We start from the raw sequence: 57,671 nt of genomic DNA, 5'->3' as shown, positions 1-57,671 counted from the left end.
TTGCCGCTCAGCACCACAGCCGAGGTGTCAAACTCCAGGGCAGATGTCACCGTTAGCGCCAACTTCTCGGATTCGCGGCCCACACCTGCACGCTGAACGTAATAGTGCAGCGTGGCCGTCGTACCTTCGGAGGCTAAAATAGCCGCCTTCGACACATTGAATGTCAGCGTAGGCTCGGCGCCAATCGTCTGAGCAGGCGTATCTTCAAGAACGGTGCCCATCCAGCGGACCATGACCAGATCGCCCGCTGTGCTGTCTGGATAACTGACCCGAACAGAGCCCCCCGATTCGGGAATCAGTGAAGGCCGTAGGATGCCGTCCGGGCCAACGGTGTCCATCGTTGGTGCAGGCAGTTCAAGCACCGCACTCAAGATCCTCAATGACACGACGTCGGAGTCCTGAACGATGCCACTGGTGCGAGTCACGCTGTAAGAAACGTCCACGGTTTGCCCGTCGTTGATGCTGACGAGTGAACTGGCGAAGACGATTTCAGCCGGCTTAAGCGCCTCTTCTTTCTCGATCAGTTTTTCCTTCCGATCACTGCCCTTCGGGCCTTCCCAACTGAAGCGAAGCAGATCGCCCTCGTTCAAAATCGCATTCACGTCGACAACTACCGTGGCTCCGTCAGTTGCGTTCGCTGGGTCGAGAAGGTTGTCCGTTGCCTCCTTAATGCGCGGTGCAGGGAGAACTGGATAAACAATATTCCCAACGGAGAATCGATATTGCTCAGACAAGAATTTCTGACTGTTACGATCCACTTCATACCATACGATGACGTTGTTTTTGATGTTTGCGTCGACGTAGGATTTCTCGACCCTAAAGACAATTTCCCTGTCGATAGTACCGCTGTTGATAATGGTCGAGTCGCTGTAGGTGCCACTGGAACCTTGACCGTCCCAATGAATCGTTACTTCGTCACCTTCGGCCATCGAGTAAGGTGCGATCCGAACGGTAGCCTCCAGCACTATCGATGCAGGGTCGAGTACGCCGTCGCTGTCAACTCCATCGACTGATGGGGGAACAAGAAAAACATTACTGTCGTCTCCAACCATAAGTTGTAAAACCGGTGATTTGAAAAACGTACGCGCATAGGTCGTGATTGAGTAGTAAACCTCTACCATGCCGCCTGCGAGGGCGCTTACCTTTTCATCTGGAATTAGGAAGTTAATGGGCTTGCCGACATCACCCAAGTTCAGGTTCTTTAACTCTTCGTGCATAACATTTGCACCGCTGGCGCTTTTACCCATCCAAACCAAGGTGACGTCATTGCCGTCGCTCATGAAATGGTAAGGAGGGACTTCAACGATAACGTTGTTTGTATTGGGATCAAGTACCCCATTATTCAGTTCGGCCGCAGGGACGCGCGGCAACGCTAGTTGCGTAGCAGTTCCAATAACCTTAACCGGCAGGCTTTTGGATCGCAGTACATCACCATCTGATTTCTTCACGGTGTACTTCAGCCGGGCGCGGCCTTGCGTGATTGGCTGAAATTGCTCATTTGGGACGAGAAATTCAATAAAGCTTCCAGCGTTTTCAACAATTTTCGAGGCGCTGTAAGTTTCCAGCGGCATACCTTCTGCGGTGCTGCGCTCTACCAATAGCAAAACCTCATTGCCATCGCTGATTTCGGGTTGGGAAAGGACCAGCACCTGCACCGGGTCGCCATTTAACTTATCGAGATCCAGTTCCATGCCAGGTGCCTTGGGAACCACGGGTGCTGCCAATGTTGACTGTCCAGCTTCAACGTCGACATAGGTCGCCAAGGACCATCGCGACCAGTTGTTTACTAAATCCCGAACTTCATACCGAACCTCGATCATGTCGGAATCACCGGCTCGTTCGATGATTTCTTTGCTGACAGGGAGAATCACAGGTTTCGCGATTTCGTCTTCAGCAAGGATAATTTTGCGAATAAATTCGCCGTGCCAGGACAGTGTGATGTTGTCCCCGACGCTCATATTCAAATACGGACTTATTTCGACGCTGACGCCCTCTGGGGAAGAAATGATCCCCTCAGGCGAGACGAGAGGTAGAACAAGTGCTTCATTTTCCCAAGGAGTGGCAGGATTAATGTCGGTTCCTCCCGGTAAGCTGAACTTCACCGGAACCGCACTGTGCAACGATTCATTCCGTAAGCCGCCAATGGGTTCCGTGACGGTATAGAACAATGTTATTTGGTCAGGGGCGATGAATTTTTGGTCGAGGGGTAATATTACAAACGAAGGTGTTTCGGGAGTCAGATCTTCCTGTTTTACCGTGTACTGAACTACCGGATTTTGATTGCAGTAAAGGTCAATGATGTCCCCGGCCGCGATAGTGACATACGGGCCAACTCTTACAAACAGGGGAACCTGAGGGTCTAGTGTATCGGCGTATCCAATACCGCTTGGATCATGCAGATTCTGCATCGCTGGCGCAGGCAAGGGTGCGCGAGTTGAAACGCTCATGGGTTGAATCCTTATTTTTGTTAAAAGTGGCGAGCCCGTAGACTCGCCTTTTAAATCAGCAGCCTTCGCCAGGGATTGCCATGCGGATGAGCACTGGTGCAGTCTTTGAGTTCACCGGACCATTAGGGCCCTCAACTCTGTAGTAAGCCTCTGCACGCCCTGTGCAGATCAGCCGCAGTTGTCTGTCCGAAATGCGGAAGTCGTAGCCGCCGATCATTTCGAATTCGTCGAGGATATGAGTTTCCTCAACGCTCGCACCTGGAACCGGTGTATTACCATTGGCGGCGTTGTAGCCATGAAATATCAAAGTGACCCGCGGGTACTTGTCGATATGCTCATACGGTGCGATATGAATCGGCGTCCCGTCCGGGCTAAGAATCGGACTGATCGCGTTGTTCTCATTCGCATTGCTGAAGACAGGAGCCGCGAGGCCTTCCAGTCCTCCTGGCAGGTCTCCTTTGGCGCTCACCGCTACAGGCTGCGCCGCGGAGCGCGAGGTATTAGGGTTGCCATTGTGAGTGACGGTATAAAAGACCTTGATTAGTTCTCCTGACCCCTCGCTGGCCAAGAGTTGGTTGGGAATAGTAAGTTCAAGATTCTTATTCAAATCTGTCGATTTAATCGGGAAGACTACCGGCGTAGCCTGTGACCCCCAATAAAGTCGGATGACATCGCTGACGGCGAACTCCTCGTTCCACTCAATAAGCGCTTTAGCCTCAAGCAGAAAATCATCTTCGTCGATCACATTGTCTTCGTTGTTGGCGTTATCGCTGGTGCCCTGAATGACCGGCAACGCAAGGCTCTCGTTTTCGGGAGTTTCCGGATCGGGATCTTGAGGCCCTGGCAGCTCAAGGTAGACGATGACCTCCAGCTCCAACGAGGTGCCGATCAATACGCCGTTGCGACGGACTTCGTAATGAAGCTTCGCCGGACCATCGCCCGGCAGGGCAATCACAGGGTAACGGACGTTGATGCCGAAAATCGGGTTTTGACTTTCGTCACCAGCCATCACTGTGGCCTCTGGCATTGCCGTATCACCCCAGTACAGCATGACTTTGTCGCCGGGCTGAGCGTCAGGGAATTGCGGAATCTCAACGAGCACTGCAGCACGGGCGTCGGCGTCATCGATGAGCGAGTCATCCGCTTGAGCGCACAGCGGTGCTGGAAAATCTGCCGGCACTTCGCGCAGGAAAAGGCGGAATCGTTTTGGCAGCGAATGAATCGACTCATTTCCTGCACGGTCGGTTACGACGTAGTACACCGGATCCGTGACGTCACCGAGGCTTTCCAGAAATACCCGAGGGAAGCTCAGCATCACTCGGTTCATGGTCACTTCTTCCGGAATGACGGTATGTTCCGGCCCAGGCACCGAACCCCAGAAAGAGCGTATATGGTCACCCCATGCAATGCCGGTATAACCCGGTACTTCGGCGACCAGCACATTGCCCAGCGCGGTTAGTTCTTCCGACGTCAGCATGCCGTCCTGGGTAGCGGCTGGAAATACAAGTGCCGCCAATAGATCGCCGCCGGGTGCAGTGCGGTCCACGATGACCGGAATCGCTGGCGATGGATTGCTCAAGCCACCGCCGGCATCCCTTGCCAGGTATTGCGCCTGATGAGTGCCCTCGACTAGCAGCGCCGCAGGTAAATCAAGCGATAACGGATCACCCGGCAGGTCGTCGTCGCCAATGGGCTTTGCTGACCCGATTAAGTTGTCATTCCAAAGCAGTTGATAGGTATCACCGGGCAATGCTTCGTCCCAGACAACCAGCGACATGGTGACGGGTAGCAGTAAGTCTTCCAGGGTCAACAGCCCATCGATCGGATCTGCCAGGGGAATAACCGGCGCCGCCAAGGCACGAGGCTTAGAATTACGGGCACGGCTGACCAGTGAGCGGGTATTGCGTGAATTACACATAAACTTCTCCATATTTTAAGCAGCCAGGGACTCCGTCTTTAAGTAGATGGCCGCTGTATTAAATTTTATTGATGCACAGTAGATTTGTGGTGAATAACGGTTTATAGGTCAAGGGTAGTCTGTTGCCTGCTTGATTCTTTAAACTCTTTTTCAAATAATCGTAATTTCATGTTTGTGTCAACGGGTTGTGTTAATTAATTATTTTTCTCTAAGTAGATTTGTTGGGGTTGTAACAGAAACTTCCTACGGTTGGAGCGGATCCAAGGCGCGGCCTATGCTTGCAGGTTGTCAGTCAAGATAAATATTTGTGCCTGGTCAGGCGTAGTAGATTAAATCTTTCAGAATTCATGAAAGATTTCCTTTGTAAAATAATTCAGGTCTGCGACGCGTTGTAAGGTTTTTAGGACTCATATGTGTAGCCGTCGCTGTTATAGTTTTGGACAGACTTTTGGTGCTTGTCTGTAATCGAGCTAATCGGGTAGCTGTTTAACTGTCAAGTGTGCGTTAGATATTTATTTTATAACGGGCTGAAGAGTGAGAGTTTGATGGCTTCAATGTAGGCTCGGTATTACATGGTTATAGGAAACTGCCGATAGCAGTGGTTAATGTAAAGTGGTCCCCTCAACGGAAAATCCCTTCACACTCTTCATTTATTTAGCGCGCGATTGAGGAGTTAACAGTGAATAGCAAATACACGCTGATAGGTATGAGCAAAATTACCGCCCTTGGGGTTCTGTGTGGAGCGACCTCTTTGGGTTATGCCGCGGAGGATGAACACTTAGGCCCCAGAGCTTCATCCGATGTCATCGTCGCAGCGGGCGACACACTTGATGTGAATACTTCAACCGGTCTTTCATATGGATTGCTGGAAAGATCTACTCTTAATGTCAACGGTGCGACGGTGAGCGGCATTGACTCACAAGCCGCGACGCTCAACCTTATCGACGCAGTGGTCGACCATGATTTGAAGCCTGACCCCGCTGACCCTGCCGCGGTCAAGATAGAAGGGAGCAAATTGACGGCCAATAACACACGCATCGTGAGTTCGAGTGCTGCAGGGCTGATAATCAGTGGTCGCGGAACCGGAGGCATATCCGTGCCAGTGAGATCCAAGGCTACCATCGCGAACAGCTTTATTTCCGGCGTCGGCATGGCCATGCAAGTGGCGAACAGCGATGTGTCAGTAAGTGGCACCGACGTCATTGGATTGCGAGGCGTCCACGGTGAAGCCGTAGGCATTGACACCAACACGTCAAGTATCAAGATCAGCGACACTAGCTTGATCAAAGGCGATGATATCGGCCTGAGGATCCGGTCAGCGTCCAGTCTGCCTGGTGGAGGGGTTATCCCTAACACCCCCAGCGTCATTGATATCGACCATTCCACAATCCAGGGCGTTAACGGCCCGGCCATCAAGCTTGTCGGCGCGCGTGGCGATGGCGCTATAGCGCAGATAACCCTCAGAAACGATGCATCGTTGCTCTCCGGCAATGCCAACCTGGTGGAGGTCTTCGACGAAAGCGCATTGGATCTTATGGTGGATGACAGTCGGCTCACCGGCAACCTGTTCGTTGAGGAAGGCAGCACCCTGGACGTCGAATTGCGCAATGGCGCGCAACTGGCCGGAAACATCATCAACGGTAACAACATAGCGATCAATTCCGGTGCCCGGTGGCAACTGATGGGCGACAGTGATGTAGACAAACTCACGATGGAGCGCGGTCAGGTGAGCTTTGCTGGCGGTGACTTCCACAAACTGTCGCTGAACGAACTTGCTGGCAATGGCACCTTCGATATGCGCATCAACCTGGACACCGCGCAGGGCGACCTGCTGGAGGTCAACGGGGAGGCAACCGGCTACCATAAGCTGAACGTAAAAAACACTGGCGTTGAGGCAGTGCCTGCCGAGTTTGACCCTTTGCGGATTGTCCACACCGAAGGCGGCGACGCTCAGTTCGGCTTGATCGGTAATCGTGTCGATCTCGGTGCCTATTCTTATCTGCTTGAGAAGCAAGGCAACGACTGGTTCATTGTGGGCGAGGGCAAAACCATTAGTCCTTCCACGCAGAGCGCTTTGGCGCTGTTCAATGCAGCGCCGAATATCTGGAACAGCGAGCTGACGACTCTGCGCAGTCGCATGGGCGAGGTGCGAGGGCAGGAAGAAGGGGGTGGATGGATTCGAAGCTACGGCAACCGCTTCGACGCCAGCACGGGTTCCGGTCTCAGCTACCAGCAGAACCAGCAAGGCATGTCGTTTGGTGCGGATGCGCCTATGCCGGTTGGCAAAGGCAGTCTTGTCGTGGGCTTGATGGGCGGCTACAGCAAATCTGATCTGGATTTGAGCCGTGGCAGCTCGGGTACGGTGAACAGTTACTACATCGGCACGTATGGTACCTGGCTGTCCGATGACGGTTACTACCTGGACGGTGTGCTGAAGTTCAACAGGTTCCGTAACGAGTCGAAGGTGGCGATGTCCGATGGCAGCAAAGCCAAGGGGCGTTATAGCAACACTGGTGTAGGTGGGTCGGTTGAGTTTGGCAAGCACATCAAGCTTGCTGATGGCTATTTCATCGAGCCCTACACACAGCTGTCTGGCGTCTCCATTGGCGGCGACAGCTATTCGCTGGACAACGGGATGGAGGCTAAAAACTCCCGCACGCAATCGGTGCTCGGCAAAGTAGGCACGACGGCGGGGCGCAATTTTGCGCTTGAAGATGGCAGTGTCGTACAACCCTATGTTCGTGTAGCGATGGCCCATGAGTTTGCTCGCAGTAATGATGTGACAGTCAATGACACTCGGTTTAATAACGATCTGTTCGGATCTCGCGCAGAGCTTGGAGCGGGTGTTGCTGTCACCCTCTCCAAGCGTATTCAGCTGCATGCAGATTTCGATTACATGAAAGGTGAGCATGTCGAGCAGCCCTGGGGAGCGAACCTGGGGCTTAAATTGGCCTTCTAACATTAGTTGAGTTGATTCGGATCCCAGCTACGTCAGGTAGCTGGGATTTTTTCGTTAAAAGCCTTTACGTCTTACTGATCGTCGGCGTGGACCAAGTCTGGGTCTGCCGTTCCCCTCGACATATATCATCAGCGGATGCGAAATGCCGACCAAGCGGGATCGACGTACCACTTCATAGTGAACTGAGACTTCACCGTTCTGATAGTGCGCAAGCTGCTCACAATTTATAAATTGAACCAGTCGCGGGTCCTTGGTGCACGGATTCGGCTCCAGAGTGGTATAAAAAGTATTACGTCCCCAGATCAGTTTTATTTGATCTCCTGGCCACAGTGTTCTGGATCGAGGGATATTGATATATACGCCAGCGACAATTTGCTCCGGCGTAATACTACTGGCATTCGCACCAGCGAGAGATGGCGCCAGTAGGTTAGGGGTAAGGACCATTTCGTCTTCCTCTTCTTCTTGTGACCACTCAAGTCCAAGAGCACGTCTCAGCGACTCTCTGTAGAGCTCCGCAGATTCTTCATCGTCCTGATAACCTATTGAGTCGATAAAACCTGAGGTGAGGGGAGGAATGCTGAGTTTTTCAATCGGCACATCATTATCATCGCTCTCTTGTTTTTTGATACGGGATGCATCGATGTCTGGCCTGAAGCGAGGCTTTTTTCTGCCGTCCTTTCCCATATTGGCTCCGTTAGCTTTGTTATTAAAAATATCGGACATGCTCAGGTTCCGCAGCGAGGGCTGCCGGATGAGCGCGCCGTGGACATATGTTCAGTTTCAAAAATCCCGTTGTCAACTTCCCGGTTTTCAGTGGCGCGTGCGACATCACCGCCCTACCGCGACTGGAATGTTTCAAAATACTTCGAATTGTAAATTTTTACCCGGGCCAGTGATTACGGGGGTTTCAAGGGTAAAACAAACTTTTCCGGGGCGATATGTAAGACATGTATTACACCAAATTCCGAAAGTGCTGTGGGGCGCTGGAAACTTATCAGCGAGACGACCCGACTGAAGCTTTTATCCATTACTTGATTTATTTTTTGTATGTTGCCAAAAAGATATCGATATTTTTTGTGATCTATCCAAATGAATATGCAAAAAATGTGAAGTTCGCCCAATATTTCGATCATGTTGCCTGGAAATTCAGGGAGCGGTTGCCCGCCTTGGCGGTGATGACGCAGTCGAACCCTCCAAAGGTCGACACAACTCGGGGCAGAACCCAATTCCATGGCTTGGTCCGCGACGTCCGTGGGGAGGTTCTGAGTGGACTTCGCTATGTCGTTGGGGAGCCGTTTCCTGGATGTCCCCTGCGCACCCCGCCATACGGGTCGATGTGGGCCATGAAGATTGATAACAACTCTGTGTTCGACGCAAGCTGAGCATTTGAAGGTAACGTATCTGCTCTCTTGTGTGATTGGTCGATCCGCTACGCCTGTCGTGATGGCAGGAGCAGCTCAAATGCTCTGGTTCCATTTGCATCGGTACTTCCTTTAATGGAGTGAAAGCTCACCACATATCAACTTCAGGCGCGCGGGGCAGCCAAGGCTTTACGCTTGAATCGTCAAAGTCATAGGCAGCGACATGATCGATACATTTCCGGCTCGGTCCGTGATGAAGTATTCGATGAGTACACTGCTGCTTCCGAGACTTTGTAAAAACTCTCGCTCGAAAACTATGTTGATCGGTGTGTGTTGTAGTTCTTCATCGATCACGGTGTGATGGGGGCCTTTTATTCCATTGCATACTGTTTGAATTTGATCGGCTGTCTGCATGCCGGTATAGCCTGCTATACAGCCAGTTAACTCATTCCCCAGTGTGATATTAGGGAAAATAATAGCTGCTATCAAAGCCGCGCCTGGTATCGATCTGCTTACTTTCAACGTAGTTATCGGCGAATCCTCACTTACATTGCTCCTGGGGCTTGTTGCTCGAAATCGAAGCTCGTAAGTTCTATCCCTATCCAGTAATTGCTCATTAAGTTGCATTGTAACGATCTTTCCTGGCCTGTCTGTGTCGGTAAACGTATAGATTGCCCCTGCAGGACGGCCATTTAGCATCAGCTGCATGTAATATCCTGGTTGAATTGCATCCCACGCCAGAATATTAACCGGAATCGGCTGGCCAAGATCTGCTGTCTGTAACAACCCATCTACGGGATCAGCAATCGGGACAATCGGCGCGGCAAATGGATATTGAAACTCAGAAGTATTCATGGATTTTCTCCAGGCAAGCATCCACGACCACCAGTCCTGGTGGTGTACACGCTCAAAGTTAGTGATATAGATCAGATTTAAGCCACCGTTGTGCAGTAACTATTTACCTCAATCTGTATTTCAACTAATAGGAGTCCGCGATACCTGTCAACCCTACATCCCACGCCCATCCCCCACATTTATTGGGTCAAGCGGCAATTAGATTCATTTTCAGAAATTTCCTACTTTTGACCACGGCGCGCGCAAACGAAAAAAGCCCCGGCACATGCATCTGCCGGGGCTTTTTGAGTTGTGCGGTAAATATCTACCGGTTAAAGCGTTCCACCAGCGAATACTGGGTGTTAGCAGTACTGGTCAGCTCAGCGCTGAGTGTTGCGGAGCGGCGGGCTTCGTCGGAGGTCTGGTCTGCAAGTTGCGCGATCGTCGTAATGTTGCGGCTGACCTCTTCGGCGACCGAGCTTTGCTCTTCCGTTGCGGCGGCGATTTGTGTGGTCATGTCGGTGATGTTGGCGACAGCATCGCTGATGCCAACCAAGGCCTCGTCGGCTTCCAGCACACGCTGCACGCCTTCTTCCGCCTGGCGATGACCAGTGCTCATTGTCTGGACGGCAGCATTGGCGGTTTGTTGGAGCTTGGCGATCAGGCTGTGGATCTGCGCTGTGGAGGCGGTCGTACGCTGTGCCAGTTGGCGGACTTCATCGGCCACGACGGCAAAGCCGCGACCCATTTCACCGGCGCGTGCGGCTTCGATGGCCGCATTGAGGGCCAGCAGGTTGGTCTGGTCGGCGATGCCCTTGATGACGTCCACCACACCGCCGATTTCGTCGCTGTCTTTCGCCAGTTGAGTGACGGTCAGCCCTGTTTCACCAACCGATGCGGACAAGCGTTGAATCGCTTCGCGGGTTTCGCTGGCGATGCCACGCCCCTTGCGGGTCAGCGCGTTGGCTTGCTGCGTAGCATCGGCCGTGCGCTGAACGTGGCTGGCGACTTCCTGAGTTGTCGCTGCCATTTGGTTGATGGCCGTGGCGACCTGTTCAGTCTCGACGCGCTGACGTTCCAGTCCGCTTGAACTGGCTTGGGCCAGGCTGTCGGATTGTCTGGCCTGATCCGTCAGATGCTCGGCGGTGTCCTGCAAGCGAGTCAGGCAGGTTTTGAGTCGCGCTTCCTGGCTGAGGATCGACATTTCAAGGCGCGCTTGCGGACCACGGCTGTCGGTGTACATCTGAGCGATCAAAGGATCAGAGGTGGTTTGCTCGGCCAGGCGCAACAGGCGCTTGATACCACGTTGCTGCCAGCTCAGGCCCAGCAGTCCTAACGGCACGGACAGCGCGGCCGCGAGGATGAACCCCCAATGGGAATTAAGCCAGACGCCAATCAGAAAACTCAGTTGGCTGACCAGAATGAACGGCAACCAATTCTGCAAAACCGGCAACCATTTATCGCGGCTCGGCACCGCCGCCTTGCCGCTGTTGATGCGTTTATAAAGCGCCTCGGCGCGTCGGACTTGCTCGGCCGTTGGCTTGACCCGTACCGATTCAAAACCCACTACCTGTTTGTTTTCAAACACCGGCGTGACATAGGCATTGACCCAATAATGGTCACCGTTCTTGCAGCGATTCTTGATGATCCCCATCCAAGGCTGGCCCTGCTTGAGCGTGGTCCACATATGCTCGAAAACCGCCGACGGCACATCCGGATGGCGCACGGTATTGTGCGGCGCCTTCAGCAGTTCCTCGTAGGAAAAGCCGCTGATCTCGACGAATGCGTCGTTGCAGTAAGTAATCACACCACGCGTATCGGTCGTTGAAATCAACCGTTGGTTTTCTGGGAACGTGCGGTCGCGTTGTGTGATGGGCTGGTTATTGCGCATGAGCTATCTATCCAGGAAGGCTTTGACGGGATATCGGCCAGCCCGCTGAAAAATTGAGCGTTATGTGAACTGCATCAACAAACCGCTGCGCTCTGAACCAGGGTTCAGCGATTGAACATCGGGTAGGTGAACAGAGAAAAGTGCACCAGATTGAGCCCGAAATGAGTCAAAACCGCCGCCGTCAAACCGCCCAACCGGTACGCGACGCCATAGCCGACGCCTGCAACTGCGGCCAACAACACCCATTGCCATCCAGCGCCGAAGTGCGCCAGACCGAAGACGGTCGACGCCAGCACAATAGTCCACACATCGCCGTGAGGCAGGCGTTTGAAAACCCTGCTCAAGCCGCCTTGGATATAACCCCGAAACAACAGTTCTTCCGTCAGGGTGACCAGCAGCAAGTTGTTGAACATCCAGATTCCACTTTGCTCCGGCCATTTAGGGGCCCAGCCGAGAACTCCCAGTGTCGCAGCCGTAGCCATGCAGACCGCAGTGGTGATGATGAAGGTCGTGGCACTTACAACAGCCGTGCGGGCAACGGCCACTCGGTAAACCACCCACGGACAGGCCAGTGCCACCCAGAAACCGATCAGGGATTTGTCGAGATTGAGGTACATCGAAAACGGCGCGGCATCCGGGCTGAAGTGGGCCGCCGCTATGGCCCGGGCGTTTAAAAACCCCGGTAACCAATGGCTGGCCAGGCCTATCGCCAAAGCGATGAACAGCAGATGTCCAAAGGTTTTGATCGCCCAGTGGCGGAATTGGCTGACGCAGATGCCAGCCATGATCAACAGACCGACCGTTACTGCAGCGGGCAGGCTGAGTTGCCCATAGGTGAATGCGACGGCGTAACCCAATGTGAGCAGGGCTAGCGTCGTCCAGCGCAACGCCGACATGGCAGCGTCCTTCAACAGCGAAATAGGGCGAGGATTCTAGCGTTTAAAAGATTCACATGCCTGTCGGACATGGATGAAAGTGGCCGATAGAGCGAGGTGGATATTTCGAGGGTTGGTGTAGGGCGTATCCGAATGTGACTTGCGCTCCCCATATTAGTAAGCAGGCTCGCGAGTACGGTGTCAGCGACGGAGTCACCGAGGAACCGCAATCGCGAGCTAACTCACTCCTACAGAGATTGCGCCAAATCAAATGCTCTTTCAGGAAGCAATGAGCTGGCGCAGCACGTAGTGCAGAATCCCCCCTGCTTTGAAGTACTCCACCTCGTTCAGGGTGTCGATTCGGCACAGCACCTCAACGTCTTCGGACTTTCCATCTTCGCGGGTGATGTGCAGTTTCAGGGTCATGCTCGGTTGCAGGGTCGCGCCGGTCAGGCCGGTGATGTTCAGGGTTTCCTTGCCTGTCAGTTCGAGGGTTTTGCGGCTTTGGCCATTCTTGAACTGCAACGGCAACACGCCCATGCCCACCAGATTCGAGCGGTGGATGCGCTCAAAGCTTTCAGCGATCACCGCCTTCACCCCCAGCAAATTGGTGCCTTTTGCCGCCCAGTCGCGGCTCGAACCGGTGCCATATTCCTGACCGGCAATCACCACCAGCGGCGTGCCTTCCTGCTGATAACGCATGGCCGCGTCGTAGATCGGCAGCTTTTCGTCGGTCGGCACGTGCAGGGTGAAACCGCCTTCTTCATTACCCAGCATCTCGTTGCGGATGCGGATGTTGGCGAAGGTGCCGCGCATCATCACTTCGTGGTTGCCACGACGTGAGCCATAGGAGTTGAAGTCCTTGGGCTCCACGCCCTTGCTGCGCAGGTAACGCCCGGCCGGGCTGTCGGCCTTGATGTTGCCGGCGGGGGAGATGTGGTCAGTGGTCACCGAGTCGCCCAATATCGCCAGCACCCGGGCGTTGCTGACATCAGTGATGACCGGCAAAGGTCCGGCCACGTCATCGAAGAACGGTGGATGCTGAATGTAGGTCGAATCCTCCTGCCAGACGTAAGTGGCGGCCTGGGGCACTTCGATTGCCTGCCATTGAGCGTCCCCGGCGAAGACTTCGGCGTACTCCTTGTGGAACATCGCGGTGTCGACCTTTTGCACGGCTTCTGCGATTTCCTGACTGCTGGGCCATATGTCACGCAGGTATACCGGCTGACCGTCGCTGCCTTCACCCAAGGGTTCGCTGCTCAGATCAGTGCGCACAGTGCCTGCCAGCGCATAAGCCACTACCAGCGGCGGCGACGCCAGCCAATTGGTTTTAACCAGCGGATGTACGCGGCCTTCGAAGTTGCGGTTGCCGGACAATACCGAAGCCACGGTCAGGTCCGACTGTTGAATGGCTTTTTCGATGGGATCACGCAGCGGACCGGAGTTGCCGATGCAAGTGGTGCAGCCGTAGCCCACCAGATCAAACCCCAAGGCGTCGAGGTATTGGGTCAGCCCCGCCGCGTTGTAGTAATCGGTGACCACTTTCGAACCGGGAGCCAGCGAACTCTTGACCCACGGCTTGCGCTGCAGGCCTTTCTCCACCGCTTTTTTGGCCAGCAGACCGGCTGCCATCATCACGCTGGGGTTTGAGGTGTTGGTGCAGGAAGTAATCGCGGCGATCACTACCGCACCATTGCGCAGGCGATATTTCGCGCCTTCGTATTCGTACTCCGCTTCACCGACCTGGGCGGCGTTGCCAACGGCTACACCGCCGCCGCCTTCGCTTTCCAGACGGCCTTCTTCGTGTTTGCTGGGCTTGAGTTGCAAGCCGAGGAAGTCATCGAAGGCCTGGCCCACATCCGGCAGCGCGACCCGGTCCTGCGGGCGTTTTGGCCCGGCGAGACTGGCAACAACCGTGCTCATGTCCAGCTCAAGCGCATCGGTGAACACCGGCTCTTGCCCCGGCAGACGCCACAGGCCCTGCGCCTTGCAATAGGCTTCGACCAACGCCACGGTTTCAGCCGGGCGGCCGGACAGACGCAAGTAATCCAGTGTCACGTCGTCCACCGGGAAGAAGCCGCAAGTCGCGCCGTATTCCGGGGCCATGTTGCCGATAGTGGCGCGGTCAGCCAGTGGCAGCTGCGCCAGGCCGTCGCCATAGAATTCGACGAATTTGCCCACAACGCCTTTCTTGCGAAGCATCTGGGTGACAGTTAGCACGAGGTCAGTCGCGGTGATGCCCTCGTTGAGTTTGCCGAGCAATTTGAAGCCGATGACTTCCGGGATCAGCATCGACACCGGCTGGCCGAGCATCGCGGCTTCCGCTTCAATTCCGCCGACGCCCCAGCCCAATACGCCGAGGCCGTTGATCATGGTGGTGTGGGAATCGGTACCGACCAGAGTGTCCGGAAAGGCGTACGTGCGGCCGTCTTCTTCTTTGGTCCAAACGGTGCGGCCCAGGTATTCGAGGTTCACCTGGTGGCAAATCCCCGTGCCTGGCGGCACCACGCTGAAGTTGTCGAACGCGCTTTGTCCCCAACGCAAGAAGGCGTAGCGCTCACCGTTACGTTGCATTTCGATATCGACGTTTTCGCCAAAGGCGTTGGCATCGCCGAACTTGTCGACCATCACCGAGTGGTCGATTACCAGATCCACCGGTGACAATGGATTGATGCGCTGCGGATCCCCCCCGGCCTTGGCCACGGCGGCGCGCATGGCGGCCAGATCGACAACAGCCGGCACACCGGTGAAGTCCTGCATCAGCACGCGGGCAGGGCGGTATTGAATTTCGCGGTCGGATTTGCGTTCGGTCAGCCAGGCGGCGATGGATTTAAGGTCATCGGCGGTGACGGTCTTGTTGTCTTCCCAGCGCAGCAGGTTTTCCAGTAGCACTTTGAGTGACATCGGCAACCTGTCCAGATTGCCGAGGGATTTCGCGGCGTCGGGCAAGCTGTAGTAATGGTAGGTCTTGTTGTTGACTTCTAAGGTCTTGAGGCTTTTCAGGCTATCGAGGGAGGGCATGAAGTAACTCCTTGACGAGTCCGCACGGCACGGACCTTGGGGGAATCGGGGAACCAAAACAAAGGTGAAGCTATGTACACGAACGCTCTGGTCGGCGGCTTATGTAGTACTGGACCTGCGAGCCGCGCCAGTGGTTCCTGATTGGGCTATCATGCGCCGCTTTTGTGTCGCTGAGGTTTATCCTCAAGTATAGGTCGCCCCAGACAGCCGTCTGGCGCGCGCAGAGGAGCTCCAATGAACACCCTGTTTATGCATTGCCGACCTGGCTTTGAAAGCGAAGTCTGTTCGGAAATCAGCGAGCACGCCGCGCGTCTGGACGTCTCCGGGTACGCCAAGGCCAAGACCAGCGCGGCCTTCGCCGAGTTTGTCTGCACCGAAGAAGACGGCGCCGAGCGCTTGATGAACAGCGTGCGTTTCACCGACCTGATTTTCCCTCGGCAGTGGGCGCGGGGTGTTTTCCTGGATCTGCCGGAAACCGACCGTATCAGCGTGATTCTTGCCCACATGGCAAACTTCGCTACCTGTGGCAGCCTGTGGCTAGAGGTGGTCGACACCAACGACGGCAAGGAGCTTTCGACCTTCTGCCGCAAGTTCGAAGCGCCGCTGCGCAAGGCCCTGACACAAGCGGGCAAGCTGGTGGACAACCCCAAACTGCCGCGCTTGTTGCTGACCTTCAAAAGTGGCCGTGAAGTGTTTCTCGGGCTGGCTGATGCCGATAATTCGGCGATGTGGCCCATGGGCATTCCCCGCTTGAAATTTCCCCGAGAAGCGCCGAGCCGTTCGACCTTGAAGCTGGAGGAGGCTTGGCATCATTTCATCCCTCGCGATCAGTGGGATGAGCGGCTATCGGGGGAAATGACCGGTGTCGATCTGGGCGCAGCGCCCGGCGGCTGGACCTATCAACTGGTGCGGCGCGGGATGCTGGTCACCGCCATCGATAACGGCCCGATGGCTGAAAGCCTGATGGATACGGGCTTGGTGCAGCACTTGATGGCTGATGGTTTCACCTACAAGCCGCGTCAGCCGGTGGACTGGATGGTCTGCGATATCGTCGAGAAGCCTGCGCGCAATGCCGCGTTGCTGGAAACCTGGCTGGGCGAAGGATTGTGTCGGGAAGCGGTGGTCAACCTCAAACTGCCGATGAAACAGCGTTATGCCGAAGTGCGACGTTTGCTGGACCGCATCGAAGAAGGCTTCAAGGCGCGGGGCATCAAGGTCGCCATTGGCTGCAAACAGCTGTACCACGACCGCGAAGAAGTGACCTGCCATTTGCGGCGGCTGGATATCAAGCGTAAGGCATAAAGCATCGCGGTTCTGTAGGAGCGAACTTGTTCGCGAGAGGGTTTTCACGGCGCAGAAGCCTCTCGCCAACAAGTTGGCTCCTACAGGATCGCGTTTGGCCGGTCTTGCGCCTCCATTGGCTTAGATTCACAGGTGCAACGCGTGCAAACAGAAAAACCCCATCGCCCCCCCGTTTTGCAGCACGTAAGCCTGAACGTGCGACGGTTGCGGCACGCTGCGGGGTTCAGTCAAACCGCGCTGGCGCAAAAGTCAGGCGTCAGTCGGCGGATGTTGGTGGCGATTGAAGCGGGGGAGACCAACGTCAGCCTCGCGACCCTTGACCGCGTGGCCGAAGCGTTGGGCGTGGCGTTCAGCGATTTGATCCAGGCCCCGGATGAGCGTGATTTCAGTCGCATCAACGAGGTCGCGTGGGTTGGTGAACTGGCTGACAGCAAGGCAGTTTTATTGGCCAAAGCCAGCGCCCGGCGTGAAGTAGAGCTGTGGGAGTTCAGCCTCGCGCCAGGCGATTCCTACGTTTCCGAAGCAGATCCTGACGGCTGGAGCGAGCAGGTGTTCGTGATCGAAGGCTGCCTGACCGTGAAGCTTTCTGATCAGATTCGCCATGTCGCGGCGGGCGAGTTTTTCATGTTTGCCAGTAATCAGCCCCATACCTTCAGCAACGAAGGGGACGCTGCGCTGCGTTTTGTCAGGAATGTCGTGATTTAACCGCCGTTGCCGGCAATCCCTGACCTGTAGGAGCGAATTTATTCGCGAGGAATTGCGTCAGGCGACAAGCAATTTCAGGCCTGGGGCAGGCTCGCGAACAAATTCGCTCCTACAGAGATGCGCAATTGTTTATCCAGTAACACCCAATCAACACTTTGCGGATTTTTCCGGCCCACTGCGCCTCGAATCCTCATCAAAAATGCACAAATTCCGGCACGCGCCGTGCACTGCGGTAAGGAACGCATCCTTCGTACCGAAGCGGCCGTACTAACGTCTTGTTTGAAACCCGAGCCGCGCTCACCATACTCAAACAGCCGCGCCACATTCCAGACAGCACCCAAGGCGATACCCAATGACTGCTGAAAACAATCGACCCGCCGCTGACATTCTGATCGTCGGCGGTGGCCTGAGCGGCACGATGCTGGCCGTGCAACTGCTCCGTTTGCCAAGGGGCCGCCGGATCCTCATCATCGAGTCGCGCAGCGAGCTTGGACGCGGCGAGGCCTATAGCGCCACTGAACTGGGCCACACGCTCAACGGCAATGCCGCGCGCATGGGCGTCGACCCCGACAATGCAGATGACCTGACTCAATGGTTGACCGACTTCATCGCCAAAGGCGGCTGGCCCGAGTCCGACGAACAGCACGTCCCGATCCCTGAACTGTTTCCCCCGCGCGGCATTTTCGGCTTGTACGTGCAGCAGCGTCTGGCTGAGGCTCAGAGGGCGGCCGCTGTGAAGGGCTCGACCGTAGAGCACGTGCGCGGTGAAGTGGTGGACCTGGTTACAGACGATCGGGGTGTGTCGATCACCCTCGCCAATGGCACGCTGTTACATGGCGCCCAGGCAGTGCTCGCCACTGGTATGTTCGCTGCCGCCCGCACCCCGCAACGGGACTCCAATGAACTCAACGCGGCTGCTGTCGATCCTTGGGACGTCGAGGCCATGCGCCATCTCGATCCCCAGGGGCGAGTGCTGATCATCGGCTCTGGCCTGACCATGGTCGATGCGGTGGTTTCTCTTGAAGAAGCCGGGCACCGCGGGCCAATCGATGTGTTTTCTCGCCACGGCCTGTTGCCCCACGTGCGCCGTCAACCGCCTGCCTGGCCGGACTTTCTGGGTGAGGACCACAGTCTGCGCAGCACCCGGCAACTGGTACGTGCGTTGCGGGCGCAATGCGCGCAAGCCATTGCTCAGGGCATTGACTGGCAGGCACCGCTGGATACCGTCCGAGTGCATATTCCCAGGCTGTGGAGTCAGGCGACTGACCTGCAGCGTCGCCAGTTCGTACGGCATGTACGGCCATGGTGGGAGAGTCATCACCACCGTTCGCCGCCGCCCAGCGGCAAGCTGCTGGAGAGGTTGGTGGATGAGGGGCGCTTGAGGATTCATGCAGCTTCCCTAATTGGCGTCGAGCATGCCTCACCTGCTCAGGTGCGCATCCGTGTGCGCCGCCGTGGTGAAAACGAGCCGACCCTGATCGACGGCGCTGCATTAATCAATTCCACTGGCATTCAATATGACTGGCGCCGCGTGGATCGGGCTTTGCCCCGGCAGTTATTGGCGCGAGGACTGATTCAGCCCGGCCCCTTGGCGCTGGGGATTGCCGCCGACCCAAGCGGTGCTGTGCTGGATGCGAACGGCGTGGTCTCCCAACGCTTGTTCGCCATGGGCCCACCACTGCGCGGCATGTGGTGGGAGAGCACGGCCGTCACCGATGTGGCGCTGCAGGCCAAGCTGCTGGCGGCCACCTTGGTCAGCGTCTAACCTCAGTCCTGGTCGAGCAAGCGCGGACCGGCGCCGTCCTCGCCCAATGCATCGCCGTTATTGCGCAGTGGGCAGGCGTCCATCGACAGGCAGCCACAACCAATGCAGCCCGAGAGCTGATCGCGCAGAGCGGTCAAGCGGTTGATCCGCTCATCCAGATCAGCTTTCCATCGTTGTGACAGCCTGTTCCAGTCCTCCACGCCGGGCGTGCGGTCCTGGGGCAGGGTTTCAAAGGCGGTCTGAATGCTTGCCAAAGGGATGCCCAGCTTTTGCGCGGTTTTGATCAGGGCTACACGGCGCAGAACATCGCGCTTATAACGCCGCTGATTGCCGCTGTTGCGCTGGCTGCTGATCAAGCCTCGGGCTTCATAGAAGCGCAGCGCAGTGATTGCCACACCGCTGCGCGCGGCTAATTGGCCGACGGTCAGTTCTCGCAGTGTATGAGCTGAATCGGTCTTGCCCATGTAGTGACTCCGTCCTTTGACGATTGAGGCTTGACCTCTAGTTAGGTGGAGGTTTTACCCTGCGCAGCACCTGATCGCAACTGAGTGCGTTATTCATGATGCAACGCAAGAAACGTAGTTCGCGACAATGCGCAAGACAGCATGCTTTTGCGCGGTTCTTTTGCCCGAGAAGTCCATCAGTGGAGAACGTTCATGACGTCGCCAGACCGTAATCGTCCTTTCAGTCAGTTCGTTGAGTTTGTGGTGGATGCGCGTCACCAGTCCGGCCTGGTCATGGCGTTGATTGACCGAACCGAGCGCTTCACTCGGACCTATCCCGGTTTTATCAGCGCCAGTGTGCAGGTCAGTGAAGATCAGCAGCGGGTGCTCAGCCATGTGCTCTGGGATTCAAAGGAGGACTGCGAGCGGGCGTTCGAGAATGCCGAGCAAGGGGAGCAGGATTTCTGGACCTTGATCCGCCAGCACCGGGCCACGGCGCTGACGTTCAATGCGTATCAGTTGATGAGCCAGACGGTTGGGCGTCGGTAGCTTGCAATTCGGTGTCGGGCCATCCACGTCTTCAGGTCTGCATCGACCTCTTCGCGGACAGGTCCGCTCCCACAGGTTTTGAGTCAGGTCGAAAGCCCGCAGCGCCTCTAATCCATTGTGGGAGCGCACCTGTTCGTGAAAGCGGTGCATCAGGCGGTAAAGATGTATCGACTGGTCCCGATGCCCGGCAGATCGCCTGCAAACAAGGCTCCTACGGCCTTGCGCCAGAATCAAAAGCAATCGCGGTTGCCGCAGCGCCTCAAACCGACAACTGCACCATGCGATCGCCCTGCAAATGCTCGCCGGGCCTGCGTTTGTTGACGGCCAGTTCACCGATCTTGATCAGACGCGCGCGGGTGACGTTACGGCTCAGACCCAGCAGGCCCGCCGTGTGTACCTGGTTGTAGTGACTGAAACGGTAGGCCGCGCGCAGTAGTGCGTCTTCGACCTTCTCATGCAGCGCGCCGGCCTGTTCTTCGAACAGCTTCTGAAACGCACGCTCAAGCAAGGCCTGGGTGGAATCGTCGACTTGGGCGACTTCGTCCTGACGCTCGATGCGCAGGTTGGACAAGCGCAGATCGTCACGCTGAATCACCCCGTCACGGCAAATCAACAGGGTGTGGTGAATGACGTTTTCCAGCTCACGGATGTTGCCGGGCCAGCTGTACGTCTTGAGCTTGTGTTCGGCTTCCGGGCTTATGCGAATCGGGCCGTAACCCATGCGCTGGCTGTAGACGTCGATGAAGTGCCGGGTCAGCGGCATGATGTCGCCCGGACGTTCACGCAACGTGTGCAGTTGCAGATTAACCACATTCAGCCGGTAAAAAAGATCTTCCCGGAAATGCCCGGCGTTGATCGCGCGCTCCAGTTGCACGTTGGTGGCGGCCAGCACCCGGACATCGATAGGCGTACTTTTGCGCGATCCAAGCCGCACCACTTCGCGCTCTTGCAACACGCGCAGCAGCTTGACCTGAATCGCCATGGGCAGATCGCCGATCTCGTCGAGAAACAACGTGCCGCCGTTGGCCTCTTCGAACCAGCCAGCTTTGGCGGCCAGTGCGCCGGTGAACGCGCCTTTTTCATGGCCGAACAGCTCGGCTTCCACCAGAGATTCAGAAAACGCGCCGCAGTTGACCGCCACGAACGGACGATGACGACGGGCGCTGAGGTTGTGGATGTGCCGCGCGATCAACTCTTTGCCGGTCCCGGTTTCGCCGATGATCAGAACGCTGGCTTCGCTGGGCGCGACCTGCTGCACATGGGCCAGTAGCGCTTGTGATTTCGGGTCTTCAAACACCTGCGCCGTGGCGCGAATCGAAGTCGCCAGCGCGGGCGATGGCGGTAGGGTCAGTAGCTGCATTGGGATCACTTTTGAATAGAGGCCAGTCAGATTGAACGCGGTCCTTTGTAGGAGCGCGCTTGCCCGCGATAGGGTGTGTCAGCAAAACATACGGCGGCTGACATAACGCTTTCGCGGGCAAGCGCGCTCCTACAGTGAGTCACCGTTGTCTGATTTTTACTTCTGCGGCGGTAAATCGTTGGCGATCATCTCGCCGAAAGGGCCGGTCAGGTTGGTGAGGCCTCCGCCTGCCAGGCTGCGATACGGCTCGGGCAGCAGCGGGAACACCAATTCAGCGAAGCGATAGGCTTCTTCCAAATGCGGGTAGCCCGAGAAAATAAAGCTCTCTATGCCCAGATCTGCGTATTCCTTGATGCGTGCGGCCACTTCTTCGGGATTACCCACCAACGCCGTGCCCGCACCGCCGCGTACCAAGCCAACACCGGCCCACAGGTTTGGCGCGATTTCCAGGTTGTCGCGGCGACCGTCGTGCAGCGCGGCCATGCGGCGCTGGCCTTCTGAATCGAAACGGGCGAAGGATTTTTGTGCCGCAGCGATGGTTTCGTCGCTGATGTGCTCGATCAGTGTGCTCGCGGCTTTCCAGGCTTCTTCGCTGGTCTCCCGCACGATCACGTGCAAACGAATCCCGAACTTCACAGTGCGGCCGTTGCGTGCGGCGCGCTCGCGGATGTCCGCCAGCTTTTCTGCCACAGCGGCAGGTGGTTCGCCCCAGGTCAGATAGACGTCAACCTGATCGGCAGCCAGTTCGTGGGCCGCCTCGGAGGAACCGCCGAAATACAGCGGCGGATAAGGCTTCTGGATCGGTGGATACAGTGCCTTGGCGTTCTGTACGCGCAGGTGTTTGCCTTCGAAATCCACGGCCTCGCCTTGCAGCACGCGACGCCAGATCTGCAGGAATTCATCCGTGACTTCGTAGCGTTCGCTGTGATCGAGAAAGCTGCCATCGCCACGGTTTTCGTCAGGATCGCCCCCGGTCACGACGTTGATCAGCAAGCGTCCACCCGACAGGCGATCCAGCGTGGCGGCCATGCGAGCCGAGACTGTCGGAGAAATGATCCCCGGACGAATCGCCACCAGATAACGCAGGCGTTCAGTCAGCGGCACCAATGCCGACGCAATCACCCACGAGTCCTCACAGGACCGCCCGGTCGGGATCAATACGCCGTGGTAGCCAAGACTGTCGGCAGCCTGGGCTACTTGTTTCAGGTAGTTGAGCGTGACCGGGCGCGCGCCCTTGGTGGTACCCAGAAAATGGCCGTCGCCGTGGGTCGGTAGAAACCAGAAAACATCCATGAGACATCCTTCGAGCAGAATCGGTGGCTTTGCTTAGGTGCGCTATTTATAGAGGGTGAGTTTTATTCCGTAAAAGAACTGAATCCCATATTTTTAGATCGTTTAGAGATATGTCATTGTTTCTGTAGGAGCCAACTTGTTGGCGAGGTGATTAATGAGGCATATAAAGTGCGGCATCTCGCGAATAATTTCGCTCCTACAGGGTTCTGAACATCTGAATGACCTCAAAAAAAGAAGCAGCGCCGCTCCCCGAAGACCTGCGGGTGTTCCTGACCGTTATTCGTAAAGCGGGTTTCGCCGCCGCCGCCGATGAGTTGGGGTTGTCGCCGGCCTACGTCAGCAAACGCATTCAAATCCTCGAAAGCACCCTTGCTACGCGCCTGCTGCACCGCACCAGCCGCCGCGTTGCCCTGACCGAAGACGGCGAGCGAGTGCAGCGTTGGGCGGTACGGATTCTCGAAGACTTCCAGTTGCTGCACGACGAGTTGTCGGACGCCCGCTCAGAGCCCCGGGGTCGTCTGCACATCTGCAGCTCGTTTGGCTTCGGCCGCAATCATGTGGCCCCGGCGATCTCGCAACTGGCCGAGCAATACCCCGATCTGGAAATCCGCCTGGACCTCTTCGACCGCGTGGTGGATATCGTCAGCGAAGGATTCGATCTGGAGATTCGCGTGGGCGATGACATTCCCGGTCAACACATCGGTCGGCAATTGGTGAGCAACCGACGGGTGCTGTGCGCCGCGCCTTCCTACCTTGAGCGACGCGGTATCCCACAGGAACTGACCGATCTGGAACAGCACGATTGCCTGGTGATCAAGGAGCGTGACAACGCATTCGGCATCTGGCATGTCGAGCGGGATGGGGTTCGGGAAAGCGTGCGGGTGAGTGGGGCGTTGTCCTCCAACAGCGGCGAGATCGTTCTGCAATGGGCGCTCGATGGGCGCGGGGTATTGCAGCGGTCTTTGTGGGACGTCAAACCGTTTCTGGATCAGGGCCGGCTGGTGCAAGTGCTGCCGGACTACACCGAAAGCGCCAACGTCTGGGCGGTGTACCCGACGCGCCTCGCCAACTCCGGGAAATTGCGCGTCTGCGTCGAGTTTCTGCAGACGCATTTTCAAGGGTTGTCGTTGTAGTAAAACGACGCGGAGTTGTAGGAGCGCGCTTGCCCGCGAATGCATCCGTCCATCCGATACATCTTTATGTTCTGACCGGGCTAATCGCGGGCAAGCGCGCTCCTACAGGCAAACTCAGAGCCACGGATTTTCCGCCAGGTGCCGCTGCTCGAACGCACGAATCTGCTCGCTGCGCTGCAAGGTGCTGCCGATCGCATCCAAACCCAGCAACAGCGCGTCTTTGCGCAGTTCGTCGATCTGAAACGGCAGCACCCGTCCGTTCAGCAAACGGATCTGTTGCTGCTGCAAATCCACGTCTATCCGCGCAGTTTCAGCCTGGCTGACCACCCGCCCCAGTTCCTGAATCTGCGCTTCGTCCAGCGTGATGACCAACACGCCATTTCGTTGACAATTGTCGTAGAAAATCCCGGCGAAACTGCTGCCGATCAACGCGCGAATGCCCATTTGTTTGAGCCCCCACACGGCATGTTCACGGCTGGAACCACAGCCGAAATTGGGCCCAACCACCATGAACGTCGACCCCTGCCAGCCGGGCTGGTTGAGGATGAAGTCGGGGTTCGTTTCGCCGCCCGGCAAAAAGCGCAGATCGAAGAACAAACCCCGATCCAGCCCCGCTCGATCAATCCCCTTTAGAAACTGCTTTGGCATGATCACGTCGGTGTCGATATTGGCCGCAAGCATCGGTGCGGCCTTGCCGCTGACGTAGGTGAAAGGCTGCATGTCAGAGACTCCTTTGCAGGTGGCGAACGTCGGTCAGATGGCCAGTGATGGCGGCAGCGGCGACCATCGCCGGGCTCATCAGATGGGTGCGCGCGCCAGCGCCCTGGCGGCCTTCGAAATTACGGTTGGTGCTGGACGCGCAACGGTCGCCGGGGGCGAGTACGTCATCGTTCATTGCCAGGCACATTGAGCAGCCGGACTGACGCCACTCGAATCCGGCGTCCCGGAAAATCGTCGCCAGCCCTTCGGCTTCTGCCTGATCGCGCACCGCCGTGGAGCCGGGGACGATCATCGCTCGCACATGCCGGGCCACCTGTTTGCCACGCACCACGTTGGCCGCGTCACGCAGATCCTCGATTCGCGCGTTGGTGCACGAGCCGATAAATGCGTGGCTGATGACGATGTCAGTGAGCGGTGTGCCAGCGTGCAGGCCCATGTAGGTCAGGGCGCGGCGCATGTCTTGGCGCAGGATCGGGTCAGCGATGGCGTCCGGGTCAGGCACATTGGCGCCGATGGCGGCGGCCTGATCCGGGCTGGTTCCCCAGGTGACCATTGGTTGCAGATCGTGCGTGTCGAGTTGAACCTCCCGGTCGAACACCGCGTCAGGGTCGCTGTGCAACTGCCGCCAACTCGCAACGGCGCGCTCCCACAGCTCGCCTTTTGGCGCGCGGGGCTTGTCCTGCAAGTACGCAAAAACCTTCTCGTCCGGCGCCATGAACGCACCGCGAGCCCCTGCTTCAACGGCCATGTTGCAGATGGTCATGCGCGCTTCCACGCTCAACGCTGCAATGGTGGAACCGGTGAATTCAATCGCGTAGCCAGTGGCACCTGAGGCACCGATCTTGCCGATCAGGGCCATGATCACGTCTTTGGAGGTAAGGCCGGTGGTCAGTTGGCCGTCTACCGTGACGCGCATGCTTTTCAGGCGTTTGTAGACCAGCGTCTGGGAGGCCAGCAGGTGTTCGATCTCCGAGGTGCCGATGCCGAAGCCAAACGCGCCCAGTGCGCCGTAAGTGGTGGTGTGGCTGTCGCCTGCAGCAATCACCATGCCCGGCAGGATGAACCCTTGTTCTGGGGCAATGACGTGTTCGATGCCCTGGCGCTGGTCGAGTACATCGAACAGTTCGATGCCGAATTTCTCGCAGTTGTCGGCCAGGTACGAGACCTGCAAAGCGCCGCCTGCATCGGCCATGGTGGCGACACGCTGCGGCGCGGTGGGGTTGACGTGATCGACCACCGCCAGCGCCGTTTCTGGCCGCCAGACATCGCGGCCAGCCTCGCGCAAACCGCTGAAGGCTTGCGGGCTGGTGTATTCGTTGATCACTTGACGGTCGATGTAAAGCAGCACGTGGCCTTGTTCATCGAGCTTGCACACGGTGTGTGAATCGATGTGCTTGTCGTAGAGGGTTCTTGTTCGAGTCATGGTGGCGCTCACGGTAAAGAGGTCACAGCCGGTCAGGCGGCAGACGACATCTTTAAGCGCATGGGAATCGCCATCAATGGCAGGAAAGTGAGGGCAGGGGACATGGATCGTGTTTGATGGGTGACAGAAACCCTTTGTAGGAGCGCGCTTGCCGGCGATTGCGTCATGTTTGCGACGACGATGCCGATTGATCCACCGCCATCGCGGGCAAGCGCGCTCCTACAGGGGCTGACCTAAAAAAACGGGCACCGAAGCGCCCGTTTTTTCAATGTGCCGCCCTTCAGAAAATCTTGGTAAACAACCAGTACAAGCTGCCCGACAACAGGATCGCGGCCGGCAAGGTCAGGACCCACGCCAGTGCCAGATTGCGCAGGGTGCGCATCTGCAAGCCCGAGCCGTTGGCGGTCATGCTGCCTGCCACGCCGGACGACAACACATGGGTGGTCGACACCGGCAAACCGTACATGTCCGCCGCGCCAATCGTGAACATCGCCACCAGTTCAGCCGAGGCGCCCTGGGCATAAGTCATGTGGGTCTTGCCGATCTTCTCGCCGACGGTGATCACGATGCGCTTCCAGCCGACCATCGTCCCCAGCCCCAGCGCGATTGCCACCGCGATCTTCACCCACAGCGGGATGAACCGGGTGGCGCTGTCGATCTGTTGCTTGAACTGCGTCACCTTGGCTTGGGTGTCGGCGTCGAAATTGCCGATCTTGTCCTTGTCCATCAGGCGGATGGTTTCCGACGTCAGGTACATGTCGTTACGAACGTTGGCCACGGCCTCGGCCGGGACTTTGGAGAGCGAGCCGTAGCTGCCGACCTGAATGCCGATCTTGCCGGTCATCACGGCCAGTGCCGGCACCAAGTCAGGGGTGGCTTTCTTGTCGCGAACATACTCGGACAACGTCAAGCGTGGGTCCGCTGGAGCTGGCTGAGCCGAGTTGCGGCTGAGGGCTTGTTGGGTGACTTCGGCGACAGCGGCGAACTGCAACGACTGATCCGCTGGCATGGTGCGGTTCAGTGCATAGGCCATTGGCAGGGTGCCGACCAGAATCAACATGATCAGGCCCATGCCTTTCTGGCCGTCATTGGAACCGTGGGCGAACGACACGCCGGTGCAGGTCAGGATCAACAGGCCGCGAATCCAGATCGGAGGTGGCGCGTTGCCTTCCGGCGCCTTGTACAGCGCGCGGTTCTTGATGAACAGGCGCATCGCCAGCAGCAACAACGCGGCGCAAACAAAACCAACCAGCGGTGACAGCAGCAGCGAGTAACCGACTTTGGTTGCTTGCGCCCAGTCCACGCCGCTAGTGCCGTCGCGGCCGTGCATCAAAGCGTTCGCGACGCCCACACCGATAATCGAACCGATCAGCGTGTGGGACGAAGACGCTGGTAGGCCCAGCGCCCAAGTGCCAAGGTTCCAGATGATCGCGGCGATCAGCAGCGCGAAGATCATCGCGAAACCGGCAGACGAGCCGACTTGCAGGATCAGTTCAACTGGCAGCAGGGCGATGATGCCGAAGGCGACCGCGCCGCTGGAGAACAACACCCCGAGAAAGTTGAACATGCCCGACCAGGCCACGGCGAAGTTTGGCGGCAGGGAGTGGGTGTAGATCACCGTCGCTACTGCGTTGGCGGTGTCGTGAAAACCGTTGACGAACTCGAAGCCCAAGGCGATCAACAGCGCCACGCCCAGCAGCAGGAAGGGCGTCCAGGTCAGGATGACGACGCCCATGTCGTCGACGTCCTGTTTCAAGCTATAAGCGGTGAACAGCAGCCCCATGCCCAGAACGGCAAAGAAAATCACCATCGTCAGTACGCCGGGCTTGCGCCCGAATTGAGAACTCAGCCCAGAGCCGCCAGACGCTGGGCCCGAAGCCAGTGATGGGGTCGCCATGATGCACAATCCTGTTGTGATGGAATGGTGACCATGATCATTTCAAAATGTGACAAGAATGCGACGTGGGTCACGAAAGCTAGTATGGGTTGGGTTTTATGGACAAATGGCGAACTGATTCTTCCCGGATTGACGCATTTTCGTGGGAGCGGACCTGTCCGCGAAGGGCCAGTACATCCGGTAAATCTTCATCGGTTGATCCATCGCATTCGCGGACAGGTCCGCTCCCACGGGTCCGGCGGGGTGTGCGTTCAGTAATCGCCACGTTTCCTGAACGCCCAGCGCCCGGCAATGAACGTAAACGTCGCGACCAGCGCCACCAGCACCCAGAAACCATGGGGATCGCTGGCCAGTGGAATGCCGCCGACGTTCATCCCGAAGAAGCCTGCGACGATGTTGATCGGCAGCGCCAGCACGGTGACGACGGTCAGGGTGAACAGCGTGCGGCTGCTTTGCTCGTTCAGGTTGGCGGCGATTTCTTCCTGCAGCAGCTTGATGCGCTCGCCCAGGGCCGTGAGGTCGCTGATCACCAGCGCCGACTCCTCGGTGGACTGGCGCAGCTCCTGCAGATCCTCCTCCAGCAGCCAGCTTGGCGGCTTGTGCAGCAAGCGCATCAGTGAGCCCGGCTCCAGCGCCAGAAGGCGTTGCAGGCGCACCAATACCCGACGCATGGACCCCAGCTCAGAGCGGTTATTGCTCAGGCGCTGGGACAGCAACTGGTCTTCGATCTTGTCGACGCTGATGCTGGTCTTGCGCATGAACTGCGACAGCACTTCGCTCTGATCGCGCAGCAAGTGCGCCAGCAACTCCAGCGGCGAGCGAAACAGCTCGCCGTGCTTGACCGAGGAGCGCAGTTTGTCGACCGAGCGCAACGGATGGTGGCGCGCGGTGATCATCACGCCGCTGCGCAGGCAGACCCACAAGGTAGCGATATCGGTGGAGACGCGGTTGAAGTCGAATACCACGTCGTTGACCACCGCCAGCAGGGCCGAATCGACGTGTTCGATCCGGGTCGAGCGCGAGCCTTCGTGCAGCGCTTCGAAGAACTCGTCGGGCAATTCCAGATGGGTTTTCAGCCAGCGTTCACAACCGGCATGCGCCAGGTTTAAATGCAGCCAGACGAACTCGTCCGAAGGAACGTCGCGGTGCAGGCATTCCAGCGCCAGGGTCGATGCAATTTCCCGCCCCGGCTCATCCGGCCGAAAGCGAAACGCATAAAGCAGTCCGAACAGGTCGGAATCCTGATGGTGGGCAATGCTTGGATTCATGGAGGCTCGCTGGCGGGGGAGAGTGCCGATCCGGGGCAGGATCGAAATCGGCATCATCGCAAGCGGTTTTGACAGTTATGTGACGGTTTGTTTCCAAGCAGCCAATGGGGGCAACTGTACCCTGTAGGAGCCAACTTGTTGGCGAGACAGCCACCGCGGTGTGTCAGGTGCAACGTCTCGCGAACAAGTTCGCTCCTACAGAAGTCCTACACCATCGACAACCGCTGCTTGCGGTGGGGCGCGGGCCACGACCGGTCGATCAGCAGCTCATCATCGATGCTCAGCTCGATCTGCGCAGCAGCGATGTTCAGCGCGATATGCTCGGGGCTGACGGCCTTGGGGATCGCAATCACACCATCCTGACGCAGCACCCACGCCAGGCTGATCTGCGCAGGCGTTGCATCGTGACGTTCGGCGACTTCCAGCAGGGCTGGATTGCGCAGCAAGTGCCCTGCCTGACCAATCGGGCAGTAAGCCATGAGCGGCATGTTGACGTTTTGCATCCACGGCAGCAGGTCGTATTCGACGCCGCGCTCTTCGGGGTTGTACAGCACCTGGTTGGTAGCGCAGGCCGGTGCGTTCAGTTCGAGCATGTCGGACACGTCGAAATTGGACACGCCCCAATGGCCGATCTTGCCCGCTTCACGCAGACGCTCGAAGGCTTCAACGGTTTCTTCCAGCGGGTATTGGCCGGGCCAGTGCAGCAAATAGAGGTCGATGTAATCGGTCTTCATGCGCTTGAGGCTGCGCTCGCAAGCTTCGGGAATGCCCTTGCGGCTGGCGTTGTGCGGGTAGACCTTGCTCACCAGCATCACCTTGTCGCGTTCACCGGCGATGGCCTCGCCGACCACCTCTTCAGCGCCGCCTTCGCCGTACATCTCGGCGGTGTCGATCAGCGTCATGCCTAGCTCGATCCCTAGCTTGAGCGCCGACACTTCGGCCTCGCGCTGATGCCGGTCCTCGCCCATGTGCCAGGTGCCCTGACCAATGACGGGGACGGTTTTATCTGCCAGTTCGAGGGTGCGCATGGCGGCTCCTGCAAATGAGGGGTGATGAGAAGTCTGGCAGCGGATGGGCGTCGGGGTTCAATCTCCAAGACGGCGCGGATCCTGTAGGAGCTGACGACCAGCGGGAGGCTGCGATGCGGTGTGTCAGGCAAACCTCAATCGCAGCCTCCCGCTGGTCGTCAGCTCCTGCAGGGGATCGCGTTAATTTTTAGCTTGCGCACCACTCCCTTCCCAACCCCCACCCAGCGCCAGGAACAGGTCGATCTGCCCCATCGCCACTTGCGTATTGGCCGCAGCCAGTTGCGCGCGCACGTCGGTGTAGGTGCGGGTCGCTTGCAGGTCGGCGAGGAACGATTCGCGACCTGCCTGGAAGAAGCGATGGGTCTGATCAGCGGCCTGTTGCGCCGACTGCTCGGCGTCGGCCAGCGCGTCGCGACGTTCAAGCAGGGCGGTGTATTGCGACAGACCGGTCTGGGCCTCGCGAATCGCGTTCAGCACCACGCCGTCGAAACGCGCCAAAGCGGCCTGACTCGACGCCTCGGCAATATGAATCCGCGCCCGGGCGCCGTTGGACGGGATGGTCCAGTTGATCACCCCACCAAAGCCCCAGCGGTTGGTCGACGGATCACCCAGTTCATCGAGAATACCCACGGTGCCGACGGTCGCGCCGATGCTGATGTCCGGGTACAACTCACCGGTCGCCACGCCAATACCCGCCACAGACATCGCCAATCGACGTTCCGCCTGACGCACATCCGGACGACGCTTGAGCAGTGCCGCGCCATCGCCCACTGGCATGACTTGCGCGATGTGCGGCAGTTCGGCGCATTCGGCCACGCCTTTGGGCAATTGATTCAACGGTCTGGCCAACAGCATCGACAGGCGATAGAGCCCGGACTGCCGCGCTGCCTGATAGCGCGGCAAATCGGCGCGCAGGGATTTGAACTGCGTCTGTGAGCGCGTGACCTGGGTTTCATCGCCACGGCCGGCATCGCGCAGGCGTTGGGTCAGGGACAGGCTTTGCTGTTGCAGATTGACCGACTCCAGCGCGATGTCGTGCTCTTCATTGGCCGCGCACACCTGGGTGTAGGCGCGAACCACGTCGGCTACCAGGGTGATGCGCGCGGTATCGACCGCCGCCTGGGCCGCATCGGTATTGGCCTGGGCCGCTTCGATGCCGCGCTGCAGCACGCCGAACAGGTCAAATTGATAGGAAGTGGTCAGACCGACATCGCCGACGTTGGAGACCGGCACTTTTTCGGGGAGCAAATACGCTTGGCCAGCTTCTTGAAGACGCTGAACCCCGGCCTTGGCCGAGTTGGTAAACCCGCCAGCGGCGTCGGCTTCGGCAGACTGATAACGGGCGCGCTGCAAGTTGGCAGCGGCCACGCGCAAGTCAGTGCTGGACACCAGCGCCTGACGCACCAGCTCGTTGAGTTTCGGGTCCTGATACAGCTTCCACCAGTCTTCGGGCACGGGGGCGGACACCACATTCGACGACTCACCAGCCAGCTCGCCCTGCAGGTCAGGGCGATTGACCGCCGCGTCCTTGGGCAGCTCGTAATCCGGACCGACCACGGTGCACGCCGACAGCAACAAGCCCAGTCCGACCGTCAGCAGGCGAGCGCTGTGTTTCATTGGGCGGCTCCTGTCTCGGTGGTTTTACCGCTGGCGGCTTTGCTGTCGAGCTTGCGCAGATCGGCGTCATCCATGATCGAGACCGTGGCTGTACGCCCGGCAATCATGCGGAAGTCCGCCGGCACTTCGTCGAACGCAATCCGCACCGGAATCCGCTGCGCCAGGCGCACCCAACTGAACGCCGGATTGACGTTGGGCAGTAGGTTGGAGCCGCTGCTGCGGTCGCGATCTTCGATGCCGGCGACGATGCTCACCACATGGCCACGCAGGCGGGCGTTGTCGCCGATCACGCGGATATCGACCGCTGAACCGATGTGAATGCCGTCGAGCTTGGTTTCTTCGAAGTAGCCGTCGATGTGGAACGAATTGCCGTCCACCACCGAGAGCACCGGACGTCCGGCGGTCACGAATTCACGGTCACGGGGCGCGCGGTCGTTGAGGTAGCCGTCCACCGGGCTGCGGATTACCGAGCGATCAAGGTTCAGCTGCGCCGCGTCCACCATCACTTGCGCTTCATTAAGAGCCGACAGCGCGCGGGCTTCCTTGGACTGGCTCTCTTCCAGTTGCTCGCGGGCCACCAGATTGCCCAGGCCGCGGTTACGTCTGTTCTCGCGTTGGGCCTGTTCCCAGGTTTCTTTGCGCTCGGCCACGGTGGCCTGGGCCTGACGCAGTGCCAGGCGGAAACGGTCCTGGTCGATGGTGAACAGCACATCGCCTTTGCGCACCACCTGGTTGTCGGTGACCGAGACTTTCTGGATCAGCCCGGACACGTCTGGCGCGATCTGGATCACGTCGGCGCGAATGTGCCCGTCGCGGGTCCACGGGGCGTACATGTAATACATCACCATGCGCCATACGACGATGGCGGCAAAGAGGACAACCAGCAGGGTCAGGACCACGCGGCCCAAAGTCAGTAAGGGTTTTTTCATTTCATCAAATATCGACTGAGAGTATCCACGGCACCCAGCAGCAGGGCGTATAGACCAACGTTGAACAATGCCCGGTGCCAGACCAGGCGATAGAAGTGGGTCCGTGACAACACGGCGTGTACCACCAGAAAAATCAGATACGCAATGCCCATCAGGGCCAGAAACGTAGGCAGGAATATCCCGCTGACGTCCAGATCACCAATCATAGAGGCGCTCCGTCGATGCCATACGGCGGTTGTTCTTCGTGCTCTGCGACCACATCGACAATCTCCACGCCAGGCAGCAGCGCCAGACGCAGACCGCTCAGCGCATGCAGCAACTGCAGCCGCGCCTGATCGTCACCCATGGCGTCAAAGGCCAGGGCGCGGCGGGCGCGGTCCATGGTCATGAGCAGACCTTTGGGCGCCGGCAAGCGTTCATGGGACTTGAGGCAAGCACTGAAATAAGCGCCCACTTCGGTGGTGACCTGGCGCAACAACTGACGCGGCACCGCTGGCACACGGGGCATGTAGGCCAGCAAGTCGAGCATGTTCAGTGCCACCCGCAGTTCTCGGACGGCGATTCCGGTGTCCTGCGCGGTGATCGTCAGGCGCGGCAACTGCTGCATCAGCCGGTCGAGCATCTTCACGCCCATGCGCCGATGCTCGGCAAGGCTGGCTTGCTCGCTGAGGGAAACGATGTCGCGCCAGCTGAAGCGGGTCAGGCGTTTGGCCGCAAGCTCGGTGCCGAAAGGCCGTACGACCAGCGTCCAGACGAAGGCGAACGCCAGGCCTGCGGGCCCGGCCAGGTTGGAATTGACGAAGTTCAGGAAGTCCGCGTCGTAGGCGCTCTGAATGCTGATAAACGAAGACGTATTGACGATGGTCAGCAGCGTGCCGAGGTAGAACTTCGGCTGCACCGTGAGCGTACCGACGCAGATGAACGGCACTGCGAAGGCCAGCACCAGCATCGGGAAATCATGCAGGTTGGGCAGCACCACGAACAGGTACAGGCTGGCGAACACCACTGAAAGCATGGTCCAGAAGAAGAACCGGTAAATCTGCGGCGCCGGGTCGTCCATGGCCGCGAAGAAACTGCACGACACCGCCGCCAGAGCCACGGCGCTGGCACCATCCTGCCAGCCAAGCAGAATCCACAGCACCGACGCCACGATGATTGCGCTGACCGAAGTCGCGACCGAATAAAGCATCATCCCTTTGTCGAGGAACGGCGACAGCCGCCCCAGGCGCCAGTGTCGGTAAACGGCTCGCCAGGAAGAAGGGTCATCCTTGACGATGGCGTGTTGCAGGCTGCGGCAGTCCTGCCACAAATCGATGAATTCGGTCAGGCGGAACAGCGCATTGGACAGCAACAACTGACGTCGATCATCCAGTTGCGCAGGGGTGGGTTGCAGGCGATCAAGCTCGCGGTGCAGCACTTCCCAGTACTTGATCGGCGCACCCTGTGAGGTCTGCTCCAGCCAGTCGCGGGTCTCGATCAGCAGCGGAGCGAGGTCGGCCACCAGTTCGGGGGTGCGTCGCTCCAGCGCCCAGAGTGCATCGTCCAGCGCGTCGATCACCGGCAACAGGTGAATCATCCGGCCGCGCAGCTCTTTGGCGTTACGCACCCGCTGTTTATGAGCGCCCTCGTGGGGCAACTGGCCGATCATCAGCTCCAGGCTGTTGAAGGTGCCGACCATCGCCGTGCGCAAGGTGCCCACGGCTTCCGGAGTAGAAGATCGCGCCAGAAACAGATCGCTGTAAGTGGTCGCGTCGTTGAACCATTTGCCTAGAGAATCCACCAGCACCGGCGCCAGGCGCCGTGGCCAGAACATGCTGCCGACCACCGCAGCGCAAATGATTCCGAGGAAGATTTCTTCCGTGCGCGACACCGCGATGTCGAACACCGCCTGCGGGTTGTCCACCACCGGAAACGAAATCAGCGGCATGGTGTAGCCGGCCAGCATCAGCGCGTAGCTGTTGGCGGTGCGCAAGTGCAGGGACAGAAACAGCAGCGTGCCGGTCCACAGCGCAATCACGACGGCCAGCAGAAAGGGCGTCTGCACAAACATCGGCACCACGATCACCGAAGCGGCAGCACCGAGAAAGGTCCCGGCGGCACGATACAGAGCCTTGGAACTGGTGGGCGCGACGAAAGGGCTTGAGACGATGTAAACCGTGGCCATCGCCCAGTAGGGGCGGGGCAATTCCATGAGCAGGGCGATGTACAGCGCCAGCATCGACGCGGCGAAAGTACGCACGCCGTAGAACCAGTCACGGGCGGGCGGAACGCCTTTGAAAAAGTCGCTGCTGAAGAAACCCGGCCGGTCGGCGGACTTGTTGGCGACCGTGCTCAAGATGCCGTCACCGCAGCGTTGGGTGTGGCGCTTGCAAATGCCTTGATCACGCGCAACGCCGCTTCGAGATCGGCGGGGTCGAGGTGGGCGAACACTTCGCGGCGCAAACGGATCAACTCGTCCTCGATTGACTGGGCCAGTGCGCGGCCATCATCGGTCAGGCTCAGGGATTTGGCGCGGCGGTCGGTGGGGTCTTCGGTGCGGCACACCAGATTCGCGTCCCCCAGCTGGTCAAGCAATCGCACCAGCGACGGGCTTTCAAGGCCGCATGCCTGTGCCACTGTCACCTGACGAACGCCATCGCCCAGTCGCGCGATCATCAGCAACGGGCCTGCGCAGGCTTCGGAGACGCCATAGCTGCTGAGGGTCGTATGACAAACCCGGCGCCATTGACGCGATGCCGCGACGACGCCGCCGGTAATGTGCATTTGCAATGAATCGATAGTCATAAAAAAGTGCCACTGAGTGCGTTTGACGACAGGGTTTGGTAGGCAGTGAATGATTAGGCTCAGTATTATTAGGATGCTAACTATTAATATCCTGTAACAAAGTCCTTCCGTCAAATGAAAAGTCGCCGAACGGTAGTGTGGTGGGTCGTCGCAGAGTAGGTCCGGGTTGTTCTGCAGAAGGTCTATCGTCATCCAACCGCCGGGCAATCGTGCAGCCAAGCAAGAGTTGTGGGAGGAATCAGTCCGAAGTTTGATGTGGAGTTTTTAACGCGCCTGAGTCAATTAAGCGCGGACCCTGCCGATAGCAAAGACGATATGAACGGTCGCAAAGCCCCGTTCCAGACACATCCCTTTGCTGGTGCGCATGCCGCACCCAAGAGCGCCGCATGATCGATCTTGCCACCTGGAATCTCTCAATCCCTGTGGGCTCGCCGGCCACTATCGTCAGTACTCCCAAGCTTGTCGCCGGTTACCAGGATGAGTATTTCAAGTCGGGAAATACTTTGTTCTTCTGGGCGCCAGTGACAGGTTCCAAAACAGACAATGCCGTTTACCCCCGTACTGAGCTGCGCGAAACCTATGCCAGTGGAGCGGTGTACAACTGGACCTATGCCCAGGCGGACAATGTGCTGCGGGCGGCGCTGGAGGTGGTTCAGGTGCCGTCGACCGGCAAGATCGTGATCGGCCAGATTCACTGCTACGGCAGCACCGAGCCGCTTATCAAGCTTGAGTATCAGTACAAAGAGAAGTTGGGCAACGGCAACATCGTCGCCAAGTTTCGCCTCACGCCGACGTCCGAACCCGAGGTCATTCAGATCGCCACCGGGGTGCTGCTCAACGCGCGGTTCACGTACACCCTTCACCTGACGCCGAGCGGCAACCTGACCGTGAACGCTGCCGACATGCAATGGACCGCCAAGCTGGACAGCACCTGGAATGGCAAATTGTTGTATTTCAAAGCAGGGGTCTATACCCAGGACAACACCGGGTACGTGACAGAGGGCGGGGCTGCGACGTTTTACAAACTGGAGATCGCCCATACCAAGACGTAAAGATGCATCTCCCTGTAGGAGCGAATTTATTCGCGAGGCGGCTTAGCTGACGCGCCTCAAAATCTCCTCGCCAACAAGTTGGCTCCTACAGAACGGCGTGCATCACGACGGTGGGGTGAAGGGCGAACGATATTGCGCCTTTTCGCGAACAAGCTCACTCCCACTGGTGACACATTAATTGTGGGAGGGAGCTTGCTCGCGAAACGGTAGGATATCCCACGCAATTTTTGTCACCTGGACCATTCTTCGCGGGCAAGCGCGCTCCTACAGTCTGGTCTCCTAGACTTTTGGAAACACCAACGCAAAACAAATCCGGCCGGGCTTGGGCTGTTTCACGCTGACCGTCCCGCCATGCAATTGCATGATCGCTGCGACAATCGCCAGACCCAGCCCGTTGGAATCCGAGCTTTGATGGCGGGACGCGTCGCCTCGGTAGAAGCGGTCGAACAACTTGCCAAGCGCCGCGTCGGTCAGCACCGGGCCCTGGTTTTCCACTTCGATCCGGCACGCACCATCTGTTGCAACCACTCGCATGACAATCTCGCTGCCTTCGTCGGCATAGCGAATTGCGTTAGCCACCAGATTGCTCAGGGCCCGGCGCAACAACAGCGGGTCGGCGTTCAGTGTCGCGTCGCCCTGTGTCTGCAGCGTCAGTTGTCGCTCTTCGGCCAGGCCTTCGAAGTACTCGGCGATGCGCTGCAATTCATCGTTCATGCTCAGGGGCTGACGTTCCGGCACCGCTTGGGCTTCATCGGCGCGGGCAAGAAACAGGATGCTCTCGACCATGCGCGAGATACGTTCCAGTTCCTCCAGATTGGAAGCCAGCAGCGCCTGATATTCATCTTCGCTGCGGGTCTGACGCAGGGCGACCTGGCAATGGCCCATTAATGAGCCCACCGGGGTGCGAATTTCGTGGGCCAGGTCGGCGGAAAACTGCATCAGCCGCTGATACCCGTTCGCCAGACGATCAAGCATGGCGTTGTAGGCATCGCTCAATTGCTGCAATTCCACCGGCGTGTCATCGCTGTTCATCCGGCTGTCCAGACGAGCAGGGGTGATATCTGCCGCATGCGCCGCCATCCGCCGCAACGGCCGCAAACCGCGACGCAGCAGCATGTAACCCAGCAGCGCCGTGATCAGAAACGCCAGTGCCACGGCCAGGTAAATGCGCTGGCGAAACTCACCCAGCATGGCCTGTTCCTTGACCATGATGTGCGCAGCCGTGAGGTGTACGTCGCGACCGTCAGAGATGGTCTGCACGCTGGCTGCGCGTAACGGAATGCCCGACGGCGCCATGCCGCTGCGCAGATCATTGACGCTCAACGGCACGCCTTGCTCCACCAGCGGCAGGTCCGGCAACTGCGCGTGCAGCGGGTTGACCGTAATCAGCGGCGGCTTGCCCGGCTCGGCGATGATGAAAATGTCGTCTTCGCTGTCGAGCATGTTTTCGAAAATCTGCGGGCTGCTCTGAAGCTTGTCCAGGGTCACGTCGTAGTGCAGCAGCTTGCGAAAGTGATCCAGGCGCGCCAGCACCGCGTGATCGCTGCGTTGCAGGACCGAGGCTTTCATCGACTCATACAGATACAGCCCGGCGCCCGCCACGGTGAGCATCGCCACCAGCGAGAAGGCCAGGGTCGAACGCAGGGTCAGGGAAGGTTGGCGTCGGGTCCGCATGGCCGCACCTCGCACACATAACCGATGCCGCGCACGGTGTGGATCAATTTGACGGGGTAGGGCAGGTCGACTTTGCTGCGCAGGCGTTTGACCGCGACGTCGACCACGTTGGTGTCACTGTCGAAATTCATGTCCCAGACTTCCGAGGCGATCTGCGCTCGGGACAACACATCGCCTTCACGGCGCAAAAACAGGTGCAACAAGGCGAATTCCTTGTTGGTCAGGACGATGACCTGCTGCTGGCGCGTGACGCGACGGCGCAGCAGGTCCAGCTCCAGGTCGGCAATGTGAAAATGGTCGGCTTCACGCACCACGCCCCGGCGCAGAATGGTGCGAATGCGCAGCAGCAATTCCGTGAACGAAAACGGCTTGACCAGGTAATCATCGGCACCCAGTTCCAGGCCGCGAATACGGTCTTGCAACTGATCGCGAGCGGTGAGAAACAGCACCGGAACGTCTTGCCTTGCACGCAGTACTTCGATTATCTGGAAGCCGTCGATACCAGGCAGCATCACGTCCAGCACGATCAGGTCGTAGCGGGTTTCCAGCGCCATGTGCAGACCGTCGGCGCCGTGCTGGGTCCAGTCGACTTTATAGCCGGATTCGCCGAGGCCCTTTTTCAGGTACTCGCCGGTTTTGGTGTCGTCTTCGATCAGCAGAATGTGCATCGTCGGGGGTGCTCGGTTCACGCCGTGATGGGCGTGATCGGTGGGCGGCAGGAGTGCTGCAGGCCGCGTCGGGGTGGAGTTTACCCAACCATTGCGGCTGCGTCGGTTACATTTTTGTCATTGATCGGGCGGCGTGCGGCGAATGACAAAAATGTAATCCGCCGGTCATTGTGGCGTACCGGTTGCAGGTGGAGGATGGCTGCACATTAACCCGCAAGGAATCGTCACAATGAAGATGAAGACTGCACTGTCCACCACTTTTGGCATGCTCATGCTCAGCGCTGCTGTCATGGCCTCAGCAGCCGACATGCCTGTGGTCAAGCCACTGCGTGGCACGGTCGACAGCGTTGATAACAACACCCTGAGCTTCACTACCCGTTCCGGCGCACACCAGACCATCGGCCTCACCGACAAGACCGGCATCCGCCTGGTGTCGAAGACCGACATCGACTCGATCAAATCCGACAGCTTCATCGGCTCGGCGGCGATTCCTCAGGCTGACGGCTCGCTGAAAGCACTGGAAGTTACCGTGTTCGAGCCAAGCCTTAAGGGCAGCGGCGAAGGTCACTACGGTTGGGAAAACGCGGATGGCAGCACCGGCACCATGACCAATGGCACCGTGGGCAAACTGGCCAATACCAATGGCCGTACGCTGACCGTGGGCTATAAAGGTGGCGAGAAACAACTGGTCGTGCCGACCGACGTGCCAATCGCTTACGTACAAGCGGGCAAGCCTGACCAACTGGTCAAGGGCGCCAAGGTTGTGGTGTTCCCGGCCGATGACGGCAAGACCGCACGCGGCGTAGCTGTCGGCAAAGACGGCTTCCAGCCGCCGATGTAATCTGTCGCGAAATCTCTTGTAGGAGCGCGCTTGCCCGCGATTGAACTATGTCAGCCAACGCAGCGTTGAATGACACACCGCCTTCGCGGGCAAGCGCGCTCCTACAGGGTTCCCGCCGTTCTGTGGGATATGAGTAAAAAAATGAAAACAAAACGCATCCATCCCTGGCCCGTCCGCCTCACCCATTGGCTCAACGCCTTTGGCATGACCTGCATGTTCATGAGCGGCTGGGCGATCTACAACGCCTCTCCCTTGTTTGCCTTTAGATTTCCGCCCTCATTTACCGTCGGCGGTTGGCTGGGCGGTGCACTGGCCTGGCACTTTGCGGTGATGTGGCTGTTGTTTTTCAACGGCTTGATTTACGTGCTGTACGGCCTGTTCAGTCGGCATTTCAAACGCGATCTGTTGCCCATCACGGCCAAGGCAGTGAAGCAGGATTTGGGCGATGCGCTGCGTTTCAAACTGGTGCATCAGAAGGGCGTCTACAACGCGGTGCAACGGCTGATGTATTGGCTGGTGCTGGCGGCCGGCGTGTTGATCGTAATCTCGGGGCTGGCGATCTGGAAACCCATTCAACTGCAAGAACTGGTAGCGCTGCTGGGCGGTTACGACATCGCGCGCTACGTGCATTTCGCTGCGATGGCGGCGATTGGTGCCTTCACTGTGGTGCATCTGCTGCTGGTGTTGCTGGTCCCCAAAACCCTGATGCCGATGATCACTGGCGGCGTGCGGCCGATTGAAAGCGGGAAACTCAACCATGATTGAGCCAAAAAAACGCGCCATCCAGCGCATCAAGCTGGAGCCTGCGCAACAGATTCAGCTGGAAAGCATTCAGCGGCGCAACTTCCTGCGCGGCGGTTTGACCGTGGGCGCGATGGCGATGCTGACCGGCTGCAACCTGCAGGACGGCGATCAGGTGGACAAGGTGCTCTGGGCGATGTCGCGCTGGAATGACCGGGTTCAGGCGTGGCTGTTCAGTGGGCAAAAGCTGGCGCCGACCTTCACCAAGGCGCAGATGACCAACCCGTTTCCGTTCAACGCGTTTTACGCCGAAGACGATGTGCCGGAAGTGGACTTGTCGGATTACGCGCTGGAAGTCTCCGGGCTGGTCCGCGACAAGGCGCCATGGACTCTGGAAGGGCTGCGCAAATTGCCTCAGCGCACCGACATCACGCGGTTGATCTGCGTGGAGGGCTGGAGTGCGATTGGTCAGTGGGGCGGGGTGCCGTTGCGCACTTTCCTGGAGCACATCGGCGCCGACACCACCGCCAAGTTCGTCGGGTTCAAGTGTGCGGACCGCTACTATTCCAGCCTCGACATGCCCACCGCGCTGCATCCGCAAACCCTGCTGGCGCTGGATTACGGCGAAGTGGCCTTACCGCCGGAATATGGGTATCCGTTGCGGGTTCGGGTGCCGACCAAACTGGGCTTCAAGAATCCCAAGCACATCGTCGAGATATTCGTCAGCAACGACTATCCTGGCGGGTATTGGGAGGATCAGGGGTATAACTGGTTTAGCGGGATTTGAGTATGCATTGCTTGCGCCGACGCTGCTGATATCGGCTTCGCCGGTGCGGGTGACGCGGTCCCTTGTAGGAGCTGACGAGCACCGCGAGGCTGCGATGCGGTGTGACTGGTGTACTGCGATTGTGTGTATATCCGTTGTTTTTGGTGCTGTGTATATCGGTTGCGCTGTTGCGGGTGACGCGGTTCCCTGTAGGAGCAATCGGAGGTTACGACGGTCGCGATGCGGTGTGTCAGGTGTACCGCGATTGGGTGTATATCCGTTGTTTTTGGTGCGGCTGATATTGGTTGCGCCCTTACGGCGCGTCACTTTCGAAAAGCGCGAAAGTAACCAAAGCGCTTTCGCTCCCGTGTCCGGCCCCTCCTTCGTCGGGTTCCCTCGCTCCGGCATTGCTCCGGGGACACGCCGCCATCGGCCATCCATGGCCGGGGGCGGCTAGCGCGGCATCCATGCCGCGCTGTCCCCTACGCAACGCCTGCGCTCGGCCTTCCAAAGTCGCACTTTGTGGCGTATCCAAAAGCTCGGCACGACACAAAACCTGTAGGAGCGAATTCATTCGCGAGAGGCCGGTGGGGTTGTGACAAAGCTCAGCACAACGCCCCAAAGCAGAAAAGCAAATGCTCCTGATCTTCATCCACGCCAGTCCAGACACCGCAAAACGCGACTTGGGTGCAGGCCGAACGCAGGCGGCGCGCAGTGGGCAGCGCGGCATGGATGCCGCGCTAGCCGCCCCCGGCCATGGATGGCCGATGGCGGCGTGCCCACGGAGCGTCGCCGGAGTGAGGGAACCCGACGAAGTCGGGCCAAACCGGGAGCAAGAGCGCTTTGGTTACTTTCGCGCTTTTCGAAAGTGACCCGCCGTAAGGGCGGAACCAATATCCGCCCCACCACAAATAACGGATATACACACAATCGCAGTACACCCGACACACCGCATCGCGACCGTCGTTACCTCCGATTGCTCCTACAGGGAACCGCATGACCCGCCATAAGGGCGGAACCGATATCAGCAACACCCTAAATAACGGATATACACGCAATTCAGGTACACCCGACCCACCGCATCGCAGCCTCCCGCTGGTCGTCAGCTCCTACTGGGGACTGCGTGAACCGTAGTAAAAGCGGAACCAATCCCGTCACACCCGACCCACCGGATCGCGAATAAATTCGCTCCTACAGGTCATCCTGCGCAGCTAGCACCCACAAAAAAGCCCGCCTGCCGATCACTCGGCAGGCGGGCTTTTCGTTGCAGCAACGCTTAGTTCAAACCAAGCTTGCCACGCATCTGCGACAGGTCTTCAGCCAGGGTGTTGACTGGGCCGACCAGCGCTTTGCGGTCGTTTTCTTTTACCTTGTCGTAAGTCTCGTAGCCGCCATCCTTGGTTTTGTACTTCGCCAGAATCTTGTCCACAGTGGCGAAGTTCTTGTCGACCTTGGCCACGAAGGCTTTGTCCGATTTCTCCAGTTGCGGCTTGAACAGATCAACGATCTTTTTGGAGCCGTCGACGTTGCCCTGGAAGTCATACAGATCGGTGTGGCTGTAACGGTCTTCTTCACCGGACAGCTTGGTGGCCGCAACTTCTTCCATCAGCGCAGCAGCACCACCGACGACTTTCTCTGGCGGGAAGGTCATGTCAGCGATACGGGCTTGCAGGTCTTTCACGTCGGCCAGCAACTTGTCGGCGAAAACACCCTGATCCTTGGTGGTGTTCTGGGAGAACAGCGCATATTCCAGGCGGTGGAAACCGGTGAAATCGTCGGCTTTGACGCCGTTTTCGTGGTCGTCTTCGCGCGAATCGATCGAGGCGTCGAGGTCGCTGAACAGCTCAGCGATCGGCTCGATGGCCTCATAGGACATACGCGTGGTAGGGAACAGTTTTTTAGCCGTTGCTACGTCGCCCTTCTTCACGGCATCGGTGAACTTCTGCGTGTCGGCAGCCAGTTTATCGACGTTCTCGGTGACGTAGATTTTGTAGTCGGAAACCGGAGTTACCAGGTCCAGCGGTGCGGTGGCGGCGAACGCTGACATCGAGGTCTGCAACACACCAACGCTGAACATCAATGCAATAGACGACTTTTTCATAAAAAACGCTTCCTGTGAGGTAAGTGGTATCAGGCAGTTGTTGTTTTAGGAGCAGACGCGGCCAGCAAGGAACGACCGATGAAATCCTGATCATTCACAACGCCCGGCAAGGTAAAGAAGTAACCGCCACCGATCGGCTTGAGGTATTCCTCCAGCGGCTCTCCATTGAGGCGGGTCTGCACGGTGATGAAGCCTTTTTCGAGATCCGACTGATAACAGATGAACAGCAAGCCCATGTCCAACTGACCGTTCTTGTTCACGCCGTTGGAGTAGTTGAACGGGCGGCGCAGGATCAGGTTGCGCTGGGTTTCGGCCGTGCGCGGGTTGGCCAGACGGATGTGCGCGTCCATCTTGGTGACCTTGCCTTCAGGGTCTTTGTGGTAGTCCGGGACGTCGGTCTCGGCCTTGCCGTCCATCGGCGCGCCGGTGGTTTTGACCCGACCGAAGATCGCTTCCTGCTCTTGCAGCGGGGTACGGTCCCAGCGCTCGACGAAGTTACGAATGATCCGCACGGCCTGGTAGCTGCCGTTGGCTGCCCACTCAGGTTCGTCGCTGCCCGGTTGCACCCAGACCAGCGTGTTCATGGCCTTCTGATCGTTGGAATCGGGGTTGGCCGAACCGTCGCGGAAGCCCAGGAAATTACGCGCGCTCTCGGCAGGCTGGCCCGGTTTGAGTGGCGCCTGGGCCGGCACCGTGCCTTCCTGTTTCCAGCGCACCAGCAGCAGGTCCGGCAGGTTTTTCACGATGTCGCGCAGGGCGTGAATGTTGCTGTCCGGGGCGTTGGAGCAGAACTGAATGCTCAAGTCGCCGTGGCAGCAATCGGCTTCCAGCGCATCATTGGGAAAGCCGACCATGCGTTGCAGGCGCTTGGGCTTGACCGCTTCCAGGCCAAAACGCTCGTCGAACAGCGACTCGCCCACCGAGACCGTGATGGTGAGGTTATCCGGCGTCACCACTGGGCCGAGAATGCCGGAATCCAGCGGTGGCAGTTTCGGGTCCACCTGAGGCACGGCGCCGCCGGTCATCAGGAAAGCGATGCGTTCGTTGAGGGTACGAAACAGCCGCTCCAGGTCTTCGCGATCCTGAGCCAGGACGTCGAACGAGACCATCATGCCGGCGACCGGACGCGGATTGACGATGCCGGTCTGGTGTACGCCGTGGAAGCTGTTGTGGTCCTGTGTCTTGTCGCTTTTCGGGGCTTCGGTGACCTGGGCGGGGGAGGCCGCTGCCAGGACATTGCCGCTCAGGCTGCTGCCGGCAATGGCCGCACCCGCAGCGCCAAGGCCCATGAGGACTCGGCGGCGTTGAGCGGAAATCGGGGCGTTGGATGCGTCTGAATCTTTCATTTGGATTAAGTCTTCGCTCTGGTTTCAGGGCTTTGGCGGATGCAATGACACACCCGCCAAGGCGCGCTTAAAGGCCTGAAAGGCCGAGGGCCGGATCGATTCCATCGAGTGCGTCGGCCAGTGCCTTGGCCTTGTCTGCAATTTGCTTTCTTGTGTCGGCGTTGACCTGGTCATACGGCGTGTAGCCGTTGTCGGTCTTGAGCATCAGCAACTGGTCGTCGAGCGCGGTGGCAGCCGTATCGATTTTCTTCAGCAGCTCGCCGGACGTCTTCGCCAGCAAGGGGCGCAACAAATCGATCACTTTGCGGGTGCCTGCCAGGTTTGCCGCGAAACCGCTGACATCGACGTGGCTGTAGCGTTCTTCTTCGCCAGAGCTGCGTACATCGGCCAGGCTGCGCAGGTTGCGCACGACCATGCTCGCCAATTGCTCTGGCGCAATGCTGTTGGCCAGCAGCGCTTGCTTGAGGCTGGTGATGTCGGTTTGCAGACGCTCGACCACTGGCGCCAGGCCTTCGACCGAGTGCTGCTGGAACAGGCCGAACTCAATGCGGTGGAAGCCGCTGAAGCCTGGGTCTTGCTCGCGTTTTTCGTAGTAATCGGCGCGGGCGTTGACCGCGTTGTCCAGCTCCGACAGACGCTGAGCTGCAGGCGCGATCCGCTGGTAAGCAGCGCGGGCCGGGGCATAAGCCTGTTGCGCGGCGCTCAAGTCGCCACTGGCGATGGCTTGCTGCAAGTCGCCCACCGCACGCAGCAGGGCACTGCTCTGGGTGCTGAGGTACACGCGGTATTCAGACAGCGGACCAATGAACGCGACCATCGACGGACGGGCCTTGGCGGCGGCGTCGGATTCGGCAGTCGGGGTTACGTGCAGGGTGCCGCGCGGGTTGCTCAGCAGCCCGCAGGTGATTTCATAGTCGCCCGGTTGCAGGTTGGCGTTGATGATCTGATTCAGGCCGGGAACGATGTTTTCACGCTCTTCGACAACCAGCACGCCGTCGAGAATCTCCCATTCCACCGCACGCTCGGAGGCATTGACGATGCGAAAGGCATTCTTGCCGGCGGGCACGGTGATCGCATTCGGCTCGCAATTTTTTGCGTGAATCGTCACCACGGTTTCGTTGCCGCTGTTGGCGATGCGTTTTTTCTGCGCGGCCTGGGAGGCGTAGTAGAACAGGCCACCGGCGGCGATCATCAGGATCACGGAGCCGGCGACTGCCAATTGCAGGGCGCGCGAAGGTTTGGCTTTCTGAGGTGGAAGGCCAGTAGGACTGGTGGTCATGGTTGCCCTTACTTGTTCGGAACTGAAGAAGATCGGCCGTGTTCATGTGCCGGACGGGTGGGCAGACTCACCACCCGTGCCTGAGGCTTGAAGAACAGAACCAATGCGAAGATCAGATAGGCCAGATAGGCCGTCAGCACGCTGACAGTTGGCGCATCCTGATAGCCGAACATCCCAGCCAGCACCGAGCCGGTCGGGCCGTCCATCGGCAGTGTCGCGCTGATGTCGAAGACTACGTCCTGGAAGTGATTCCAGACGCCGGCCTCATGCAGCGAGCGCACCGAATTGGAAAGAATGCCCGCCGCGACGACCAGGATGAACAGGCCGGTGTAGCGGAAGAACAGGCTCAGATTCAGGCGCATGCTGCCTTTATAGATAGCCACGCCGACGCACACCGCGATGATCAGGCCGAACAGGGCGCCCAACGGACCCGACGCGCCTTCGCTCTGTTGGAAGATCGCGAGCAGGAAGAAAACCGTTTCAAGGCTTTCCCGAGCCACGGCGAAGAACACCATGCCGATCAACGCGTAGGTCTGGTTTTTCGATCCGCCGAGGGCGGCGTCCAGGGATTGATGCAGATCATGTTTGACCGAACGCGCGACTTTGCGCATCCAGACCACCATGGAACTGAGGATCACCACGGCCAGCAGACCGACCAGACCTTCGAACAGTTCTTGCTGCTTTTGCGGGAATTCGGCGCTGACCATTTCCAGGCCGCCACCGACGAACAAGGCCAGGGCCACGGCGAGGAAAACACCGATCCAGACAGCGGGCATCCATTCGCCACGGCCGGTCTGTTTCAGGTAGCTGGCAATGATGCCAACGATGAGCGCGGCTTCAATCCCTTCGCGCAGCATGATCAAAAAAGGAACGAGCATGATTCACCGGGTAAAGGCTGTTAGGGTGTGTAGCGTGAACGCGTGACGTAGTCATTCGCATTCAGCCAGTGCGTAACATAATGATACTCATTATTGAATGCGCATACTTGTTTTTTTGCAGAATCCAGAATTTGTGCACGTGTTCAGGTGGCGTTCAGCCACTGCGGAGCCTGCCCCATTCTAGGAGCGCGCTTGCCCGCGATTGCAGTAGGTCAATTGACGAGTGGTTATCTGACACACTGCCATCGCGGGCAAGCGCGCTCCTACAGTTGTGCATCAACCTCCATTACCTGTAGGAGCGAACTTGTTCGCGAGGGGGGGGGCGCTGACACACCGCAGCGTCGGGCTCGCCAACAAGTTGTCTCCTACAGACGCGCAGGCAGCTTCTGTTGAGAGCAGCGCTATCGAACTTATTTTGAGAATTGATGTGAGGTAAACCCCTCCGGCTTACGTGTAGTGAGAATCAGACTCGTTTCATCACGATGTTTCTTACTCATCGACAGCTCAGGTTTACCCCGTCATGACAGTTCTATCCGGTGTCCGCAGACCTACCTTTCTTGCTCATCCCCCTTCATTGCTCGGTGTGTGTTCGGCGACGGCATTGCTGTGTTCGCTGGGGCTTGCGTCGATTGCCCAGGCGCAAGAGCTGCAACTGGACGCGGTCAACATCGATGCCGCGTCGCAGTCCGCAGAAGCCAGCGATGTAGAACAAAGCAAAACCAGCTATCAGGCCCGCCGCGCCTCTGTCGCGACGCGCACCAACACACCGCTGGTGGAAACGCCTGCCACGGTCAACGTGGTGACCAACCGCGTCATTGAGGACCGACAGCCGAGCAGCCTTGACGAGGCGATCAACGCGGTCAGCGGCGTGAAGCAGGGCAATACGCTGGGCGGCACTCAGGACGCGATTCAGAAACGCGGTTTCGGCACCAACCGCGACAATTCGATCATGCGCGACGGCATGCAATCGGTGCAGGCGCGCAACTTCACCCCGACCACCGAGCGCATCGAAGTGCTCAAAGGCCCGGCGTCTATGCTCTACGGCGTGCAGGACCCGGGCGGGGTGATCAACGTCGTGACCAAAAAGCCACAACTGACCGAAGCCCGCTCGATTTCAGCGTTCGGTAGCAGCTTCGGTGGCGGCGGCGAACAGATCGACCTGACCGGCCCGCTGGGCAGCAGCGGACTTGCTTATCGCTTCATCGCCGACAAGCAGAACTACGATTACTGGCGCAGTTTCGGCAGCATCGATCAAACGGTAATCGCGCCGTCGCTGGCCTGGTATGGCGATGACACGACGGTGTCGGTGGCTTACGAGCACATGGAATATTCGGTGCCATTCGACCGTGGCACCCAGATCAATCCCAAGACCGGCAAGGTGCTGGACATCCCGCGCAACCGGCGTCTGGACGAACCGTTCAACGTCACCACCGGCCGCTCGGACTCCGTGGATCTGCGCATGGAACACCGCCTCAATGACATCTGGACCCTGCGCACCGGTTACGGCTACAGCCGCAATTACTACAACGACTACCAGTCGCGTTACATCTCGGCCAACTACACCACCGGCGCCGTGACGCGACGGGGCGATGCCACCCGCGATGCGGTGCAGGTCGCGCACACCGCAACGGTCAACGCGCTGGGCGATCTGTACTGGGGCGATATCCGCCACGAGTTGCTGATCGGCGCCGATTACATGAAAAACGAGCGTGATCTGGGCGACCTGTATCGCAGCGCCAACAAGGCAGACTTCAATTACAACACCCCGGTATACGGCGTGACCCCGCAACCGAGCACGGTCAGCGCCGCGAACAGCGACCAGAGCGACCACCTGCGCACCCACGCTTTCTTCGTTCAGGACTCGATCCATCTGAGCGATAAGTGGATTTTCCAGGCTGGCCTGCGTTACGACGCCTTCGACGAAATAACCGGCAAGGGCCGCCCGTTCGTGGTTGGTGCCGACGTCAAGGACAGCAAGGTGGTGCCACGCCTCGGGCTGGTCTACATGATCCAGCCAGAGTGGTCGGTGTACGGCAGCTACACCGAGTCATTCCGTCCCAATACCTCGATTGCCTCACCCATTGGCGATCTGCCACCGGAGGAGGGCAAGGCCTACGAGATCGGCAGCAAATTCCAGAACAACTACCTGACCGCTACCGTCGCCCTGTTCAACATCAACAAAAAGAACGTGCAGACCAGCGAGCAATGCGGCACCGAGACCTGTACCCGGGTGTCGGGCGAGGTGCAGTCCCGCGGGCTGGAAGCGGACATCACCGGGCAGATCAATGAGAACTGGAGCATCACCGGCAGCTACGCTTACACCGACACCGAAGTGCTGGAAGACCCGATTCTCAAGGGCCAGCCGCTCGATGGCGTGTCAAAACACACCGCAGCGGTTTACCTGACCCGTGATTTTGGCCATGTCGGTATTGGTAATCTGCGGGCTGGCGCCGGTGCCCGTTACGCCAGTCGCTGGGGCGTGAACGATGGCGCGGGTGTCGAGTATTACCTGCCGTCGTCAAAAGTCGCCGATGCATTTGTCGCCTACAAAATGAAGCTCGACGAGCGCGACCTGACCTTGCAGTTGAATCTGAAAAACATGTTCGACGAGCGCTATTACACCTCGGCCAGCGGTTTGGGCTCACCGGCCATCACGATCGGCGAGCCTCGGCAGTTGATTGCCCGGGCGAAGCTGGAGTTTTGACGCAAATGTGAATCCTGTGGGAGCGGACCCGTCCGCGAAGGGGCCTGTGAATCCGATGGAGATCCGCTGGCTTAACGATTGCCTTCGCGGACAGGTCCGCTCCCACGGATCATGGGCATCGCCGCCCCCACTCCATGCACCGATCTGTACAGATCGCCGCAAGATCTAAGGGCGGTCACTGACTGTCGCAATCCTGTAGGAGCGAATTTATTCGCGAGAATTGATGGCTGTCACACTGCTGTTTGTTCTCACCAACAAGCGCGCCCCTACAGAGCGTTTGCTCTAAACCATCCGTTTGACAGTATTGTCCTTGCGCACAAAGTGATGCCAGATCGCTGCAATGACATGCAGGCCAATGACGTAATAGAAGATCGTGCCCAACAGCACGTGATAGTGCTCAAGGCTCTCGGCCGTGTCCTTGGAAACATCGAAGGGCGAGGGGATGGCCAACTGAGTCAGAGGAATGGGCAAAGCGCCGCGTTCCAGCAGTACCGTGAAAAGACCCATCAGCGGTTGGGCGAACAGAAACGCATACAGCGCGTAATGTGAAACGCTCGCGGCCAGACGCAATGCGCCTTCCAGCGGCGGGGTAATCCCCGGCGGGGTGTGCCGGTGACGCTCGGCGACACGGAAGAACGCCATGATCAGAACCACAATGCCCACCCAGAAATGGCTCTGAACTACCAGTGTGCGCAGGTCCGTACCTTTGGCAAACTGGCTTCGACTCAGGATCAGGATGTAGGCCAGTACGATCAAACCGGCCATGACCCAATGTAGCCAGCGGGCCTTGTAGCTGTAGCGTTGTGCGGTGGAAGGTGTCGTCACGGTTATATCCTCTCTTTTTTTAACTGAACGCTTCAGATTGAGGTCAGGGATCAGTGGCCGGAAGATTAACCTAATTTGCGCACGTTATTGAACGGATAACTCACAGCCCGGACGTTCAATGAATTAAAACTGGAATACGTTTGGTCATTGAAAAGACAGGCAAGTAAATAATCAGGCTGATATCAAAAAAGATTAAAAAATTGCCGTGTTATATAGCGTTAGCTTCGAATGAGCTCATCCGTTTGAGGGGCGAAGTAAGTCATCATTGTTCAATGTATTCAAAGAATGGATCACTCCGCTCTTAGAATCATTCGTGATAAAAAAACCAGTCAATCGGATTTGACAGGTATCCGCTCTGCATCCATCTTTACCTTCGGCACCAAAGCTATGCAGCTACCTGTATACCCGTATCGCAGTTCCATTGGCGTGTTTACTGCCTGCGCCGAACATTTTTTCATAAGGACCATGAAAGATGGATCTCCCGGACTTCGCTCGCCTGTTGAAATCCCAAAACCCAGACTCGGAAGTATGGTGGGATGCTTCGCCAACACTGTATGCAGATTTCAGAAACTTGGTATTAGGTCGTTACCCGCAGATCAGTTCACATATAGAAAAATTGCTTCCCAAGTTTTGGCTTGATACTGAAGGAGGACTAACTGGCGCCACCACCAATCCAAAACTGGTGGCACGGGCGTTATTGGAAGATGCCGATATAACCCATGACTGGGTGGCCGCTCTCGAGCCCGATCCGCTATCGCAGAACAGGGCTCGGCAGCTTTACGACCGACTGATCGTCGAAGGGGCGCGTGAGCTTCATCCACTGTGGAGATTGTCAGGCGGCCGACTTGGCTGGTTGTCGGCGCAGGTGGATACCACGCAGTTGCACAGCACCGAGCTTTTGCTCGCGCGAGGATACGAACTGTCGCGGCTGGCCCCCAATGTGATGGTCAAAGTGCCCGGCAGCCTCAATGGTTATAAAGCCATTGAACAACTGGTCGCCAAGGGTTGCTCGATCAACAACACCTTGTGCTTCACTGCGTCGCAATTGAACGCTGGCCTTGAGGCTATTCATCGCGGCCGGCTAAAGGCGCGGCAAAATCAGGTCGATGTCAGCGGTGCGCAGTACGTGATCAGCTTCATGATCGGCAGGTTCGGCGACGAGCCGCAATTGGATCAGCAAGCGCGCCAGTGCGGCATCACCCTGACTCAGACCGACAAACGCTGGGCTGAACTGGCGATTTACTACTCTCTTGAGGTGTTGCTGCAACGGTGGCAAATCCCGGCACGACTGCTGCTTTGCAGCCTGCGCGTCGACACCGATGAGCACGGCGAAGCATTCGCCTGGCATTTGGAACGCACGGGTGCCGACACCACCATTTACACCATGACGCCGCAAATCATCGAATTCCTGTTGCAGCGTCAAGCCAGCGGTAAACCGGTGTTGCCAGCATCCAGACGGTGGCACATTCCTGATGATGTGATGAACAAACTGCTGCGCATCCCTTATTTCACCGACGCGTTTTTCGAAAACGGTCTGGACGCCGCAGCCTTCGAGCATCACCCGGCATTCATCACCGCGCGTAATGAAGCCTGCGTCGCCCACGGGCAACTAGAGGCAGTTGTCGAAGGCTTTGCCAGGCAAGGGCTAAATGCCACGCCAATGCCGGACGTGTGGCGTCACACCTCTTTGACCGGAGCCCGTACATGAACCGCATGATCGCGTTGTGGGCGCATCCACGTTCGCGCTCCACGGCGCTGGAACGGGTCTTCATCGAGCGTCAGGATTTCGAGGTGTTCCATGAGCCCTTGGCCCACGTGGCGTTCGATAAGCACTCGGCGATCCCGTCTGATGACCTGGATTGCGGCCTGCCGACTACCTATGAAGAGGTCAAGGCGCTGTTGCGCAGTGCACGCCAGCGTCGTCACGTCTTTCATAAAGACATGTGCTACCACTGCCTGAATGAACTGAAGATCGATGACGAGTTTCTGCTGGAGCAGCAGAACGTGTTCATCATCCGCGAACCGGGTCGCGCCATTCTTTCGCACTACGCGATCTTCTCGCAGATGCCCGTGCAGTCCATCGGTCACCAGGCGCTGTACGAGATTTTCTGCCGCGTCACCCGCCTGACCGGCAAAACGCCCTACGTGATCAATGCCGATGAGTTGGCGCGCAGGCCCGAATACACCGTACGCAAGCTGTGCGATCACTTGCAGCTGGAGTTCTTGCCCCAGTCCATGAACTGGCCAGCGTCCTGTCCGCGGCAATGGCTGCCATGGCGCAGCTGGCATCAGGACGCAGCCCTCAGCACCGGAATATCCGAGGCTCACACCTCAGAGTTCGACGCCGCGCAATTGCAGGTTCATCCACGCCTGGTTGAGTACTACGAGGTTCACCGGCCGTTTTACGAACGTATGAATCAATTCGCTCAGCAGGGGCAAGCATGAAAAAAGTCGTGATTACCGGCGCGGCCAACGGCATCGGTAAAGCCACGGTGCTGGCGTGTGTCGAAGCGGGGTATTACGTGATCGCCGCCGACAAAGACAAAGAAGGCCTGGTGGCGCTGCAGCAAGGATTGCGCGGTGAAGCGCTGGAGGTGCATGTCGCTGACTTCTCCCGGCGAGAAGTTTTCAAATCCTTCATTCCCGATTTATCCAGCAAGTACGGGCATGAGTCTTTATACGCTCTGGTCAACAATGCAGGCCTCTACCACGGCAAAAGCGTCTACGACTATTCCGATGACGAGATAGACGAAATCTGGGCGCTCAACCTTCAATCCCTTGTCTATCTGTCCAAGGACTTCGCCAGAGGGCCTGCTCATACCGATGCCTCGCGCTGCATCATCAATATCACCTCGGTCGCCGGGGAAGTCGGCAGCTTCGATGCCCTGTACGGCGCCACCAAGGCCGGAGTGATAGGCCTGACCAAGGCCAATGCCTGGAATTTTGCGCCGCAGGTCCGGGTGAACGCTGTGTCCCCCGCGCTGATCCTCGATACCTCTATTTACGACCGCATTCCCGAACATCGACGCAAGGAGTACCAGCGTCAGGAAATCCTCAAAGACCCTATTTACCCAGCGGGGGTGGCCGACGTGATCATGTTTTTGTTATCCGATCAAAGCCGGCACCTGACCGGAAAAATCATTCCGGTCGATAACGGCGCCTACCCGCGATAAGCCCACTACTTTGTTGTTGAGGGAGAATGATCATGCATCGCAAAAAGCTGCTCATCGTTGGAGGCGGCAACCTCTGTCTGCAAATTCTGCAAATCCTCGCGCCACGCAACGGGTTTCACTTTCATGTAGCCAGTCGCGATCTGGAGGGCGCGACGCGGCTATGTAATCTGGTGCGCCTGGGCGCCCTGCAATTGGATGCCGACGTTTCGATCCAGCCCTGCCATATGGACCTGAACGAAGCGAACATCGAACAGAACGCTGCAACGCTGGCGTCGATCAGACCGGACATCATCGTCAACTGCGCCTCGTTGCAGTCTTGGCGGATCATCACACAACTGCCCAAACCCAGTTTCGAGGCACTGGATAAAGCGCAATTGGGGCCGTGGCTGCCCATGCATCTGGCACCGGCCTATGCGCTGATGCGAGCGGTACGGCAATCGGGAGTACGGGCATTGACAGTCAATGTGGCGTACCCCGACGCAGTGAATGCAGCGCTGGACAAAGTCGGGCTGGCACCGGACGTCGGCGCGGGCAACATCGCCAATCTGGTGCCTGCCACCCGCAGCGCAATTGCGCTTTTAGCCGGATGCGAGCCGGATAAAGTGCGGGTCAAACTGGTCGGGCAGCATTATTTCAGCCATTACGTGCCACGGGCAGGCTTGCCGGATGAGGCCAATTTCCACCTGTGTTATTGGGTCAATGGGGTGGAATGGACCGGCGAATTCAGTGCCCGCAATATTTTTGACCGGGTCGCGACCTGCTTTCGACGTCTGGGCGGTGTCGACGGTCAGTTCCTCACGGCGGCCTCGGCGGTCAACGTCATCGACAACCTGTTCGGGCTGCAAGAGATCGAAACCCATGCCCCCGGTCCCCACGGACTGCCGGGCGGCTACCCGGTACGCATTGGTATGGGCCAGGTGCTGCTGTCGTTGCCCTATGGCATCGGAAGAGCGGAGGCAATCAGCGCCAATCAGTTGGGCCAGCGACAAGATGGTATCGACATGATCAGGGCCGACGGCAGCGTTTCATTCGGGCTTGAGCAGATGACCGTCATGGAATCGCTGCTTGGATTCTTCATGCCTCATATGAAAGTCGCCGATGCGGCTTCCTGGGCAGAGGAGTTGGGCAGCAAATATAAAGCCTTCGCTGATAGCGTCGGCAAACAGGGAGCTACGAGTTATGCGACAGCGCCGCCTAAACACTCCGTCCGATTTGTCCCACAGCGTTGATCAAGACTACGCCCGGCAGTACTCAGAGGATTTTGTCAGCCGCTGGGATGAGCTGATCGACTGGGATAAGCGCGCCATCGGGGAGGGCAGCTTTTTCACTGACGTGCTGCTCAGTCTCGGCGCCTGCTCGGTTCTCGACGTCTCCACCGGCAGTGGCTTTCACGCCGTGCAGCTGAAAAAGGCAGGATTTCGTGTCCGGGCCAGCGATGGCAGCCAGACCATGGTTGATCGGGCGACCGTCAATTTCGCTCGCCATGGCGTGAATATTCCAATTGCCTGCTGTGACTGGATGAGTCTGGACCCTGCTCAGCTGGGCACATTCGATGCCGTGCTGTGTCTGGGCAGCTCGCTGTGTCACGTGTTTGACGAGGCCGAGCGGGTGGCCGTGTTGCAGCGCTTCCATGAGCTGCTACGGCCCGGAGGCGTGCTGATCGTGGATCAGCGCAATTTTCAGGCGATTCTGGCGGGGCATTTCAAGTCGTCCGGGCGCTATTACTACTGTGGGCAGACTGCGCAGGTGACTCTGGGTGAGGTCAGCGATCAGTTGTGTGAGTTCGTTTACACCTTCAGCGACGAGGCCACTTATCGCTTGCGCGTGGCACCCGTTCGCCCGCTAAAGCTGTGCAGCGAGATCTTGCAGGCCGGTTTTAGCGGCGTGCAATCGTTTGGCGATTTCAAGCCGCTGTATGACCCGCTGCGCTGCGATTTCATCATTCACGTCGCACTTCGAAAAGTTTCATAGCCTCACCACCAAGGAAGGTCACCATGAACATTCAATCCGGCTTCAATACCCGTGAGCATATTTATCCCTACACGTTCACCCGGCACAAAACCCAAGACAGTGCCTGGCCGCCTCAGGTGCTGTGGTTCACCGGGCTTTCGGCGGCGGGAAAATCGACCATCGCCAACGGCCTGAATTCGGTGTTGATCGCACGAGGCCTTAAAACCGCGATTCTGGATGGCGATTCGTTACGTACCGGCCTGTGTCGGGATCTGGGCTTCAGCGAGCAGGACCGCGATGAAAATGTTCGACGCGTCGCCGAGGTGGCCGCATTGATGACTGACGCCGGATTGACAGTGCTGGTGGCTCTGATTTCGCCCACCCGTGAGGCGCGGCATTACGCACGCTCGATCATTGGCAATGACCGGTTCGTCGAGGTGTTTGTCGAAGTTCCTTTGGCCGTCGCCGAAGCCCGCGACCCCAAAGGTCTGTATCGCCGCGCCAGAAGCGGTGAGCTTGCAGGCTTCACTGGAATAGACTCGCCGTATGAACCCCCGGTGTGTCCGGAATTGCACTTGCGCAGCGATCAGATCAGTGTCGCGGGGGCCGTCGGGCTGATTGATGCCTGGCTGCGTCGCGTTCGAGCCGGTTGACGCCTGATGACGCCGCGCCTGGGGGCCGCTCGGTCAGGGTGAAAGCCCTGACAATTGGGAGTTTTCTGCCATGCTTGTTGGTCGTGTCGATATCAGAGGTGTGACATGTCAGTCAGTCAGTCCAAGATAAATGCCATCCGCCTGGTGGGCGGTCTCTCTGTCCTGGATTTTCTGAACACCTGCGACGGCCGTCGTCCCGGCACGGCGTTGGAAGCTGTGGTCGACAAATTGTCGTGCCTGGAAGACATCATTCACTGGTACCTACACGCCGGACTGATTTCGACGGATGAGCATCGACACTTTCTGGAACTCATGCAGCATTGCTCGTGGCAGCAAGTGACGGCATTCAAGGAGCTAATCAGTTTTCGCGAGGCGCTGTATCAGTTGCTGTTGCCGGTCGCGCTAGGCAACGCCGTCGATGAGCGCGCGCTTGATGCGCTTAACGATCAGTTGGTGCTGACCGCTGGCCAACGGGTGTTGGTGTCATCGCCGTTTGGCACCCTTTGGTGCTGGCGCGCTTGTGAGTCCCCGCAGGCAGTGACCGCCAGCCTGATCGGGCGCGTAGCGGTGCAGGCCGCTGCGCTGTTGACTGGACCTGATCGCGGCAGGCTCAAGGCCTGCGCCACACCGAACTGCGACTGGCTATTTATAGACCTCTCAAAAAACGGTCGCCGCCGCTGGTGCCAGATGAACATCTGCGGCAGCCGGGAAAAGGCCCGGCGTTGGGGTGGTTAGTCTGAGGCGCTGTTGCCAGGTGCTCTGTGCAAACGGTCACCCCGATAGATGGCTGACAAATAGGCTGAACGCCTGATGCCTCCCTGATTCCAACGTACAGGGCGCCTGCTCTGGTGCCCATACGAGGTGAGTCATGAAAAATAATCTGACCGAACAACTTATTTCGCAAAATCCTCTGTCACAGAACCCGGGACCAGACTACGGCGATGATATGGCAACGCCGGGCTTTCCCGAAGAAGGCGTGCCTGGCATCGGCCCTGACGAAGTCCCACCCGGCGGCCTGGACCCTGCCGACCCGGAAACCCTCCCCGAAGACCCCGACGTCAAAGACAACGTCGTACCTCAGGTTTGAGGTCCGCTTCGCGCCCCATGGTCGGCAAGCCGGACTCCTACGCCCTCCGGGCAGAAGCTGTAAATCACCTATCTGATGGGGTCAGAAGGACCTCGTTGGAGCGAGGCTTGCCCGCGAAGCTTTTGATTCTGCCCGAAGGGCGTAGGAGCGTTGCTTGCTCTGGGCCGCATCCGGACGATCTGGCGCGAAGCGGCAGCAAAACCAGCGCGTGCGGTGTGTCAGAGGTTACCCAAACATCAGGTTTCGGGGCCGCTTCGCATCCCATCGTCGGCAAGCCGGACTCCTACGCCCTCCGGGCAGAAGCTGTACTTCAGCGACCTCGCGGTTCAGAAAGCGCCCGTTGGATCACGGTTCGCCCGCGACGCGGTTGATTCTGCCCGAAGGGCGTAGGAGCGTCGCTTGCCCGCGATC

47 protein-coding genes (1 of these 47 running past the window's edge) are annotated in these 57,671 nt (G+C 58.3%); 20 read left to right on the top strand and 27 right to left on the bottom strand.

The genetic code is table 11. The features are described 5' to 3' along the window. A protein-coding gene (locus tag ACWKV9_RS10835; RefSeq protein ID WP_483836110.1) for an Ig-like domain-containing protein crosses the window boundary here: on the bottom strand, positions 1-2,447 show its 5' portion. Its footprint begins 505 nt before the window's first position; 2,447 of the gene's 2,952 nt are visible here — the first part of the coding sequence; the start codon lies at positions 2,445-2,447; its stop codon lies beyond the left edge, outside the window. 55 nt (positions 2,448-2,502) lie between these two features. Beyond that, entirely contained in the window at positions 2,503-4,365 is a 1,863-nt protein-coding gene (locus ACWKV9_RS10830) for a hypothetical protein (protein ID WP_483836109.1), read from the bottom strand. A 1,150-nt stretch (positions 4,366-5,515) separates the two neighbouring features. On the opposite strand from ACWKV9_RS10830, the gene ACWKV9_RS10825 reads away from it, so the two are divergent. Then, positions 5,516-7,324, top strand: a complete 1,809-nt coding sequence (locus ACWKV9_RS10825; RefSeq protein WP_483836208.1) for an autotransporter outer membrane beta-barrel domain-containing protein — start codon at positions 5,516-5,518, stop codon at positions 7,322-7,324. A 54-nt stretch (positions 7,325-7,378) separates the two neighbouring features. Here the strand turns inward: ACWKV9_RS10825 and ACWKV9_RS10820 are convergent, their stop codons facing one another. Continuing rightward, on the bottom strand, positions 7,379-8,047 hold the full coding sequence (locus ACWKV9_RS10820) for a hypothetical protein (protein WP_483836108.1): 669 nt from the start codon (positions 8,045-8,047) through the stop codon (positions 7,379-7,381). Between the two features lie 224 nt (positions 8,048-8,271). On the opposite strand from ACWKV9_RS10820, the gene ACWKV9_RS10815 reads away from it, so the two are divergent. Beyond that, positions 8,272-8,706: a hypothetical protein gene (locus ACWKV9_RS10815; RefSeq protein WP_483836107.1), complete on the top strand. Its 435-nt coding sequence runs from the start codon at positions 8,272-8,274 to the stop codon at positions 8,704-8,706. A 168-nt stretch (positions 8,707-8,874) separates the two neighbouring features. On the opposite strand, the gene ACWKV9_RS10810 is transcribed toward ACWKV9_RS10815, so the two are convergent. From ACWKV9_RS10810 to acnA, 4 genes are all read right to left on the bottom strand, one after another. After that, on the bottom strand, positions 8,875-9,540 hold the full coding sequence (locus tag ACWKV9_RS10810) for a hypothetical protein (protein ID WP_483836106.1): 666 nt from the start codon (positions 9,538-9,540) through the stop codon (positions 8,875-8,877). Between the two features lie 304 nt (positions 9,541-9,844). After that, a complete protein-coding gene (locus tag ACWKV9_RS10805) occupies positions 9,845-11,410 on the bottom strand; it encodes a methyl-accepting chemotaxis protein (RefSeq protein WP_483836105.1) in 1,566 nt (521 codons plus the stop codon). A 104-nt stretch (positions 11,411-11,514) separates the two neighbouring features. Beyond that, positions 11,515-12,306, bottom strand: a complete 792-nt coding sequence (locus ACWKV9_RS10800; protein WP_483836104.1) for a lysostaphin resistance A-like protein — start codon at positions 12,304-12,306, stop codon at positions 11,515-11,517. 258 nt (positions 12,307-12,564) lie between these two features. Next, complete coding sequence (acnA, locus tag ACWKV9_RS10795; RefSeq protein WP_483836103.1) at positions 12,565-15,306, bottom strand: aconitate hydratase AcnA; 2,742 nt, start codon at positions 15,304-15,306, stop codon at positions 12,565-12,567. A 234-nt stretch (positions 15,307-15,540) separates the two neighbouring features. Between acnA and rlmM the strand changes: the two genes are divergently transcribed. The 3 genes from rlmM (at position 15,541) to ACWKV9_RS10780 (ending at position 19,078) form a co-directional block, all read left to right on the top strand. Further along, entirely contained in the window at positions 15,541-16,608 is a 1,068-nt protein-coding gene (gene rlmM, locus ACWKV9_RS10790) for a 23S rRNA (cytidine(2498)-2'-O)-methyltransferase RlmM (RefSeq protein WP_483836102.1), read from the top strand. 141 nt (positions 16,609-16,749) lie between these two features. Beyond that, the gene (locus ACWKV9_RS10785; RefSeq protein ID WP_483836101.1) at positions 16,750-17,313 is read left to right on the top strand and encodes a helix-turn-helix domain-containing protein; all 564 of its coding nucleotides are present in this window, start codon (positions 16,750-16,752) and stop codon (positions 17,311-17,313) included. A 352-nt stretch (positions 17,314-17,665) separates the two neighbouring features. Then, positions 17,666-19,078, top strand: a complete 1,413-nt coding sequence (locus tag ACWKV9_RS10780) for an FAD/NAD(P)-binding protein (RefSeq protein ID WP_483836100.1) — start codon at positions 17,666-17,668, stop codon at positions 19,076-19,078. 2 nt (positions 19,079-19,080) lie between these two features. Here the strand turns inward: ACWKV9_RS10780 and soxR are convergent, their stop codons facing one another. Continuing rightward, positions 19,081-19,542 carry a redox-sensitive transcriptional activator SoxR gene (soxR, locus tag ACWKV9_RS10775; protein WP_483836099.1) on the bottom strand — a complete coding sequence of 154 codons (462 nt, stop codon included), beginning with the start codon at positions 19,540-19,542 and terminating at the stop codon, positions 19,081-19,083. 192 nt (positions 19,543-19,734) lie between these two features. Between soxR and ACWKV9_RS10770 the strand changes: the two genes are divergently transcribed. Then, positions 19,735-20,070 carry an antibiotic biosynthesis monooxygenase gene (locus ACWKV9_RS10770; protein WP_483836098.1) on the top strand — a complete coding sequence of 112 codons (336 nt, stop codon included), beginning with the start codon at positions 19,735-19,737 and terminating at the stop codon, positions 20,068-20,070. Positions 20,071-20,329: 259 nt separating this feature from the next. On the opposite strand, the gene ACWKV9_RS10765 is transcribed toward ACWKV9_RS10770, so the two are convergent. Both ACWKV9_RS10765 and ssuD read right to left on the bottom strand, forming a co-directional pair. Beyond that, entirely contained in the window at positions 20,330-21,430 is a 1,101-nt protein-coding gene (locus tag ACWKV9_RS10765) for a sigma-54 interaction domain-containing protein (RefSeq protein WP_483836097.1), read from the bottom strand. Between the two features lie 156 nt (positions 21,431-21,586). Then, positions 21,587-22,723, bottom strand: a complete 1,137-nt coding sequence (gene ssuD / locus ACWKV9_RS10760) for an FMNH2-dependent alkanesulfonate monooxygenase (RefSeq protein ID WP_483836096.1) — start codon at positions 22,721-22,723, stop codon at positions 21,587-21,589. Positions 22,724-22,941: 218 nt separating this feature from the next. Here ssuD and ttdR point away from each other — a divergent pair, with 218 nt between their 5' ends. Then, the gene (gene ttdR, locus ACWKV9_RS10755; RefSeq protein WP_483836095.1) at positions 22,942-23,856 is read left to right on the top strand and encodes an L-tartrate utilization transcriptional activator TtdR; all 915 of its coding nucleotides are present in this window, start codon (positions 22,942-22,944) and stop codon (positions 23,854-23,856) included. Positions 23,857-23,970: 114 nt separating this feature from the next. On the opposite strand, the gene leuD is transcribed toward ttdR, so the two are convergent. The 10 genes from leuD to ACWKV9_RS10705 form a co-directional block, all read right to left on the bottom strand. Continuing rightward, complete coding sequence (gene leuD / locus ACWKV9_RS10750) at positions 23,971-24,576, bottom strand: 3-isopropylmalate dehydratase small subunit (protein WP_483836094.1); 606 nt, start codon at positions 24,574-24,576, stop codon at positions 23,971-23,973. A 1-nt stretch (position 24,577) separates the two neighbouring features. Then, on the bottom strand, positions 24,578-25,999 hold the full coding sequence (gene leuC, locus ACWKV9_RS10745; protein ID WP_483836093.1) for a 3-isopropylmalate dehydratase large subunit: 1,422 nt from the start codon (positions 25,997-25,999) through the stop codon (positions 24,578-24,580). Between the two features lie 280 nt (positions 26,000-26,279). Beyond that, complete coding sequence (locus tag ACWKV9_RS10740) at positions 26,280-27,809, bottom strand: inorganic phosphate transporter (RefSeq protein ID WP_483836207.1); 1,530 nt, start codon at positions 27,807-27,809, stop codon at positions 26,280-26,282. Positions 27,810-28,147: 338 nt separating this feature from the next. Then, positions 28,148-29,164 (bottom strand): transporter, encoded by a 1,017-nt coding sequence (locus ACWKV9_RS10735; protein WP_483836092.1) that lies wholly within the window; start codon positions 29,162-29,164, stop codon positions 28,148-28,150. A gap of 206 nt (positions 29,165-29,370) precedes the next feature. Next, on the bottom strand, positions 29,371-30,192 hold the full coding sequence (locus ACWKV9_RS10730; RefSeq protein ID WP_483836091.1) for an aldo/keto reductase: 822 nt from the start codon (positions 30,190-30,192) through the stop codon (positions 29,371-29,373). Positions 30,193-30,372: 180 nt separating this feature from the next. After that, positions 30,373-31,809 carry an efflux transporter outer membrane subunit gene (locus ACWKV9_RS10725; RefSeq protein ID WP_483836090.1) on the bottom strand — a complete coding sequence of 479 codons (1,437 nt, stop codon included), beginning with the start codon at positions 31,807-31,809 and terminating at the stop codon, positions 30,373-30,375. Further along, positions 31,806-32,738 (bottom strand): efflux RND transporter periplasmic adaptor subunit, encoded by a 933-nt coding sequence (locus ACWKV9_RS10720; RefSeq protein ID WP_483836089.1) that lies wholly within the window; start codon positions 32,736-32,738, stop codon positions 31,806-31,808. The genes ACWKV9_RS10725 and ACWKV9_RS10720 overlap by 4 nt, the downstream gene beginning before the upstream one ends. Beyond that, entirely contained in the window at positions 32,735-32,944 is a 210-nt protein-coding gene (locus ACWKV9_RS10715) for a DUF1656 domain-containing protein (RefSeq protein WP_483836088.1), read from the bottom strand. Before ACWKV9_RS10715 ends, ACWKV9_RS10720 begins: the two co-directional genes overlap by 4 nt. Beyond that, positions 32,941-35,073, bottom strand: coding sequence for an FUSC family protein (locus ACWKV9_RS10710; RefSeq protein ID WP_483836087.1), 2,133 nt, complete (start codon positions 35,071-35,073; stop codon positions 32,941-32,943). The genes ACWKV9_RS10715 and ACWKV9_RS10710 overlap by 4 nt, the downstream gene beginning before the upstream one ends. After that, a complete protein-coding gene (locus tag ACWKV9_RS10705; RefSeq protein ID WP_483836086.1) occupies positions 35,070-35,522 on the bottom strand; it encodes a MarR family winged helix-turn-helix transcriptional regulator in 453 nt (150 codons plus the stop codon). The genes ACWKV9_RS10710 and ACWKV9_RS10705 overlap by 4 nt, the downstream gene beginning before the upstream one ends. 386 nt (positions 35,523-35,908) lie before the next feature. On the opposite strand from ACWKV9_RS10705, the gene ACWKV9_RS10700 reads away from it, so the two are divergent. Continuing rightward, complete coding sequence (locus ACWKV9_RS10700) at positions 35,909-36,574, top strand: polysaccharide lyase family 7 protein (RefSeq protein ID WP_483836085.1); 666 nt, start codon at positions 35,909-35,911, stop codon at positions 36,572-36,574. A 279-nt stretch (positions 36,575-36,853) separates the two neighbouring features. Here ACWKV9_RS10700 and ACWKV9_RS10695 read toward each other — a convergent pair whose 3' ends face one another. Together ACWKV9_RS10695 and ACWKV9_RS10690 are read right to left on the bottom strand one after the other, a co-directional pair. Continuing rightward, positions 36,854-38,248, bottom strand: a complete 1,395-nt coding sequence (locus ACWKV9_RS10695) for a heavy metal sensor histidine kinase (protein ID WP_483836084.1) — start codon at positions 38,246-38,248, stop codon at positions 36,854-36,856. Further along, entirely contained in the window at positions 38,221-38,916 is a 696-nt protein-coding gene (locus ACWKV9_RS10690) for a heavy metal response regulator transcription factor (RefSeq protein ID WP_483836083.1), read from the bottom strand. The genes ACWKV9_RS10695 and ACWKV9_RS10690 overlap by 28 nt, the downstream gene beginning before the upstream one ends. 235 nt (positions 38,917-39,151) lie before the next feature. Here ACWKV9_RS10690 and ACWKV9_RS10685 point away from each other — a divergent pair, with 235 nt between their 5' ends. The 3 genes from ACWKV9_RS10685 to ACWKV9_RS10675 all read left to right on the top strand — a co-directional run bounded on the left by ACWKV9_RS10685 (position 39,152) and on the right by ACWKV9_RS10675 (position 41,285). Beyond that, positions 39,152-39,757 (top strand): hypothetical protein, encoded by a 606-nt coding sequence (locus tag ACWKV9_RS10685; RefSeq protein ID WP_483836206.1) that lies wholly within the window; start codon positions 39,152-39,154, stop codon positions 39,755-39,757. A gap of 141 nt (positions 39,758-39,898) precedes the next feature. Further along, a complete protein-coding gene (locus ACWKV9_RS10680; protein WP_483836082.1) occupies positions 39,899-40,522 on the top strand; it encodes a cytochrome b/b6 domain-containing protein in 624 nt (207 codons plus the stop codon). Beyond that, complete coding sequence (locus ACWKV9_RS10675; RefSeq protein ID WP_483836081.1) at positions 40,515-41,285, top strand: molybdopterin-dependent oxidoreductase; 771 nt, start codon at positions 40,515-40,517, stop codon at positions 41,283-41,285. Before ACWKV9_RS10680 ends, ACWKV9_RS10675 begins: the two co-directional genes overlap by 8 nt. A 1,255-nt stretch (positions 41,286-42,540) precedes the next feature. Here ACWKV9_RS10675 and efeO (ACWKV9_RS10670) read toward each other — a convergent pair. The 4 genes from efeO (ACWKV9_RS10670) to efeU all read right to left on the bottom strand — a co-directional run bounded on the left by efeO (ACWKV9_RS10670) (position 42,541) and on the right by efeU (position 46,868). Further along, positions 42,541-43,365, bottom strand: coding sequence for an iron uptake system protein EfeO (gene efeO / locus ACWKV9_RS10670; RefSeq protein ID WP_483836080.1), 825 nt, complete (start codon positions 43,363-43,365; stop codon positions 42,541-42,543). Between the two features lie 29 nt (positions 43,366-43,394). Beyond that, positions 43,395-44,711: an iron uptake transporter deferrochelatase/peroxidase subunit gene (gene efeB / locus ACWKV9_RS10665; RefSeq protein WP_483836079.1), complete on the bottom strand. Its 1,317-nt coding sequence runs from the start codon at positions 44,709-44,711 to the stop codon at positions 43,395-43,397. A gap of 67 nt (positions 44,712-44,778) precedes the next feature. Further along, entirely contained in the window at positions 44,779-45,990 is a 1,212-nt protein-coding gene (gene efeO / locus ACWKV9_RS10660) for an iron uptake system protein EfeO (RefSeq protein ID WP_483836078.1), read from the bottom strand. A gap of 8 nt (positions 45,991-45,998) precedes the next feature. Next, positions 45,999-46,868 (bottom strand): iron uptake transporter permease EfeU, encoded by an 870-nt coding sequence (gene efeU / locus ACWKV9_RS10655; protein WP_483836077.1) that lies wholly within the window; start codon positions 46,866-46,868, stop codon positions 45,999-46,001. Positions 46,869-47,442: 574 nt separating this feature from the next. Here efeU and ACWKV9_RS10650 point away from each other — a divergent pair. Next, positions 47,443-49,572 carry a TonB-dependent siderophore receptor gene (locus tag ACWKV9_RS10650; RefSeq protein ID WP_483836205.1) on the top strand — a complete coding sequence of 710 codons (2,130 nt, stop codon included), beginning with the start codon at positions 47,443-47,445 and terminating at the stop codon, positions 49,570-49,572. Positions 49,573-49,854: 282 nt separating this feature from the next. Here ACWKV9_RS10650 and ACWKV9_RS10645 read toward each other — a convergent pair whose 3' ends face one another. Next, positions 49,855-50,397, bottom strand: coding sequence for a cytochrome b (locus ACWKV9_RS10645; protein WP_483836076.1), 543 nt, complete (start codon positions 50,395-50,397; stop codon positions 49,855-49,857). 472 nt (positions 50,398-50,869) lie between these two features. Here ACWKV9_RS10645 and ACWKV9_RS10640 point away from each other — a divergent pair, with 472 nt between their 5' ends. The 8 genes from ACWKV9_RS10640 to ACWKV9_RS10605 all read left to right on the top strand — a co-directional run bounded on the left by ACWKV9_RS10640 (position 50,870) and on the right by ACWKV9_RS10605 (position 57,260). Then, entirely contained in the window at positions 50,870-52,105 is a 1,236-nt protein-coding gene (locus ACWKV9_RS10640; protein WP_483836075.1) for a transaldolase family protein, read from the top strand. Then, positions 52,102-52,842, top strand: coding sequence for a sulfotransferase-like domain-containing protein (locus ACWKV9_RS10635; RefSeq protein ID WP_483836074.1), 741 nt, complete (start codon positions 52,102-52,104; stop codon positions 52,840-52,842). The genes ACWKV9_RS10640 and ACWKV9_RS10635 overlap by 4 nt, the downstream gene beginning before the upstream one ends. Beyond that, positions 52,839-53,570, top strand: coding sequence for an SDR family NAD(P)-dependent oxidoreductase (locus tag ACWKV9_RS10630; protein WP_483836073.1), 732 nt, complete (start codon positions 52,839-52,841; stop codon positions 53,568-53,570). Before ACWKV9_RS10635 ends, ACWKV9_RS10630 begins: the two co-directional genes overlap by 4 nt. A gap of 32 nt (positions 53,571-53,602) precedes the next feature. Next, a complete protein-coding gene (locus ACWKV9_RS10625; RefSeq protein WP_483836072.1) occupies positions 53,603-54,799 on the top strand; it encodes a hypothetical protein in 1,197 nt (398 codons plus the stop codon). Then, positions 54,750-55,541, top strand: coding sequence for a class I SAM-dependent methyltransferase (locus tag ACWKV9_RS10620; RefSeq protein ID WP_483836071.1), 792 nt, complete (start codon positions 54,750-54,752; stop codon positions 55,539-55,541). Before ACWKV9_RS10625 ends, ACWKV9_RS10620 begins: the two co-directional genes overlap by 50 nt. Positions 55,542-55,564: 23 nt before the next feature. Continuing rightward, on the top strand, positions 55,565-56,173 hold the full coding sequence (gene cysC / locus ACWKV9_RS10615) for an adenylyl-sulfate kinase (protein WP_483836070.1): 609 nt from the start codon (positions 55,565-55,567) through the stop codon (positions 56,171-56,173). Positions 56,174-56,278: 105 nt separating this feature from the next. After that, positions 56,279-56,908, top strand: coding sequence for a CGNR zinc finger domain-containing protein (locus ACWKV9_RS10610; RefSeq protein ID WP_483836069.1), 630 nt, complete (start codon positions 56,279-56,281; stop codon positions 56,906-56,908). A gap of 133 nt (positions 56,909-57,041) precedes the next feature. Beyond that, positions 57,042-57,260, top strand: coding sequence for a hypothetical protein (locus ACWKV9_RS10605; RefSeq protein ID WP_483836068.1), 219 nt, complete (start codon positions 57,042-57,044; stop codon positions 57,258-57,260). Positions 57,261-57,671: the final 411 nt, after the last annotated feature.

Source organism: Pseudomonas corni, assembly GCF_057128765.1.
This window is presented reverse-complemented; position numbering and strand designations above follow the sequence as displayed.

What these genes read in the sequence shown, in the direction of transcription:
- ACWKV9_RS10830 (WP_483836109.1), bottom strand. Translation starts at nt 4,365, where the DNA reads ATGTGTAATTCACGCAATACCCGCTCACTGGTCAGCCGTGCCCGTAAT.
- ACWKV9_RS10825 (WP_483836208.1), top strand. Translation starts at nt 5,516, where the DNA reads ATGGCCATGCAAGTGGCGAACAGCGATGTGTCAGTAAGTGGCACCGAC.
- ACWKV9_RS10820 (WP_483836108.1), bottom strand. Translation starts at nt 8,047, where the DNA reads ATGTCCGATATTTTTAATAACAAAGCTAACGGAGCCAATATGGGAAAG.
- ACWKV9_RS10815 (WP_483836107.1), top strand. Translation starts at nt 8,272, where the DNA reads ATGTATTACACCAAATTCCGAAAGTGCTGTGGGGCGCTGGAAACTTAT.
- ACWKV9_RS10810 (WP_483836106.1), bottom strand. Translation starts at nt 9,540, where the DNA reads ATGAATACTTCTGAGTTTCAATATCCATTTGCCGCGCCGATTGTCCCG.
- ACWKV9_RS10805 (WP_483836105.1), bottom strand. Translation starts at nt 11,410, where the DNA reads ATGCGCAATAACCAGCCCATCACACAACGCGACCGCACGTTCCCAGAA.
- ACWKV9_RS10800 (WP_483836104.1), bottom strand. Translation starts at nt 12,306, where the DNA reads ATGTCGGCGTTGCGCTGGACGACGCTAGCCCTGCTCACATTGGGTTAC.
- acnA (WP_483836103.1), bottom strand. Translation starts at nt 15,306, where the DNA reads ATGCCCTCCCTCGATAGCCTGAAAAGCCTCAAGACCTTAGAAGTCAAC.
- rlmM (WP_483836102.1), top strand. Translation starts at nt 15,541, where the DNA reads ATGAACACCCTGTTTATGCATTGCCGACCTGGCTTTGAAAGCGAAGTC.
- ACWKV9_RS10780 (WP_483836100.1), top strand. Translation starts at nt 17,666, where the DNA reads ATGACTGCTGAAAACAATCGACCCGCCGCTGACATTCTGATCGTCGGC.
- soxR (WP_483836099.1), bottom strand. Translation starts at nt 19,542, where the DNA reads ATGGGCAAGACCGATTCAGCTCATACACTGCGAGAACTGACCGTCGGC.
- ACWKV9_RS10770 (WP_483836098.1), top strand. Translation starts at nt 19,735, where the DNA reads ATGACGTCGCCAGACCGTAATCGTCCTTTCAGTCAGTTCGTTGAGTTT.
- ACWKV9_RS10765 (WP_483836097.1), bottom strand. Translation starts at nt 21,430, where the DNA reads ATGCAGCTACTGACCCTACCGCCATCGCCCGCGCTGGCGACTTCGATT.
- ssuD (WP_483836096.1), bottom strand. Translation starts at nt 22,723, where the DNA reads ATGGATGTTTTCTGGTTTCTACCGACCCACGGCGACGGCCATTTTCTG.
- ttdR (WP_483836095.1), top strand. Translation starts at nt 22,942, where the DNA reads ATGACCTCAAAAAAAGAAGCAGCGCCGCTCCCCGAAGACCTGCGGGTG.
- leuD (WP_483836094.1), bottom strand. Translation starts at nt 24,576, where the DNA reads ATGCAGCCTTTCACCTACGTCAGCGGCAAGGCCGCACCGATGCTTGCG.
- leuC (WP_483836093.1), bottom strand. Translation starts at nt 25,999, where the DNA reads ATGACTCGAACAAGAACCCTCTACGACAAGCACATCGATTCACACACC.
- ACWKV9_RS10740 (WP_483836207.1), bottom strand. Translation starts at nt 27,809, where the DNA reads ATGGTGATTTTCTTTGCCGTTCTGGGCATGGGGCTGCTGTTCACCGCT.
- ACWKV9_RS10735 (WP_483836092.1), bottom strand. Translation starts at nt 29,164, where the DNA reads ATGAATCCAAGCATTGCCCACCATCAGGATTCCGACCTGTTCGGACTG.
- ACWKV9_RS10730 (WP_483836091.1), bottom strand. Translation starts at nt 30,192, where the DNA reads ATGCGCACCCTCGAACTGGCAGATAAAACCGTCCCCGTCATTGGTCAG.
- ACWKV9_RS10725 (WP_483836090.1), bottom strand. Translation starts at nt 31,809, where the DNA reads ATGAAACACAGCGCTCGCCTGCTGACGGTCGGACTGGGCTTGTTGCTG.
- ACWKV9_RS10720 (WP_483836089.1), bottom strand. Translation starts at nt 32,738, where the DNA reads ATGAAAAAACCCTTACTGACTTTGGGCCGCGTGGTCCTGACCCTGCTG.
- ACWKV9_RS10715 (WP_483836088.1), bottom strand. Translation starts at nt 32,944, where the DNA reads ATGATTGGTGATCTGGACGTCAGCGGGATATTCCTGCCTACGTTTCTG.
- ACWKV9_RS10705 (WP_483836086.1), bottom strand. Translation starts at nt 35,522, where the DNA reads ATGACTATCGATTCATTGCAAATGCACATTACCGGCGGCGTCGTCGCG.
- ACWKV9_RS10700 (WP_483836085.1), top strand. Translation starts at nt 35,909, where the DNA reads ATGATCGATCTTGCCACCTGGAATCTCTCAATCCCTGTGGGCTCGCCG.
- ACWKV9_RS10695 (WP_483836084.1), bottom strand. Translation starts at nt 38,248, where the DNA reads ATGCGGACCCGACGCCAACCTTCCCTGACCCTGCGTTCGACCCTGGCC.
- ACWKV9_RS10690 (WP_483836083.1), bottom strand. Translation starts at nt 38,916, where the DNA reads ATGCACATTCTGCTGATCGAAGACGACACCAAAACCGGCGAGTACCTG.
- ACWKV9_RS10685 (WP_483836206.1), top strand. Translation starts at nt 39,152, where the DNA reads ATGAAGACTGCACTGTCCACCACTTTTGGCATGCTCATGCTCAGCGCT.
- ACWKV9_RS10680 (WP_483836082.1), top strand. Translation starts at nt 39,899, where the DNA reads ATGAAAACAAAACGCATCCATCCCTGGCCCGTCCGCCTCACCCATTGG.
- ACWKV9_RS10675 (WP_483836081.1), top strand. Translation starts at nt 40,515, where the DNA reads ATGATTGAGCCAAAAAAACGCGCCATCCAGCGCATCAAGCTGGAGCCT.
- efeO (WP_483836080.1), bottom strand. Translation starts at nt 43,365, where the DNA reads ATGAAAAAGTCGTCTATTGCATTGATGTTCAGCGTTGGTGTGTTGCAG.
- efeB (WP_483836079.1), bottom strand. Translation starts at nt 44,711, where the DNA reads ATGAAAGATTCAGACGCATCCAACGCCCCGATTTCCGCTCAACGCCGC.
- efeO (WP_483836078.1), bottom strand. Translation starts at nt 45,990, where the DNA reads ATGACCACCAGTCCTACTGGCCTTCCACCTCAGAAAGCCAAACCTTCG.
- efeU (WP_483836077.1), bottom strand. Translation starts at nt 46,868, where the DNA reads ATGCTCGTTCCTTTTTTGATCATGCTGCGCGAAGGGATTGAAGCCGCG.
- ACWKV9_RS10640 (WP_483836075.1), top strand. Translation starts at nt 50,870, where the DNA reads ATGGATCTCCCGGACTTCGCTCGCCTGTTGAAATCCCAAAACCCAGAC.
- ACWKV9_RS10635 (WP_483836074.1), top strand. Translation starts at nt 52,102, where the DNA reads ATGAACCGCATGATCGCGTTGTGGGCGCATCCACGTTCGCGCTCCACG.
- ACWKV9_RS10630 (WP_483836073.1), top strand. Translation starts at nt 52,839, where the DNA reads ATGAAAAAAGTCGTGATTACCGGCGCGGCCAACGGCATCGGTAAAGCC.
- ACWKV9_RS10625 (WP_483836072.1), top strand. Translation starts at nt 53,603, where the DNA reads ATGCATCGCAAAAAGCTGCTCATCGTTGGAGGCGGCAACCTCTGTCTG.
- ACWKV9_RS10620 (WP_483836071.1), top strand. Translation starts at nt 54,750, where the DNA reads ATGCGACAGCGCCGCCTAAACACTCCGTCCGATTTGTCCCACAGCGTT.
- cysC (WP_483836070.1), top strand. Translation starts at nt 55,565, where the DNA reads ATGAACATTCAATCCGGCTTCAATACCCGTGAGCATATTTATCCCTAC.
- ACWKV9_RS10610 (WP_483836069.1), top strand. Translation starts at nt 56,279, where the DNA reads ATGTCAGTCAGTCAGTCCAAGATAAATGCCATCCGCCTGGTGGGCGGT.
- ACWKV9_RS10605 (WP_483836068.1), top strand. Translation starts at nt 57,042, where the DNA reads ATGAAAAATAATCTGACCGAACAACTTATTTCGCAAAATCCTCTGTCA.